The following is a 57,671-nucleotide window of genomic DNA, read 5'->3' as shown; positions in this document are numbered from 1 at the left end:
AACGTAAATGATATCGATCATTTCAAGACTTCATGGAGATTCAACTTTCGCAATTCTCTTTTTATTATCAAATAATATTATTCGATCAATAAGAGAATACGAATATCCACGTCATAAATATCGATAAATTTAAATCCAGCTTCCACATAAGCTCAATTAATGCTTCGAAGCCACCTTTATGTTCCGACATTAACCGCGAAGATCATTAATATTTAACTATATGCGACGCTTTGCATATTTGACCGGGAACCACCCTGTCCTGTCAACATAATATAAAGGCTTGCTGGTGCTAATATCGCCTCAAGCAGGGGTTGCAGACCCTCAAGAGCTTTTAGGCAAAGGTGCGCCGGATAAAAACGCTTGCGTCGACGCGCACCAAGAGCGGGGAAATGAATCATGAATGAATCCATTCGGGAAATTCTGGCCAAGGTCGGCGGATTGCCCATAGCCGTGACCGACATTGCAGACGATGCCGATCTTTATACGGCGGGCCTGTCGTCCTTCGCCTCGGTGCAGCTGATGCTGGGCCTTGAAGACAAATTCGACATCGAATTTCCGGATCAGTTTCTGAACCGCAAATCCTTTGCGAGCATCAGCGCGATTGAACAGACCATCACCAGCATCCTCAAGGATAACGAGGCCGCATAATGAATGCAGGCGGGGGGAACAGCCTTTCCGAGCGTGCCGGTCGCGTAGCAGCCATCGCCGGAAAATTCGCTGATCAAGTCGATAAGGAAGGGCGCTTTCCGCGCGAAGCCATCGATGCGATGAAGGCCGAACGATTGCTGGGCATTCAGGTGCCGCGCGATCTGGGCGGCGAAGGCGCCGAAATCGACCAGATTGCAGAACTCTGCTGCATTTTGGGGCAATCCTGTGCCGCAAGCGCGATGATCTTCGCCATGCACCACATCAAGCTTTCGAGCCTTGTGGAACATGGGCAATCGGTTGAATGGCATCGCGGCTTCATGCGCGACGTTGCGGACCAGCAGTTGCTGCTTGCGTCCGCCACCACGGAAGGCGGCATTGGCGGCGACCTGCGCAATTCCATCTGCGCAATCGAAATCGACGGCGACACCTGCCGTCTGGAAAAGAACGCCACGGTTATTTCCTATGGCGTCTATGCCGATGCAATCCTGATCACGTCGCGCTCGCACGAAGGTGCAGCTTCGTCCGATCAGGTCATGACAGTTTTCCGCAAAGACCAGTACACGCTGGAAAAGACCAATGAATGGGACACGCTGGGCATGCGCGGCACCTGTTCGGAAGGCTTTGTATTTCGCGGCGAAGCGGACAAGGTGCAGATCCTGCCGCATCCATTTGCCGAGATTGCCGCGCAATCGATGCTGGCCCAGTCACATACATTGTGGAGTTCGCTCTGGTACGGCATCGCCGTGGACGCAGTGAACCGCGCGCAGGCTTTTGTGCGCGCCGCAGCGCGCCGCAATCCGGGCGCACCGCAGCCGGGCGCTTTGCGTGTCGCGGAAGCCTCCAACATGCTGCAAATGCTGAAATCGGAAATCGTCGCCTGCCTCAAGACTTATAAGGACGCGAAGCACGACGCCGACAAGCTCGCTTCCATGGGCTTTGCCATAGCGATGAACAATCTGAAGATTGCCGCATCGCAGACCATTCTGCAGGTCATCAACCACGCCATGCTGGTGTGCGGCATCATGGGCTACAAGAACGGCACGCCCTACAGCCTTGGCCGCCATTTGCGCGATGCGCATTCGGCGCAATTGATGATTTCCAACGAGCGCATCCTCGGCAATACGGCGACCATGCTGCTCATTCACAAACAGAACACAAGCCTCTTGGGATAACGCCATGGACGCGCAAAGATCTTTTCTCAACCGGCTTTTCGATGCCGGACTGCTGATTGAAACCGGCGTGGACGGCCTCTATGGACGCTCCGGCCAGTTTGAAGATGTCATCGTGGCCTTCGAGCGCCTTATTGACCGCACCGGCGGCGGCGATGGTGCCGAAGCGATCCGCTTTCCGCCCGGCCTCAATCGCGCTTACTTCGAAAAAAGCGGCTATATGAAGAGCTTCCCGCAGCTGGCCGGCACGGTGCACAGCTTCTGCGGTTGCGAGCTGGATCATATCAACCTCATCAAATGCATGGATGAGGGGCAAGACTGGACGCTGGAGCAGAAGGCAACGGACATCGTCCTGACGCCCGCCGCCTGCTACCCGCTTTACCCGACCATTGCCAAGCGCGGTCCGCTGCCGCAGGGCGGCGGCCTCTATGACCTGCAATCCTATTGCTTCCGCCATGAACCTTCGGTGGACCCTGCCCGCCAGCAGTTGTTCCGCATGCGCGAATATGTGCGCATGGGCACGGAAGCGGATGTGATGGAGTTCCGCCAGCTCTGGATAGAGCGCGGCACGGACATGATGAAGAAAGTCGGCCTGCCGGTGGAAATCGACGTGGCGAACGATCCTTTCTTTGGACGCGCGGGTCGTTTGCTGGTCAACAACCAGCGCGACCAGAACCTGAAATTCGAATTGCTGATCCCGATCACCAGCGTCGAAAAGCCAACCGCCTGCATGAGCTTCAACTATCATCAGGACCAGTTCGGCGTGAAATGGGGCCTGTCGCAACATGACGGTGAAGTCGCGCACACGGCTTGCGTCGGTTTCGGACTGGAGCGCATCGCATTGGCGCTGTTCCATCATCACGGCCTCGACGTCAAAGCCTGGCCAGAAAGCGTACGCAACGAATTGTGGGGTTAAAGCATAATCCGACCGGAGTGAAACGAGGATCGATCAAGGTTATGCAGGCAGTCTTTCCGCATATCTCGCCAGAAACCTACGCGCCGCATGCGCTGCATGCGCAGACACGCATCTGGCCCGAAACCAATTGCTATGTCGATCTCTGGATCGAAGTGCTGGCATCGCTTCGGGTCGTGCCCGAAGCGATGCTGGGCTTTACCCTGACGCAGGATTTCGAGGGCGACCAGTTCACCTTCTTCAAGGTGCCGCTGGAAGACCTCGAAGCGCTCTATGGTGTGCGGGCAACGGAACTTGCGATCTTCGACAGTGTGGAAGGCCATATCGCGGAACAGATCGGGCGCGGACGGCTGTGCATGGTGGAGATGGACAGCTATTTCATGCCTGACACGCAGGGCGTGAGCTATCGCACCGAACATGGCAAGACCACCATCGCGATCAATCGCATGGATGTTGCGAACCGCTCGCTCGATTATTTCCACAATGGCGGCTTCTACCATCTGGAGGGCGAGGATTTTGACGGTGTCTTTCAGCGCCATCTGACAGAAGCAGACCTGCCCTTCCTGCCCTATACGGAATTTGCGAAGTTCCCGAAGGAAATGCCCGGTGAAGCGCATCAGCGGCGCGTGGCAGAAATTCTGCTGCCACGCCATTTTGCGCGCAGGCCCAAGGCCAATCCGATCCGCGCTTTCGCCGCTGTGTTTCCGGCGCAGGTAGAAGCCATCGCCGAACGCCCCTTCGGCTTCTTTCACAAATATGCGTTCAACACGCTGCGCCAACTTGGTGCAAATTTCGAACTGGCTGCAAGCCATCTGCAATGGCTGGGCGAAGGCAAGCGTTTCACCGCTGCTGCCGCCGATGCGATCCAGATCGCCGAAACGGCCAAGGCCGTGCAATTCCAGCTTGCGCGTGCCGTGATGCGCAAGAAATTCGACGCACTGGCAAGCGCGCTGACACCTGCCGCCGAAGCATGGGATCGCATGACGGGGGCGCTTGCAACAGAACTTGGCCGCGATGCTGCCTGAACAAGCTGCATCAAGCCGCCCGCTTGCCGAAGGCTGGCGGCTTTTCCTGACCGCAGACAATGAGGCCGCGTCGCCCGCTGATGTGCCGCGCAACGGCGCGTATCTCGATGCGCCGGTTCCGGGCACGGTGGCGGAAGCGCTGGAAAAAGCAGGGCGTTTCAGCCGCACTGCTCCGACACCGCTGCACAATCAGGATGCGTGGTATTTTCTCGACCTTACCGAAACAGCCGGTGAGGCGGTGTTGCATTTTGCGGGCCTTGCCACGATCTGCGAAGTCTATCTGAACGGCGCTTTGGTTCACAACAGCGACAGCATGTTCCTCTACCACGACCTGCCCGTCACGCTGACCGGCGCGGATGAGCTTGCGCTTTGTTTCCGCGCTCTTGGCCCCCGCCTGGAGCAGAAAGGCCCGCGCGCACGCTGGCGCACGCAATTGATGAATATGCAAGGCTTGCGCCTGATCCGCACTACCGCGCTCGGCCATATGCCGGGCTGGTGCCCGGACGTTCATGCCGTCGGCCCTTGGCGGCCAGTGACGATCAGCCGACCCGACGCGGAAACGGTCAGCAGTATTTCCATCCAATCCACGCTTCATGAAAATGGCGACGGAGGGCTTGCAGTCAGCTTCACCTATCACGGCAAGGCTGAAAATCTGACCCTGCATTGCGCGGGTTCGCAGATCGCCTGTGACAGACAAGCGGATAGCCGCTGGCAGGCACAGCTGACCGTCCCGGGCGTAGAACCGTGGTGGCCGCATACTCATGGCGCGCCGACGCTCCATGAACTGGAATTGTCGCTCGGCAACGAAAAGCAGAAGCTTGGCCGAACCGGCTTTCGCCGCATCGGCGTTGATCGCGGCGCAGACGGAAAATCATTCGCGCTGGTGATCAATGGCGAGACAATCTTTTGTCGCGGTGCTGTCTGGAGTTCCGCCGATATAGTCCGGCTGCCGGGCGCACGCGCCGACTATCAACCATGGCTGCAGCTTGCGCAGGACGCTGGCATGAACATGCTGCGCGTCAGCGGCATTACGGCTTATGAAACGCCTGACTTTTATGCCGTTTGCGACGAGCTCGGCATCATGGTCTGGCAGGACTTCATGTTCGCCAATTTCGACTATCCGGTGAAAGACGAAGGCTTCGTCGCCAAGGTACAGGCGGAGACGCAACAACTTCTTTCCGCCATTCGCCATGCTCCTTCGCTCACCGTGTTGTGCGGCGGCAGTGAGATTTATCAGCAAGGCGCCATGATGGGCCTGCCCGAGACAATCTGGAAAGGCGCGCTGACCGAAGAGATTTTGCCCGCCGTTGCGCGCAAACTCTGTCCCGGCATTCCCTATGTGCCGAACTCGCCCTGTGATGGCGCTCTGCCCTTCATCAGCAACGAAGGCGTCAGCCATTATTATGGCGTCAGCGCCTATTGCAGGCCGCTGGACGATGCGCGCCGCGCCGAAGTGCGCTTTGCGACCGAAAGCCTTGCTTTTTCCAATGTCCCGGAGGCACGCACGCTCAAGGCGCATCTCGACGTGCCCGCCGTCCATGATCCGCGCTGGAAAGCGCGTGTTCCGCGTGATCGCGGCGTGTCATGGGATTTCGAGGACGTGCGCGACACCTATCTGGAAATGCTCTATGGCTACGATCCGGCCCGCTTGCGGCGGGAGGATATGGAGCAATATCTACACCTTTCCCGCGCCGTCACGGCGGAAGTGATGGAGGCGACTTTCGCCGAATGGCGACGACCGGCAAGCACCTGCTTCGGTGCCTTGGTCTGGACGTTTCAGGATGTGTTGCCCAGTGCCGGCTGGGGCGTGGTCGATGCGACCTGTGAACCCAAACCCTCGTGGTATGGGCTGAAACGCGCTTTTCGCCCGGTGCAGGTTGGCCTGACCGACGAAGGCGTCAACGGGCTTGCCATTCACGTGCTGAACGAACAGCCCCATGACGCCGATTTGACACTGGAACTCACCTGCCTGCGCGCCGGTGCCCAGTCGGTTGTAAGCGGTCGCCGCGATCTTTCGCTGACAGCGCGTTCCGGTGTCACAATACCGGCAACCGAATTGTTCGGCGCATTTTTCGATACGACTTATGCCTATCGCTTCGGGCCTCCGGCCCATGACGTGACGGTCGCCCGGTTGAAACGCAGCGAAGCCACTATCGCCGAGGCCTTTCATTTTCCGCAGGGGCGCACCAAAGCCTTTCACGACGCGACAATTGAATGCAGTGTCGTGGAAGAGAGCGGCAACTGGTTTCTTGATCTCAGCACAGCCGTGCTGGCGCAATCGGTCAGCATTGACGCCGAAGGCTGGCGGGCAATGGAAAACTGGTTCCATCTCGCTCCCGGGGAGACGAAGCGCGTCGCGCTTCTTCCCCGCCATGATGGCGAAGGCAAACCGTCCGGCGAAATTCGCATTGCCGGATCGTCGCGAAGCGTCTGGTTTTAACGCGTTTTGAAAGCCAGCGCGCGGATGGCGTCGATATAGACGTTGCGCGCATGTTCGGGCGTCAGATTGTGATCGGCGTCCGGAATGACCGCGACCTTTACATTGTCGAAGCCCTGCACCTTGTCGCCTGCCTGATCGAAATAGTAATTGAAATGCTCGCGGCCGCTGTCCTTCTCGGCATAGACCAGCGTCAGCGGCACCTGCCGCAGCTTCAGTTCATCGAAAGCCGAATAGATCGCCCGGCCTTCAACGGTGCGGCTGCGCAAAAGCTTGCGCGCCAATCCGCGAATACGTCCGCTGACGCCGCGTGCAAGGTTGCGCAGGATAGCGCGAATATCGAGTTCTCCGCGAAACAGGCGCTTGAACGTATCGAGTCGCATGGCGCGGCTGCCATAATCTTCCAGCGTCCGATTGCCTTCCCGTACCACATCTTCGACCGAAAGCTCCGGCGCCCAATAGAATGTCACCGGATTGACCAGCACGGCACCCGAAATCCGCTCGTCCAGCACCGCGCAATGCAGCCCGAGGAAAGCGCCGCTGCACCGCCCCGCCACAACCGGACGCCCCAGCCCGATGACATCCAGATAATCCAGCGCGTCAGCGACATCCATTTCCGGCGCATGGGTATAAAGCACCTGTTCCGGCATGCCCGGAATGGGCGGGCTGTCACCGGCATTAGCGATATCAAAGCGCAGCGACGAAACACCGTCCCGCGCCAATCTGCGCGCCATATCGACCGTGGTGCGGCCCCATCCAACGCGCCGATCATAAGAGGACGAGAGGAAGAGGACCGTATGCCCCTTGCTGTCGCCCAAGGGTTTGCACAGCACACCCGACAGACGATTGTTCGGGCCGAAGGCCACCGGCGTTTCGACGAAGCCGTCGCCCCTGATCTGTCCGCCGAGGTTGGTTTCATCGGCACTTTTTTGGGCCGGTCTACCATCCGCAAGCGCCACTGACCAATCGACCAGTCTGTCGGCAACATTCAACGGCAGATGCGAAATAACCGGGTTGGAAATCAGCTTGTCGTAATCGGTGAAGGCTTCCACCGTGACTGCCACGCCGAGCTTTTCCAGATGCCCGGCCAGTTCCGCATCGTTCGGGCGGTCGGCCCTTGCTAGCAGAAGGCACGTGTCCGCAGGCTTTTCAGAGAGCGACAGGAGATTGATCTTCTTCACATCTGCGGCAATTTCGGGCGTCATTGTCAGGGATGCAATGGAAACCGCCCCCTTGATCCGCTGCGCATCAGGAAGGCCAAGATCGGCATCGACCATGCTCGACCACACCGCCAGCTCGCGGGTGTAAAACCGACCGGAAATCACCGGTGCCAGCAGCGCCAGCGCCGCCAGACCTTCAATATGTGGAGCCGTTTCAGCAGCAACCGCCGCGCCAAGGCTCTGCCCGATGATGACAACACGGCTCGCGCCCGACAAAAGCCGCGCCTTGTCCGCCGCTTCGATCAGCGCCTTTCGCCAGCGTTCCAGACCGGAAGAAAAATCAATGTCATCGCGCCCGTCGCCGGTGCCCGGCCAGTCGAAGCGCAAGGATGCAATCCCATGCTGAGACAGCCTGTCGGCAATGATACGCCAGAATTTCCGGGTCGTGCAAAGTTCTTCCAGCCCCCATGGGCTGGCGAAGACGACGACCGTATCGAGCCCCGTACCATAAGCACGCTGAAACAGGCCCAGAGTGTCGGAAAAGACAATCGGACTGGCCGCCGCCGTGCCCTCCAGAGGCTTGGAAGATGGTAAAGTTTCCACGCCGTCGCCCATGCCCGGTATCCCCACCATATTAACAACGCCTGCAATAACGGAATTTAACCACAGAACCAAGAGGCCCTATTCAACATCTGAAGATGCGATCATTTAAAGATGTAGACCATATACTCTTATTACCGGGCAGTATGACACTTCATCCACCAGGCAATGCCGGTTCATTTTCGAAAACGCTGTAACAGCAGATGCTTTCTTATAACATTCTTGTGAAAATGATCTCCCAATCACAATCTTGATATTCGCGTTAACCGCTAATCAGGAAATACTATGCAACCAAGGCCCATCGAAATTGAGCCGGATTTGGCTGGGGGGCCAGGATGGGTAACGCGATCATGACATGCCGCCGTGCGGTGACAAGGCCTGCGCCTGTCGGCTGCGCGATCCCGGTCCAGTTTCTGCATTTGTAAAGACCGACCTTGCACAGCCAGGTTTATCTGTCGGATCACCACTGACCGCCATTGAGACCAAGCCAATCACTTTGGGCATTCCAGTGCCCTGACCTCGCTTCTAAAGGCTATCGGGGCTATTTCATTCCATGATGACCGTTCTCAATTGCATTGCCACGCAGCATGACGCGTGGCTGACAACGTTGGCAGCGCTGATCTGCCTCGTGGGTTCCGCGATCACGCTCAATCTCGTCCGCAAGGCCGCCAGATGTCATGGCTTCGTGCGCTATGGCTGGCATTTTCTGGTGGCGATCGCATCTGGCTCAGCCGCCTGGTGCACGCATTTCGTCGCCATGCTGGCCTATGAGCCGAGCGCGCCCGTGGTGCTTCTGCCAGACCTTACCATCCTGTCGCTGGCGATTGCCGTTGTCGGCACGGGAATCGGCTTCGTGGTCATGACCGGCGGCTTTCCCCGCTTTGCCCCCGTCATCGGCGGCGCCATGGTGGGCGCATCGATTGCCACCATGCACTATATCGGCATGCTCGCCTATCGCGTGGACGGGCTGATCGAATGGAACATGGATTATTTCTATGCATCCATCGTGTTTGCCGTGTTGTTTGGCTCGCTCTCCGGCCAGTTTTTGATGCGGCGTCGCTACCCGACCTCCTACCGTCTGGCGGTTCTGGCCTTTACCGCAGCCGTCGTCAGCCTGCATTTCACCGGCATGGCGGCGCTGACCGTGACGCCGATGAACTATCTGCAAGAAGCGGAGCTTGCCGACAAGTTCACCCTTGCCACTTCTGTCGGCGGAGTCGGCCTGATTGTGCTTGGCACTGCCCTTGCCAGTTACCTGATCGACAGCCACGTCCAGTCTTCCAACCTGCGGCAGTTGCAACACATTGCCCGTCACGACTCGCTGACCGGATTGCCCAACCGCACCCAGTTCGTTGAACGCCTCAGCCGCGAAAAGGTCAGTGCCGATAATGGCGACCACCGCATTGCGCTGATCGGCATCGATCTGGATCGCTTCAAGGAGGTCAATGACCTCTATGGCCACGCCGCGGGTGACAGGCTGCTTTGCGAGATTTCGGCCCGCATGACCGAACATCTGGAAAGCGGCGAGCTGATCGGTCGCTTCGGCGGCGATGAATTTGCAGCCCTGAAGACATTTCAGGATGAGGACGATCTGCGCAGCTTCGTCTCCCGACTTAACATAGCGCTTAGCGATCTTGTGGACCTTGGCAATGCCGTTGTGCGCCCCGGCGCAAGCCTCGGCATCGCAATCTATCCAACCGACGCCGAGGATGTGGAAAAGCTTCTGTCCAATGCGGATATGGCCATGTATCGCGCCAAACAGAACATTGAGAACAAGATTTGCTACTATGAAAGCAGCATGGATGAAGCGGCGCGCAAGCGTGCGGCGCTGGCACGCGACATCTGGACGGCGATTGACGAAAACCAGTTCTTCCTGAATTTTCAGGTCCAGCGCAGCATCAAGGATGGCGGCATATCGGGCTATGAAGTTCTGCTGCGCTGGCGTCACCCCGTGCAGGGTCTGGTGCCGCCAACCCTGTTCATTCCGATAGCCGAAGAATCGGGCGTCATCACGCAGCTCGGCGAATGGGTATTGCGTGCAGCCTGCAAAGAAGCGGCAAGCTGGCCCGTTTCCCGCAGGATAGCGGTCAATATTTCCCCGCTACAGCTCAGCCATACCGGCCTCGTGGACACGGTTCAAAATATATTGAACGAAACCGGCCTACCGGCAAAACTGCTGGAGCTTGAAGTGACCGAAGGCGCGATCATCCGCGACAAGGCGCGCGCGCTGCATATCCTGCGTGAACTCAAGGCGCTTGGCGTCAGCATCGCCATTGATGATTTCGGCACCGGCTATTCGTCGCTGGCGACATTGCGTTCCTTCCCCTTCGACAAGATCAAGCTCGACCGCAGCTTCGTCACCGATCTGGACCAGAACGTGCAGTCGAAGGCTTTCGTGCGGGCGATTCTGGCGCTGGGCCATAGCCTCGATATTCCGGTGCTGGCCGAAGGTGTGGAAACGCAGACGCAGATGGATATTTTGCAGGAAGAAGGCTGCAATCAGGTGCAGGGCTTCCTGCTTGGGCGGCCCGCGCCCGCCATTCACCTCGGCCTCGACAAGAAGGGCGAGGCGCAAGCCGCCTGAAGCCAGTCCACAGTGGGCCGGGACGCGGCGCGCGGCGCTATTACCGCCGCGTGCGAATCTGCCTATAATCGCTTCATGCCCATTCGACATTTAAGCGAAACCATCATCAATCAGATCGCAGCAGGCGAGGTCATCGAGCGCCCCGCCAGCGTGATCAAGGAATTGGTCGAGAATGCCATCGACGCTGGCGCGACCCGCATCGAGGTTGTGACCGGCGGCGGCGGCAAGACGCTGCTGCGCGTCACCGACAACGGCTCCGGCATTCCCGTCGACGAGTTGCCGCTCGCGGTTTCGCGCCATTGCACGTCCAAGCTCTCGGATGACGTGCACGATATTCGTGCACTGGGTTTTCGTGGCGAAGCCCTGCCCTCCATCGGCTCGGTCGCCAAACTGACTTTGAAATCACGTCCGCAGGATGCGGATGCCGGATTTGAGGTTTCCGTTTCCGGCGGTCATCTCGAAGGCCCGCGCCCCACGGCGCTCAATCGCGGCACGATAGCCGAAGTGCGCGATCTCTTTTACGCCACGCCCGCCCGTCTCAAATTCATGAAGACGGACCGTGCCGAAGCCTCCGCCATCACCGATGTGCTGAAGCGCATTGCCATTGCCTTCCCGCATGTGCGCTTTTCGCTGTCCGGCACCGACCGCACGCCGTTGGAAATGCCCGCGACTGGCACGGGCGCCGATGCCACGCTGGAGCGGATCGGGCAGGTTCTCGGTCAGGATTTCTGCGAAAACGCGCTTTCCATCGATGCCGAGCGTGACGGTGTGCGGCTTGCCGGTTTTGTCGGCATACCATCCCATAATCGCGGCAATGCACAGCACCAGTTTGCTTATGTGAATGGCCGTCCGGTGCGCGACAAGCAGATTTTCGGCGCGCTGCGCGGCGCTTATGCCGATGTCATTGCGCGTGACCGCCATCCGGTCGCCGTGCTGTTTCTGACGCTCGATCCGGCACTGGTCGATGTGAATGTGCACCCGGCCAAGGCCGATGTCCGTTTTCGCGATCCCGGCCTTGTGCGCGGCCTGATCGTGGGCGCGATCAAGCAGGCGCTGTCCCAATCCGGCATCCGTCCGGCAACCGGCGGCGCAGAAGCCATGTTGCAGGCTTTCCGCGCCGAAGGGTTTCAACCAAAGCAGTCTTCGAACAATTATGCCTCGACAAGCTGGCGGCCTGAGCGCCCAAGCCCGCGCAGCGAGTGGTCGCCGCAGACTGCACATCCGGCGCATAGACCGCTTGATTTCGGCAACGCGCCTGCCTTCCACGAAAGCGAGCAGGCGACAATCGATGTCGTGAATATTCCGACAGCCGATGCGCGCGCGACCATGAGCGAAGCCCCGGTCGAATTGCAGCAAAAGCCGCTCGGTGCGGCCCGCGCGCAGATTCACGCCAATTATATCGTCTCGCAAACCGAAGACAGCCTCGTCATTGTGGACCAGCATGCGGCCCATGAACGGCTGGTCTATGAAGCGCTCAAAAACGCGCTGCACTCGCGCCCGATACCGGGGCAGATGCTGCTGATCCCGGAAGTGGTCGATCTGGCGGAGGAAGACGCCGAGCGGCTGGCAAGTCATGCGGAAACGCTGGCCCGGTTCGGGCTGGGCGTGGAGCAGTTTGGTCCCGGCGCTATCGCTGTGCGCGAGACACCCGCCATGCTTGGCGAAATGAACGTGCAACAGTTGATCCGCGATCTGGCCGACGAGATTGCCGAGCATGAAACCGCCGACGGATTGCAGGCCATGCTCAACCATGTTGCGGCCACCATGGCCTGCCATGGATCGGTACGTTCAGGACGCCGTCTGAAGCCCGAGGAAATGAACGCATTGTTGCGCGAAATGGAGGCAACGCCCGGTTCCGGCACGTGCAATCACGGACGCCCGACCTATATCGAGCTGAAGCTGAGTGATATCGAGCGGCTTTTCGGCAGACGTTGACAGGATTTGGTATAAGGACCTTCAGCGCCGCTGGACGCCAAGGTTCGCACTTGCTAGAGTTCAGTGCAAAGGTTTTACACACATGAACAGATTTGAATCGCCCCGCTCATCCTCCGAAGCTGTCCTGCGTTATCTCGACGGCGACTATGAAATCGTCAAGCACGGTTCCTATGTGCTCTGTGCCGTTACCGGCGCGCAGATTCCGCTGGACGAATTGAAATATTGGAGCGTTGCGCGGCAGGAAGCCTATGCGACCGGCCTCATTTCCTTCGAGCGTGAGCTTGAGTTCAACCCGGAAATGCGCAGCCGCACGAAGGCTTAGTTTCCTTATAAAGACCGGCTTTTAAAGCGCTCGATCGCCGTATCAAGGATATGATGGAGCGCATCCGTGCGCTCGAATTTCAGATCGATATCGAGAACCGCCAGTTTCGACAAAAATTCAGCCGGCACACCGACCATTGTGGCGAGACGCACATGGTCCTTTGCCGTGGTGATCAGCCCCAGCCCCTGCCTGCGGGCCGTATCGATCAGGTCGCGGATTTCATCGGGTTCAAAGCTGTGATGATCGGGAAACGAGCGCGTTTCCGCGATGACGCCGCCAGCCTGTGCAAGACTTGCATAAAACTTGTCGGGATTGCCGATACCGGCAAAGGCCAGCCAGCGCTGCCCCGCAACAGTAGCCGACGATGAAGGCAAAAGCGCGGCCTCATAGATCGGCCGTCCGGCGCGGGCCGCCTGACGGATCACGAAATCCGCAGCATCGCCTTTGCCGATCCGCAACAGCGCGTCGGTCTTGCGCATCTGGTCGGTCAGCGGCGCACGCAATGGACCCGCCGGGATAACACGGCCATTGCCGATGCCCCGCCCCGCATCCACCACCAAAAGCGCAAAATCGGCATGGAGCCGCGCGCTCTGGAACCCGTCATCCATGATGATGAAATCGCAGCCAAGCGATTGCAGATGCTGCGCGGCCTTCACCCGGTCGGGCGAAAGTGCCACCGGCGCATGGCGCGCCAGCAAAAGCGGTTCATCACCGACATAGCGGGCGCTGTCATGGCCGGGGTCAACGACATGCAACCCTTTATAGCTCCCGCCATAGCCGCGCGAGACGATGCCGGGCTTCAGCCCGCGCGCCTTCGCGCCCTTGGCAAAGGCAATCGCCGTGGGCGTCTTGCCTGCCCCACCGACGGTGAAATTGCCGATACAGAGAACGGGCAAAGCGATTTTGGGTGGTTCGGACCGGATCAGGCGTCGCCCGGCGATAGACCCGTAAATCCAGGCGGCAGGGGCCAGTGATCTTGCGCGCCAGTCGAGCTTTTCCCACCAGAATGGCGGCGCTTCGCTCGCCATATCAGATGCCGCCGTGGACGTAGGCAACCTCGTTGCGATTGCCGGGGAACTGCGCCTGCAGCACAAGCGGCTGGATGAACGGCTCCAGCGCGACAAGCGTGCGATCAAGCGCGCCGCGCATATCCTTCACGGTGTTGACGCCCGCATTGATCATGCCGCGCAGATGCTGCGGATTGTTGAACAGGAAATTGATAGCCCCGGCGAGCATGTTCCTGTCCTTCACGATGCGCGCGCCGCCATTCTTGATAAGGCGCTGGAAGGACTCGCGGAAGTTCTGCACATTCTTGCCAGTCAGCACAGCTGTACCCATCATCGCCGGTTCCAGCGGATTGTGCCCGCCTTCTTTGGTCAGCGAATTGCCGATGAAGGCAATCTCGGTCAATTGCAGATAAAGCCCCATTTCGCCAATTGTATCGCCGAGCAGAATATCGGTATCCGCTTCAACGGCCAAGCCACTGCTGCGTCTGGTGACTTTCAGCCCCTTTTCCGCCAGCATCGCTTCGATGGCAGGCGTGCGATCCGGATGACGCGGCACGATGATCGTCACGAGATGCGGATAGCGCACCTTCAGCATCTGATGCACTTCTGCGGCGATTGCCTCTTCTCCATCATGGGTAGAGATCGCAGCCCAGCTGCGCCGTCCGGCGATCTGCCGCTGCAACATGGAGAGCGCTTGTGGATCAGCAGGCGGTGGCGTGGTATCGACTTTCAGATTGCCCGACACGCTGACCGGGCGGGCGCCAAGCGTGCGGAAACGGTCGCCGTCGAGTTCCGACTGGGCCACGACATGAGCGAAATTTTCGAACAGGGCTTCTGCCAGCGCGGGCCGCTTTTGCCATCTGGCAAAGGAACGATCCGACATGCGGGCATTGACCAGCACTTGCGGAATATGACGACCGCCGAGCGACAGCACCGTCGCGGGCCAGATTTCGGATTCGCAGCCGATGGCGAGGTCCGGCTTCCAGTGATTGAGGAATTTGTTGACCGCCGGTTGCAGGTCGAGCGGCGCATATTGATGAATGACCTTGGAGCCCAGCTGATCGGCCACAAGCTTTGCAGATGTCACCGTGCCAGTGGTCATCACGACATGAATGCCGGTGGAGGCAATGCTTTCGATCAGCGGCGTGATGGCAACACTTTCGCCGACACTTGCCGCATGGGCCCAGATGACCGGACCTTGTGGGCGGGCGACGGCTGACTTGCCATAACGCTCACCACGGCGCTGCCGCTCTTCCTTGCCGCGCGACGCGCGATAGGCAATGTAAGGCCCCATGAAGGGATAGGCGGCGGAGCCGAACATGCGATAGGCTGACAATATATTGCGCGCCCAGCGTTCGCTCATTTCGCTTTCTCCAATGCCGCATAGGCGCGCACCGTGGCGTCATTCAGCAGGCGCGTCAGTTCCATGCGTTTTTCTTCCAGTTGCGTTTCATCGGCGTCGGCATCTACCCAGACATTGTCGGCGCGCACAACAACGGACCGTCCAAAAGGCAGTGGAATCGTCGTCTTGTCCCATGACTTCTCCAAAACATGATTTCTCGAGAAGGCATAAGCAACCGGAATGATCGGTCGCCCGGACAATTTCGCCAACAAAATGATCCCCTCGCCGGCCTCACGCGGCGTGCCGTGGGGAATGTCGGCGATGATCGATGCCGACTGTCCTTTTTTTAGCGCATTCTTCAAGGTGAGAAGCGCACGCGCACCGCCTTTTTCTGGCTGTGCCCGCGAGCTGCGCCCGCCGGACCCGCGCACGGTCATGAGACCGAGCTTTTCCGCGACGCGGGCGTTCAGCTCCGCATCGGCGCTGCGCGAAAACATGGCGACCAGTTCGATCCCCTTGGGGCAGATGAACGGCCCCATCAGATGCTGGCCATGCCAGAAGGTCACGATGAAAGGATCGTCCTTGCCGACCAGCGCTTGCGGATCAGCCGAGCCCTTCAGCCGCGTGTTGGTATAATAGACAAGCTTGAAATAGCTCGTGATGAGCCAGACCAATATCGACTTGACGACAGCTGACTGCGCCAGCGGCCCGCGCACGCGCTTCCAAAGACGCTTGGCAAGGCCGTCTTTTTTCTTGCGCCTGTCGGGCTGGGCCGCGGGCTGAACGGACCGCTCTTCGCCTTCCGTCATATGTTGGTCTGGACCGGGCAAACTGCTCAGTCCGCCTGCAGGGTCACACCTTCGGGATCGAGCAACCGATGCAGGTGCACGATGAAATAACGCATATGAGCGTTGTCGACAGTCGCTTGAGCCTTGGCCTTCCAGGCGGCTTTTGCGGATTCGTAGTTGGGATAGATGCCGACGATATCGAGGTTTTCGAGATCGCGGAATTGTACGGTTCCAAGCTTGGACAGCTCGCCGCCGAATACCAGATGAAGAAGCTGCTTTTTGTCGCCTTCGACACTCATGACAATAATCCCTGAACAATTTTGGTTCGCGGCATGATTAACCCAACGGTCACTCCGCGACAACACTCAACATTTCACGCAGCAAATTCCCGCTGGCCGCGACAAGAGCGCCGTGGCTCCGCGTCGGACCGCCATAAATGAGCGGAAGAGCATCGTTTGTCAGAATAGCCCCGCCCGACTCACTCAAGATGAGATCGGCTGCAGCCAGATCCCAATCATGCGAATTTGGCCGAATGAAGGTGCCCGCAATATCGCCCCGTGCCACCATCGCAATACGATAGGCAAGCGACGGCACATAGGCATGCAGCTTGACCCTGTCGCGCCATGTTTCCGGAAATATGGTCGTTGCGCTACGCGCCGAAGCGATGGTGAGCGTCCCGCCCTCCGGCGGCAGTTTGACATGGATCGGCGCATCGTTTTGCACCGCGCCAAGTCCCTGCCCGGCCTCGATCAGTTCTTTGCGAACCGGACATTCCAAAACCCCGGCAATCGGCCTGCCGTCCTCCACAATCGCGATGCTCACGCACCACTGGTCCTGACCGGCAATATAGGCACGGGTGCCGTCGATGGGATCGACGACGAAAGCGCGCCGCCGCTTTGCCTTGGCGCGGTCATCGGTGGTTTCTTCGGAAATCCAGCCATAATCGGGGCGCGCCGTCAAAAGCACGTCTTTCAGATAGCGGTCCACCGCAAGGTCGGCCTCGCTCACCGGCGAGTGACCGTCCTTCAACCAGACTTCCGGCGAGCGCCCGAAATAACGCATGGCGATGCGTCCGGCCTCGCGGGCGGCATCGCGCAACAGCGCCAGTTCTGCACGGGCTTCGCTCTGTTTGTCAGTTTCCGGCAAGGGTCATGCCTTCGATCACGAGGGTAGGCGCGGTCATCCCGAAATTGCGGTCGATATCCGATGCAGGTGTCAGATTGAGGAACATGTCCTTGAGGTTCGACGCGATGGTGACTTCGCTGACCGGATAGGCCAGCTCGCCATTTTCGATCCAGAAACCGGAAGCGCCACGACTATATTGGCCGGTGATCATATCGACGCCCTGCCCGAACACTTCCGTCACATAAAAGCCCGTGCCGACAGCGCGGATAAGGTCTTCCGGCGACTGCGCGCCCGGCTCGATGGCAAAATTGGTCGAGGCAGGTGAAACACCGGACCCCGAGCGCACGCCGCGTCCGTTGCCCGTCTGGCCCAGTTCGCGGGCGCTGGAACCGGACAGCAGCCAGTGTTGCAGCACGCCATCCTCAATCATGGTCAGCGGCTGGCCCTCAATGCCTTCACCGTCGAACGGACGGGACGACGAGCCGCGCATGCGCAGCGGATTATCGGTGACGTTGATGCCCTGCTTCAATATCTGCTTACCCAGGCTGTCGCGCAGAAAGCTCGTCTTGCGCGCAACCGACGCGCCATTAATGGCGCTGGCCAAATGCCCGGCAATACCGCGTGCGAGGCGCGGATCAAAGACCACCGTGACCGGGCCGGTCTTCGCCTGTCGCGCGCCAAGCCTGCGCACAGCGCGTTCACCGGCGCTGCGCCCGATGGCGTCCGGCGTATCGAGATCGGCGAAATGCAGCCGCGAACTGAAATCATAATCGCGCTCCATCCTGGTGCCTTCGCCCGCAATGGCCGAAACCGAGCGACCGAAGCGCGTGGCGGCATAGTGGCCAGCAAAGCCGGTGGAGGTGACAAGCACCAGCCCGCCGAGGCTGCGCGATGCGCCCGCGCCGCCGGAATTGGTCACGCCTTTGACTTCAAGCGCTGCTGCTTCCGTCGCCAGCGCATCCTGCGTCAGACGGTCGGTGTCGATTTCGGTCGTGTCGTAAAGATCGAGATCGCGCGGCGACTTTACCAGCAGCGCCGGATCGACAAGCGCTTCATAGGGATCTTCCGGCGCAACGCGCGCCATGGCGACGGCGCGCTCCGCCAGACGGTCCGGATCAGCGCCCGCATTGGCCGAAACGCTGGCGATCCGCCGACCGACAAAGACGCGCAGCGCAAAATCGTCGCTCTCCGACGATTCGGTTCCCTCAACCTTGCCAAGCCTCACCGAGACGCTGACGGAGCGGGCACGCATCACCACGGCATCGGCATGATCGGCGCCAGCACGTTGGGCAGCCTTCACCAACTGGGCCGCGCGCTCGACCAGCTTTTCCGCTGAATTATCTGAAATCATTGCATAATCCCGCTTTGGCAAGCTCGCCTCCGCCTGACCGGACATTGCATTGTGCAACGGGTCGTGACCGGGACTTGCTAAAAAAATATCGTCAATTTGGTCGACATTGGGCTGATTGCAGCCATATCTTGTTTCTATATTGCCGAAATCGGGGGGCATCAAGGCAAGCCCGTCCACATTTCTCCAAATCCTCACGTCGCGAGACCCGTCCGTCTCCGAACCACAAGAGCGCACAGCATGATTCCGACCGGTGGAAATCTCTACCTACAGGCCCTGATGATCCTTGGCGGCGCCATCATCGCCGCACCGCTGTTCAAGCGTCTGGGGCTTGGCACAGTGCTGGGCTATCTGGCCGCTGGCATCACGATTGGCCCCGTCGCGCGCCTCATCGCCGATGGCGAGGAATTCCTGCACTTTTCCGAGCTTGGCGTGGTTTTCCTGCTGTTCATCATCGGCCTCGAACTGAAGCCGTCGCGGCTCTGGGCGCTGCGCCACGCCATCTTCGGGCTTGGCGCGGCACAGGTTCTGCTATGTGGCGCGGTTCTCACCGCGCTCGGGATTTATCTGGCTGGCCTCAACCCGGAGGCCGCGATCATCATCGGCTTCGGTCTTGCACTTTCCTCGACGGCCTTCGCCATGCAGGTGCTGGAGGATCGCGCCGAGACCAACCAGAAGCATGGGCAGCGCGCTTTCGCGATCCTGTTGTTTCAGGACCTCGCCATCGTTCCAATTCTGGCGATCATTCCGGCCCTCTCGCCGAATGAACCCTCGCAGGCAAGCGCGGGCTTTCATCTGGCAACGGCGGTTGCGGCCATCGCCGCGCTCGTCATTGCCGGGCGCTATCTGATCAACCCGATGTTCCGGATCATCGCCAATACCGGCGCGCGCGAGGTTATGATTGCCGCCGCCCTCTTCGTCGTGCTGGGATCGGCAGGATTGTTGCAGGCCGCCGGTCTGTCGATGGCGATGGGCGCATTCATCGCTGGCGTATTGCTGGCGGAATCCTCCTATCGTCACGAACTGGAAGCCGACATCGAACCGTTCCGCGGTATTTTCCTCGGCCTGTTCTTCGTTGCGGTGGGCCTGTCGCTCAATCTCAGCGTAATTCTGGAATATTGGAAGACGATCCTTCTGGCCGTGCCGGTGTTCATGGTCGCGAAGATCGCCGTCATCTATGTTCTGTGCCGCATCTTCCGCTCCAGCCATAACGACGCCGTGCGCATCGCTTTCCTGCTGCCGCAGGGCGGCGAGTTTGCCTTCGTTTTGTTCTCCGCTGCTTCGGCTGCGGCGATCATCTCCAGCGCGCTTGGCTCTGAACTGGTGGCGGCTGTCACCGTATCCATGGCGCTGACCCCGCTTTCGGTGGCCATCGGTTCGAAGCTTCTCATCAAGGACAAGCCCGTCGATGAAATCGAAGAGGATTTCGAAGGCGCCGGTTCCGACGTGTTGATGATCGGCTTCTCGCGTTATGGCCAGATCGCATCGCAGATCCTGCTGGCTGGCGGTATCGACGTGACGGTGATCGACAAATCGCCCAACCGCGTACGCGCAGCAGGCAAGTTCGGTTTCCGCATCTATTTCGGCGATGGCACCCGCAAGGATGTGCTGGAAGCTTCCGGTATCCGCAAGGCCAAGATCGTCGCGGTGTGCACACACAATAAGGAAACGACCAACCATATCGTCAGCCTGATCCAGTCGGATTATCCGGATGTGCGCCTGTTCGTACGCTCCTATGACCGCGAGCATACGTTGCAGTTGCGGGCGCAGGGCGTGGAATACGAGTTGCGCGAAACTTTCGAATCCGGTCTGCTTTTCGGGCAGCGCACGCTGGAAGGTCTCGGCATGGCCGAGAACAACGCCTATGCCATCCGCGAGGATGTACGCCAGCGCGACGAGGACCGGCTGCATGTTCAGGCGTCGGAAGGCATCATGGCCGGGCGGCATTTGCTGTTCAACAAGCCCGTTACGCCTGAACCTCTGGTCAAGCCGACGCGTGAAGGCCAGCGCATCGACAAGACGGTGGATGCGCCTTCGCCTGCCGCCAATGACGATACGATGGAAGATGCAATTCCCGCCGAATAAAGCGGGAGCTAGGACAGCGTCGGAAGATTATCGCCCTCGATAATGCGGTCGAGGGCCTGTTTCAGTTCTTCGCGAACCCCGGCGCTCTGGTCGAGAATCTGATCGAATTTCAGGAAATCGAGCAGCCCGATGCGGCCGACATCCGGTCGCAGAAAAATATGCGGGGGGCGAATGCGGAATTTGTTCTCGATGATCGAACACATGGTCAGCTGATTACCGCCGATGACCGCTTCGAATGTCGTGGGCATATAGTCGTCATCACCGGGCGGTGCCCCAACGACATCGATGCCGATGACGATATCGGCCTTGTCGAACAGAAGATCGAACGGCACCGGATTGAAGAGACCGCCATCGACAAGAATGCGGCCATTGCGGCGCACCGGCGCGAAAACCGGAGGAATGGCGCAGGAAGCCGCAATAGCGGAACGCAAATCCCCATCGACAATCTGAACTTCCTTGGCGGCGTGGAAGTCCGCCGCCGTGATGCTCATGGGAATCTTGAGATCTTCCACATTGGCGGGCAGCGATGCCGGAAGAAAGGCATCGATAATTTTCTCGATGTTGAACTGGCTGACGCGAAAGCCGCCTTTCAGCAGTTCAACCCAGCGGGATGGACGCGTCTGCCACATGCGGCGCGCAACTTCCGAACGGCGATTGAAGATCGCCGCCATATAGTCGTGTATTTCTGTGCCGCGCATGCCGTTCGCCATGCCCGCGCCGACAATCGATCCGATGGATGAGCCAGCGATGGCCACGGGCCTGATGCCCAGTTCGTCCAGCGTTTCGATGATATGCAGATGCGCAATGCCGCGCGCGCCGCCGCCGCCGAAAGCGACGGCAATGCGGGGCGATGACGGCATGGCGTTATCCAACACTCTATCCCCTTGAGAGGAATCTTCGGTTTTTAGGCGCCCAAGGCTCTGATGAGATTCGGGCTATGGGGAGCCGAAAATGGTGGGGTTTGAGAACCGGAGCGGAGTGTACTTAAAGTACATGAGCACCGGAAGTCGTATGATCCCGAAAAGTTGCAGACTTTTCGGATGAGATCATGCGCATAAACTCAAACCACGCCATTTGCAGGCCGCCATTGCCCGAATATCGCAGAGCCTCAACTCTTAGCGGGTCCGTAAATCAATATCGCCGGTTCGGCATCGAGCAGCTTCTTGGCAATAGCCTTGATCTGATCGAGCGTCACCGCCTCGATAAGCGCCGAGCGCTTGTCGATATAATCGCGCGGCAGTCCCGCATCCTGCAAGCTGACCAGTGTTTCGGCAATCGCGCCCGAAGAATCAAGATTGTTCACCGCGTAAGACCCCTTGAGGAAGCTTTTCGCGGCGGCAAGTTCGGCTTCCGTCGGACCGTCGCTCGCCATGGCTGCCACCTGCTCGCGAATGATCTTGAGCGAATCCTGTGCCTTTTCCGGGCGTGTCGCGGTGGAGATCACCAAGGCCGTGACATGGTCATGCAACACCAGCTGCGACGAAACCGAATAGGCGAGACCGCGCTTTTCTCGCACTTCGGCATAAAGCCGCGAGGTGAAGCCGCCGCCCAGAATGTGGTTCATCAGATAGGCCGCGAAGAAGTCCGGGTCTTTGCGCGGGATTGCCGGATAGACAAACCGGATCGACGTCTGCGGCACATCGAAGGAGAGGCTGGTAGTGGTGCCGAGCGCCAGCTTGACGTCAGGCACCGGCACAAGCTCAGCCGCTGCGGGCAGATCGCCGAACACCTTGTCGAGCATCACGCCAAGGTCCTTGGCATTGATCGCGCCGACCACACCGATGGTCAGCCGGTCGCGGGCGAAATTCTTGCGATGGAACGTCACCAGATCGTCGCGGGTGATCGTCTGGAGCGATTTCGCCGTACCTTCGTCGGGACGCGCATAGGGATGGTTGCCATAAAGCACTTCCGCGAAACGGCGAGCGGCAATGGTGCCGGGGCTGCGCTGTGAAGCCTCGATGCTGGCCACGACCTGACTGCGAATGCGATCAATGGCGGGCTGGTCGAAGCGCGGCTTGTTGACCGCCAGCGCCACGAGGTCCATCACCGCATCGCGATTTTCCGCCAGCATGCGAACGCCGCCGGAAACGGCGTCCTGCGTGGCGGTGAAGCTCATTTCGGCGCCCAGATTATCGATCCGTTCCTGAAACGCATCGGAATCGAGATCGCCAGCGCCTTCATCGAACAGGCCAGTCATCAGATTGGCGAGGCCTTCCTTGCCTGCGGGGTCCTGCGACGTGCCGCCCTTGAACGAGAAGCGCATGGATACCAGTGGCACCGAACTGTCCTCCACCAGCCAGGCATGAATGCCCTTCGGCGAGACAACTTCCTGAATTTCGATGGCGCGCGCAGGCAATGCGCAAATCACGAGAAGCGTCATGGATGCGACCAGAACGCTTGCGAACGAGCGAGCGCGAGAAGCAAAGACGCGTTTGAAGTTCAGCATGATTATGGTCTTCACTGGATCGCTCCCTCTGCACCATTGCCGCTGGCACCGCTTGCGGGCGCGTTGGGGTTCTCACGGGCATTTTCCGGTTCGGCATCGGGTGGCAGGAGGTAGCTGGTCACCGACTGGTCCTTGACGAGATACCGCTCGGCCACATCACGAATCTGATCCACCGTCACGGATTTGATAAGGTCTGGCCATTTCTGGATATCTTCCACGGACTGGCCAACAGAAAGCGTCGAACCATAAATCCGCGCCATACCGGCCTGACTGTCACGCGCGAAAATAACCGCCTTCAGGAAGCGATTGCGTGCCTGATCCAGTTCGGTCTGGGTCACGCCGTCCTTGACGATGCGCGCAAGCTCGGCTTCCACCGCCTTCTCGACATCGCCCAGCGTTGCGCCGTCGCGCGGTGAGCCATAGACCGAGAACGTGCCGTCATCCAGCGCATCACCGCCATAGGCTGCGCCCGTGTTGGCCGCGATGCCGTTTTTGACGATCAGCGTCTGATAAAGGCGCGAACGGGTCGAGCCGCCGAGAATTTCGCTCAAGAGATCGAGCGCCGGCGCATCACCTGGCTTCACACCGGGAAAGCGCTTTTCGTTGGCATAGGACGGAACCAGCCATGACATGCGGAAGGAAGGCGTGCTAATGCGCGCATCATGCAGCGTCACCACGCGTGCGGCATGTTTTTCAGGCTCCTGCGGGCGGTCGCGCGGCAGAACTTCAGCGCGCTTCGGTACGCGGGCCCAGGTCTTGAGCGTCAATTCACGCACGCGTTCCGGCGTCACGTCACCGGCGATGACCAGCGTGGCATTGTTCGGCGTGTAATATTGCTGATAGAAATCGATGGCGTTCTTGAGGCTCAGCTTTTCCATTTCCTGCCGCCAGCCGATCACCGGCTTGCGGTAGGGGTGGTTATAGAACAGCACCGCATCGGTGTTTTCATTGAGCATGGCCGCCGGGGTGGAATCGACGCGCATGCGGCGTTCTTCCAGAATGACTTCGCGCTCGGTCGTCACGGCTTCATCGTTCAGCACCAGATTTTCCATCCGGTCCGACTCGAAATCCATGATCATTTCCAGCGCTTCCGGCGAAACCCGCTGATAATAGGCTGTGTAATCATAGGAGGTGAACGCGTTTTCTTCGCCGCCGATCGACGCGACCTTGGCCGAAAATTCCCCTGCCGGATGGGTTTTCGTACCCTTGAACATCAGATGTTCGAGAAAATGCGCAATGCCGGAAACGCCCGGCACTTCGTCTGCCGAGCCCACATGATACCAGATCATCTGCGTCACCACCGGCGCGCGATGATCGGGAATGACCACGACTTTCAGGCCATTGGGCAAGGTGAAATTGCTGACGCCATCCGACTGGGTGATTTCCGGCAGAGCCGCCTGATCAGCCTGATCGCCTTGCGCCTGTGGCGCGGGCGCTGGCTCGGCGGCATCGGTTTGGGCAGGGGGTTGATTTTGAGCTTCAACGGAGCCGGTTGCGAGCGGCAAAGCCAGCGCGAAACCAAGAGCGGTCGATAAAAACAGGCGTCGGAGGGAGGTGTTATTCACCAAGCGACATCTCCAATCGGTTTCATTTCCGCCCGGCCTTTCCGGGCGGCATGCTTCAAATCAATATCGGCGACACCGTCGCCGCACAAAAAGAACGCGACGGCAAACACCGCTGCAAATCATCTCAATCGGCTTTGATTTGGATGAGCCGAATGATTGTGCCGCCATAGTTCCGCTCGTCAAGCACAACAAATTGTTCGTCAAGCTCGAGCGAAGCTTCGGCAGCCTCTTCAAGCACCAAAAGTGCGTCAGGATTAAGCCAGCCGCCCTGAAGTGCCGATAAAAATGCTTTTTCGCCCATGCGCCGCCCATAGGGTGGATCTGCGAAGATCAGATCGAACGGTTCCATCGTGCCGACAATGCCAAGCTGGCAGGCGTCACGGCGGAGAATCTTCGTGTGGCCCTGCAAGCCGAGCGCCTCGACATTTTGGCGCAACAGCCCCCGGCCCTCCGCGGATTCCTCCACGAAGGTCGCGTATCGCGCGCCGCGCGAAAGGGCTTCAAGACCAAGCGCGCCGGTGCCTGCGAAGAGATCAAGCACACGCGCGCCTTCCACCTTGTCGGGAAAGCTGTGCGCGAGAACATTGAACAGGCTCTCGCGCGTGCGGTCCGTAGTGGGGCGAATGGCGTTGGTGGACGGTGTTACCAGCGGGCGACCGCGAAACTTACCGCCGACGATCCGCACCGCCGCCTCCCGATCTGCCACCGCCGCCTGGTTTTCCGCCGGTGGGCTTGCCACCGGTCGGCTTTCCACCCGGGCGTCCACCAGGCTTGCCGCCCGATTTGCCAGCTGGCTTTCCACCTTCAGGACCGCGACGCGGGCCGTCGCTGAAACCGCGTGGAGCGCCACCGCTGCGCGCGCCTGAACGCGTGTCGCGATCGGAACCGCCGAAACGGCCCTCGCCGCGCGCACCGCCCGGCTTGTCGGACTTATATGGCTTGTCAGACTTGAACGTCTTGCGACCCTCAAAACCGCCCTGCGAGCGCTCGCCGGAAGCTGCATCGCGCAGTTCGGCGCGCTCACGCTTGCCGGGGCGACGCTCCTTGTGCCCATCCTCGCGCTTTTCGCGCGTTTCCGAACGACCACCTTCAAAACGAGAGCCTTCGGCGCGAGGGCCGTAAGAGCGACCTTCCGCTCCCGGCTTGCCGCCAGCGCGCGGACCGCTTGAACGCTGGCCTTCCGGACGCTTGTTGTAACGGCGTTCGCCGCCCTCTTCGCGACCTTGCTCCGCATCGTCCGAACGGCGCGGACGCACCTGCATGTCGCCGCTGAACTTCGCGCCGCGATGCGGCATCTGATGTTCGACGCGAGCAGGCTTGGTAGCGGCCTTCTCGCCCTTTGGACGTGCGCCGGGCGCCATCCACACATTGGCATTGCCGCGACGGCGCGGCTCGACCTTTTCTGTCTTGTCTTCGCGTCCACGACGGCGTTCCGGGCGGCTGGAAATCCATTCGCGCTCACGCGGCGCGCGACGGGTTTCGCCTTCCTGTTCCGGTTGAGCTTCTTCCATCTCGCGACGGGTGCGGCCCTGCACAGCGGCATTGGAGAACTCGTTGAAGATGGGCGCGTCGAAATCGGCACCGGAATCTTCAACCAGCTTGTCGCCCAGCTGGTCGCGCAGCGTGCGGCCCTTGATTTCGCGCACAGCGCCTTCTTCAAGATCGCCAAGCTGGAACGGGCCGAAGGACACGCGGATCAGGCGACCGACCGTCAGACCAAGCGCGCCCAGAATGTTCTTCACTTCCCGGTTCTTGCCTTCGCGCAGACCAATATTGATCCAGACATTCGCGCCCTGAACACGCTCAAGCTCGGCTTCGATGCTGCCATAGAACACGCCATCGACAGCGATACCGTTCTTCAATTCATCGAGCTGCGGCTGCGTGACCTTGCCATGGGCGCGCACGCGATAGCGGCGCAGCCAGCCGGTAGACGGCAATTCCAGAACCCGCGACAACCCGCCATCATTGGTGAGCAGCAGAAGCCCTTCAGTGTTGATGTCGAGACGGCCAACCGACAGCACGCGCGGCATTTCAGCTGGCAGTGCGTCGAACACGGTCGGGCGACCTTCCGGATCGCGATTGGTGGTCACGAGACCCGCAGGCTTGTGGTAGAGCCACAGGCGGGTGCGCTCGGCCTGTTTCAGCGGCTTGCCGTCAACCGTGATCACGTCGGTGCGCTTCACATTGACCGCAGGACTGTCCAGCACCTTGCCGTTGACCGCGATCCGCCCGGCGGCGATCATCGTTTCGGCTTCGCGGCGCGAAGCGATGCCAACACGCGCCAGACGCTTGGCGATGCGTTCGCTGGTATCTTCTTCGGTTTCCACATCGCGCGGGGCACCCCGGCGCGGACCGGCGCGGCGCGCGTCATCCCGGTCGCCTTCATCGCGGCGCGGTCGGCTGTCACGACCGGGGCGGTCGCCGCCGCGTCCAGCCGGGCGTCCGCCCGAACGACCCTCGGGGCGTCCACTACGGCCATGAGGCGGCTTGCCGCCCTTGTTATCGTCGTCTTTAGTCATCTGGTATTGGCCTCTCAGCAGCGTTTCCGTATCACCTTGCACCGTCGAAAGCAGGCAAAGGAATGTCTGGAACGAAAACGCCGTATAAATCTGTTCGCAAATCGGTTTCGATTTCGAGAATTATGCAGTAACAAATCGCTCCAGTGCTTGCGAGCGAAATTTCCCGATCAATGCACGAAATGGAGTGCGCATGAAAGAGCGGGCACCCGCAACCGTTACCGACATGGCAACACCGATGGGCGCCGCGCTGGATGAAGCACGTGCTGCAGGCGCGCGCGGCGAAGTGCCGATTGGCGCTGTTGTTGTTCATGAAGGGCAGATCATCGCCCGCGCGGGAAACCGCACGCGGGAGCTGAACGACGTGACCGCCCATGCCGAAGTGCTGGTCATTCGTCAGGCCGGTAGGGCCCTGCAATCGGAGCGGCTTGTCGATTGCGACCTCTACGTGACGCTGGAACCCTGCGCCATGTGCGCGGCTGCGATTTCCTTTGCGCGCATCCGCCGCCTCTATTACGGCGCATCCGACCCCAAAGGCGGCGGCGTCGAACACGGCCCACGCTTCTACACCCAGCCCACCTGTCATCATGTACCGGAAATCTATGCAGGGTTTTCGGAAGGCGAAGCGCAGAAAATCCTCAAGGATTTTTTTCGCGAGAAACGCTGACCGGCATGTCCGACCCCACTATCAGCCGCCGACAGAATATTCTGGTATTTGCGCTTCTCATGCCGCTGATCGCTGTCCTGCTTCTCAGCTGGCTGGGCGCGGTCATTGTTATCAATCGATATTTTCCCGCACTGGCAATCTCGGCGGAAGATGTGCTGAATTATATTCTGGTCGGCGTCATTGCGATTTTTTACATGCCCTGGATTCAGGCGCGAAGCTTTCGCCGCCAGTTGGCAGAGTTTGAAAGCCAGCCACCAGCGCCCGTCAGCATTAGGTGCAAACGCTTTGGTCTCTATTGTATCGCCGCTTTCTCCCTGCTGCTGGCGTTCGGGCCATTATCTTTTCAGAGGCAAATATACAGCTGGGCCTATGGAACAGGGCTGGTGACCCGGTCCATATATCTTATTGAACTGCTATTTCTGGCGGGGGCTTTGCTGGTCATTGGCGTCGCAGCAGGTCTTGCAAAGATCATCACACGCATTCGCGCAAAAACGGCGGCGTCCGAACCGGACCATAAGGATCAAGCCGAAGTGGCCAGAATCTGGCGCGATTGCTTTGGCTATACCTATTGCCTCTGCGCCGCCTTATGTCTTCTTCCGGGGTTCTTTATCCTCAAATTCCCGTAAGGCACGGGGGCTTATCAGCCGCGAGCCTTATGCCCCGTCATATGGCGCAGTGTGTCGTCACGCAGCGCGAAATGGTGGAAAAGCGCCATGAAGACATGGCAGCCGATGACCGCCAGCAGAACCCAGCCGAGCAAGCCGTGCAAAGCATTGCCCGGAGATGTCAACGCGTCATTTTTCACGCCTGTCTCCGCGAAAATTTGCAGACCGAGAAACGAAAAGCCATGCCCATTGCCATAAGAACGCAACAAGCCGAGCGCCGGGACGGCAAACATCAGCCCATAAATCGCCAGATGCCCAAGCGATGCCATCTTGCCCACAAGACCGTCTGTCTGCGGACGGCGACCGAGATTCAAAATACCCCAGACGCCACGCAACAAAACCAGCACCAGCAATGCGAAACCAAGCTGGTGATGCATCGACCAGAAGAAACTATATATCGCGCTGTCCTTGGCGAAGACGCGCAGAATGGCCGACATGAACTGCCAGAGAAACAAGAGGGCCATCAACCAGTGAAAGCTTCGGGAGACAACGCCATAACCATTGCGGCTGTCCCAGATCGTGTTTGCGTTGGCCATTGAACTGTATCCTATAACTGAAAGTGGCACGGTGCCTTATGCCAGCGATGATGTCTTTGATTGAAATCAAATAGATGTCATCTCGAACAATATTAAAAAAATAAATTTATTACGAAACAATACCTTTATTCATCTTGAAAGAGTATGTCTCTATTATGTCCTAAACAAAACAGCCACGGCGGATATTCGCGCCATGGCTGCTCAAACTGTTACAGAATAATTCCGGAATTAGTTCCAGGGAAGATAATCGCGCCAGCCCTTGGATTTGCCAGCGGCCTTCTTGCGCTCGCGTTCCTTTTGCGCCTCATCCTGACCCAGTTCGCCGGTAGCGGCGGTGGACGCCGGTTGGCGATAGGCAAGCGGCGGCTCGCTCAGATATTTGCGGTTGGTAGCCGACCCCTGCGTCTGCGCCGCACGCTCTGCCTTCAGCGCGGCGATCTTCTTGGGATCGGCGTTCGGTAAACGGGAATCATATTCTTCGCGGCGGCTGTTGCCGCCCGGCAGCGCCGTCTGCAAATTGCTTGCAACCGGGCCGTCAGCTTCGATCGGAGAGACGAAGTTCGGATTGTCACGGTTGGCCGTGATTTCATCGCGCAGGCGCTTACGGCGCTGTTCCGGCGATTCTGGCCAGTTTGCACCACCCGCACTTGCAACATTGTCCTGCGGCGCAGGAAGCTGACCCTTGTCGCCCGGAGCCGGACGTACAAGATCGGGACGCGGCTTGTAGTCGATGCGTTCTTTCTTGTTCTTGCCCTGACCGAAGCTCGCCATATTGGAAACGTCGTCAAGGAGCTGTGCGCCCGACGTCTTGTCCGTTCCGTAGGTTGGCGATGACATGCAGCCTGACAGCGAAAGACCCGCTACAGCCGTCATAAGTATCAGAACTCGTCCGTCAATCTTCATTAGCGCCACTTCTTTTACGCCTGTCGATTCTTTGTTCGCGAGGCTTGCTCCAGCGTGCCTTGCCTCAAAAAACCGGCAACTCCAAGGCAGATCGTAAATTTTCCGAGGACTGCCTTGTACATGAGAGCAACCCATGCGGCAATCCGGCATTAACCGCTATTTCACCATGTTCACGCGCAAGGCTGCAACCCCTGTCACGCAAACAAACAATCCGCCCCGGATGAAACCGGAGCGGATTGCGATCTCTGCAATCAGGCGTCGAGCTTGCCGAGCGCCTTCAATTCGCGCAGTGCCTCGGCATCGCGCGCCGACACTTCCGGGAATTCCGGGTCGGAACCCACATCGGTGGTGTAGCGCCACGACCGCGCGCATTTTTCGCCTTCGGCACGCGCTGGCACAACGGCCACGCCCTTCACATCGCCAAGCATGAAAGCGCCTTCCGGTGCCGCTGCATCGCTGAACGAGATGCCGCTGGTGATGCAGATCTCCGCAAAATCGAGACCATCGAGCGAATCGCTCAGGCTCTTGTCGGAGATATGGACCACCGGCGAAGCTTCCAGCGACGAACCGATGCGCTTGTCGGCGCGTTCCAGTTCGAGAGCGCCGGTCACGACGCGGCGAACCGCGCGCACCTTGCGCCACTTTTCAGCCAGCACGTCGTCGCGCCATTCGGCCAGCGTCGGGCGGAACTGCTCGGCATGAACCGAAACCGACTGCGGATAACGGTCGAGCCATGCTTCTTCCATGGTGAAAGGCAGCATGGGCGCCAGCCAGGTCGTCAGGCGGTCGAAGATTTCGCGCACGGTCTGCAATGCGGCCTTGCGGCGCACGCTAGACGGCGCATCGCAGTAAAGCGCGTCCTTGCGGATATCGAAATAGAAGGCCGAAAGCTCGACATTCATGAAATCGATCAGCGAGCGCGCAATGCGTTTGAAATCGAACGCATCATAGCCGGAGCGGACGACTTCATCCAGTTCGGTCAGACGATGCAGCATCAGGCGTTCAAGTTCCGGCAGATCGGCATAAGCGACGTTTTCGCCTTTATCATGCGCCAGCGTGCCCAGCATCCACCGGATGGTGTTGCGCAGCTTGCGATAGGCGTCGATATTGGTCTGGATGATGCTCTTGCCGAGACGCTGATCTTCCCAATAATCGGTCGTCATGACCCAGAGACGCAGGATATCCGCACCGGATTCCTTGATGACGTCCTGCGGCGTAACCGTATTGCCGAGCGACTTCGACATCTTCTTGCCGTGCTCGTCCATGGTGAAGCCATGGGTCACGACGGCATTATATGGCGCGCGACCGCGCGTGCCGCAGCTTTCGAGAAGCGACGAATGGAACCAGCCGCGATGCTGGTCCGAGCCTTCGAGATAGACGTCTGCGGGCCACTTCATGTCCGGGCGGTCTTCCAGCGTGAAGGTGTGGGTCGAACCGGAATCGAACCAAACGTCCAGAATGTCGCGCACCTGCACCCAAGGCTCATCGGCGCGGTTGCCGAGGAAACGCTCGCGTGCGCCTTCGGCAAACCATGCATCGGCACCTTCCGCTTCAAATGCATCGAGAACACGCTTGTTGACCGCATCATCCTGAAGGATGTTGCCTTCCTCATCCACGAAAACGCAGATCGGCACGCCCCAAGCGCGCTGACGCGAAAGCACCCAGTCCGGGCGACCTTCGATCATCGAACGCAGGCGCGTCTGACCGGCAGCCGGGACGAAACGCGTATCGTCGATGGCCTTCAGCGCGCGCGAACGCAGTGTGGTGCCGTCGCCAAGGTTCTTGTCCATATAGACGAACCATTGCGGCGTGTTGCGGAAGATGACCTGCTTCTTAGAACGCCAGGAATGCGGATAGGAGTGCTTCAGGCGACCACGGGCGAAGAGCTTGTCACGAGCAATGAGCTGATCCATCACCGACTTGTTGGCGTCGCCCTTCTTGCCGTTGTCGTCAATGACGCGCGCGGGGCCGCCTTCACGGTCCGGGCCAAAGCCCGGTGCGTCCTTGGTATAGTAGCCGCCATCATCGACCGGGAACGGGATGCTCGGATCGATACCGCGCGCTTCCAGCTCGCGAACATTGTTCATCCAGGCTTCAAAGTCTTCGCGGCCATGGCTTGGCGCGGTGTGGACGAAGCCCGTGCCCGCATCGTCGGTCACATGGTCACCGTCGAGCATCGGAACTGCGAACTCATAGCCGCCGCCAAAGCCCTTCAGCGGATGATCGAGCACGACCTTGCCAAGCTCATCGGACGAAACACTGCGCAGGCGCTTGAACTGAAGCTTTGCCTTGGCGAAGCTTTCTTCGGCCAGCTTGTCGGCGAAGATGAGCTTTTCGCCAGGACGCGGGCCAAAATCATTCTCGGCTTCCGTGACTTCATAAAGCCCGTATGCGATACGCGACGAATAGGACACGGCGCGGTTGCCGGGGATGGTCCATGGGGTGGTCGTCCAGATCACCACATCGCTGCCAGAAAGTTCGTTCTGACCAGCGACCGGGAACTTGACCCAGATCATATCCGACTCGACATCATGATATTCGACTTCGGCCTCGGCGAGCGCGGTGCGTTCGACAACCGACCACATCACCGGCTTGGAACCGCGATAAAGCTGACCGGAAGCCGCGAACTTGAGAAGCTCGCCAGCGATACGCGATTCAGCATGGAAGTTCATCGTGGTATAGGGGTTTTCGAAATCTCCGAGGATAGCAAGGCGCTTGAACTCATCCGTCTGGACCTTGATCCAGTTGGCGGCGAATTCCCGGCATTCCCTGCGGAATTCGTTGATCGGTACTTCGTCCTTGTTCTTGCCTTCGGCGCGATATTTTTCCTCGATCTTCCACTCGATCGGCAAGCCGTGGCAATCCCAGCCCGGAACATAGTTCGAGTTGAAGCCGCGCATCTGGAACGAGCGGGTGATGACGTCCTTAAGGATCTTGTTCAGCGCATGGCCGATATGGATATTGCCGTTGGCATAGGGCGGGCCATCGTGCAGCACATAGAGCGGGCGGTCTTTCGCCTGCTCGCGCAGCTTCTTGTAAAGGTTCATCCCCTCCCAGCGCTCGACGAACAGCGGTTCGCGCTGCGGCAGGCCCGCGCGCATCGGAAATTCTGTCTGCGGCAGATTGAGGGTTTTTGAGTAATCGATCTTGGTCGTCTCGGTCATGATGGGTATTCGCCTGTGGAGCCTCGGCCAGAAATGGCGGGCATGTGGATCAACGATAACAGGGGGACTGTAAGAGCACAGCCGGTCGTTCCCGGACCTCCCCACCAGTTATTGCCTGGCAAAACAGCCATTCAGGCAAAGCGGGAGGCCGGGCCAATAATTCGTATGGCCGTCATGATAAGCCGAAAATCCGTCATCATGGGCACGCTTTTAGCAATGAGCTTTGCAGGAATAAAGAGGCCAGGGGAACAAAGACGCAATAAAACTGCATCTCTGCCCCTGAATATCTTCACAGTAGCATCGGCATTGGCTGCCGAATGGTCTTAGTCAAGCGAGAAGTCGAAGCGATAGGTCGCCGACACGCCAACCATGAACTGGTCGCGCGAGCCGCGCTCCTTGACGATGCTCGAATCCTTCGCCGGGCCCTGCAGGCGGGTATATTCACCGAACAGGCTGGTATCGATCTTGTCGGTCGCCTTCCAGTTGATGGCGCCGCCGAAACCGGCCGATTTGAAACCCCCGCCGGGATTATATTCCGACAGGCCGGAAGCAGCAGATTCCTCGGCATCGACGCCGTAATAGGTCTTGAAATAGTCCTTCGACGCGAAGGTCGCGCGCGGACCCGCAGAAACGCGGATGACTGGCGTGACATCATAAAAGGCGTCAGCGGAAATGTCGGCAACCACGCCCTTATGGGCGCGAATGCCCTGGCGCACCTCGCCGCGCACGCGCATCCAGTCGGTCGGATAGACTTCGGCAAAGCCGCCCACTTCACCGCCGAACTTGGTGTCTTTCAGTCCGTGAATGTCGTCGTCGCGTTCGAACAGCAGCTTGCCTGCCAGACCGGCGCGGATGCGGTTGTTGTCGATCAGTGCGAAAGAGACATTGTCGTTGCGCGAGGAAAACCGCGTCGACTCGCCCTGACGGCCGAGCGAAATCAGCGGCTGCGCGGAAAAGCGATATTTGTTCGAGCCTTCAAACTTGGGCGCAACCAGCCCGGCGGCGCCGACCTTGAGATACCAGTCACCAGACCAGAAATGCTTGCGGGTCGGCTGAACCGTCTCCGCGGCATAGATATCGGTCTGCTGCACATCGGCGGCATAAGCGATGGAACCGAAGGGAATGAGAGTGCCTGCAACGAGGGCCAGTGAGAGAATACGCAAAACAAATCTCCGACAAACAGCACCTCGAAAGTGCGCAAGGTGTTTAACACTCTCTGACCGAAATACGTAAAATTTAACTTAAATCTTAGGTGGAAAAATAGCTCTTTACAATTCACCTGAAAGAAAGAGCGCGATCCAGCTCTGAAAGCGGGCGCGCGCCGGCCAGCAAGGCGCGGGCCTCTTCTTCATCGCGCTTCATCTGCACGATCAGCGCGTCCAGCCCGTCGAACTTCACTTCACCCCGCAAAAAGCCGAAGAACGAAACGCAGGCGTCTTCGCCGTAGAGATCGCCGGAGAAGTCGAACAGGAATGTTTCAAGAAGCGGTTTACCGTCGCTATCCACCGTCGGGCGGCGACCAAAACTGGCGACGCCGTCATGCAGACTGCCATCCTGCCTGCGGAAGCGGACGGCATAGATGCCATGTTTCAAGCTGGTCTGGGCGCTGACCTGCATATTGGCCGTGGGGAAGCCCAGCGTGCGTCCAAGCTTCTTGCCGTGGATGACTTCGCCACAAACGGCATAGCGATAGCCGAGCAAACCTGCCGCTCCGGCAACATCGCCGTCGCAAAGCAGATTGCGAACCCGCGTGGACGAAACGAGATTGTCGCCCTCATCGGTAAATGCATCGACCAGCGTGACGTGGAAACCAGCGCCCTCGCCTGCCTGCAGGAGAAATTCCGGCGTGCCGCGCCGACCTTTTCCGAAATGGAAATCATAGCCAGTCACGACACGGCTGGCATGAAGCTTTTCGACCAGTATATGCTGCACGAAATCCTCCGCCGACTGGCTGGAGAATTCAGCGGTAAAAGGCTGTTCCACCACCGCATGGAAGCCCATATGCCGCAGGATTGATGCCTTTTCACGCGCATCGGTGAGGCGGTCGATCGGCTCGTCCGGCTTGAAGAAGCTGCGCGGATGCGGCTCGAATGTCAGCACGACCGCAGGCAGATTTTCCTTGGCCGCGATTTCCAGCGCCCGCTCGAGCACGGCCTGATGTCCGCGATGAACGCCATCGAAATTGCCGATGGCCACCACGCAATTGCGCAGGCGCTCCGGCAGGGTGTCGGTTCCCGAAAGGCGTTGGAAATCAGAGTTCGTCATGGTGTGCCTGAGTCTTGACTGGCTTATATCGGGGCTTGCTGATCAGACGAGTGCATAAAGCGAGGCGACCGGGCGATGGCCGTGTTTCTCCAGAAACGCTTCCATCTTCTCAAGATCGACAGCCCCGTTATCCGCATAATCGGCGGCGTGTACGCCGCCCGAAATATAGAGCACATCGAGACCGAAACCGGCAGCGCCCTTCACATCGGTCAGCACACCGTCGCCAATGCCGAGAATACGGCTTTTGTCGACGACGCCGCCGCGAATTTCTTCCGCCGCATGGAGCGCCGCCTCGTAGATCGGGCGATGCGGCTTGCCGGCGATCAACGTGCGCCCGCCCAGCTGGCCGTAATCGCGCGCAAGAGCGCCCGCACACCAGACAAGACGCGGACCGCGCTCAACCATGATGTCGGGATTGGCGCAGATGAAAGGCAGATTGCGCGAACGCAGACGCTGCAGCAGATCGGCGTAATCGGCAGGCGTTTCCACATCGTCATCGGCAAGACCGGTGCAAACGACACCATCGGCCTCGAATTCTTCCACCAGCTCCACATCCAGCCCGTCATAGATCGACAATTCGTTCTCACGACCGATATGCAGAACTTTGCGCGGACCTTCGGCGATCAGATCGCGGGTCACGTCGCCGGAGGTGACGACACGGTCATAGGTATCCGCAGGCACGCCCAGCATTTCCAGCTGCGCTTCGACACCCGGATGCGGGCGCGGAGAATTGGTGACGAGAATGACCGTGACGCCTCTGGCGCGGGCGCGCTTCAGCGCATCGACAGCAGCCGGATGTGCAGCAACGCCATTATGCACCACGCCCCAGACGTCGCAGAAGAACACGTCATACTGGCCGGCCAGGTCATCGAGGCTTTCAAGCTGCTTCATAGTCTTCCTCTTGATATTCCATTTCTGAGGCGAGCATTGCCCGCTTATCTGCGCTGCATGGGCTCCATCTAACGCAGCCGATCAAAACTGTCACGAGCTTTACCGCCAATAAGCCGAGAAAGCGCCGCGTCTAAACACCCCATCAGGAAAGACTTAATAAGCTTACTGGCAGATTCACCGATCATTTACCGCGCTTCGTGACCGACTGTTAGAGAGATGCTGCTAGGAACAGCGCACAACCTTTCGGTTCAACCAAAAGCAACACAACCTTTCGGGCGGGCGTGGATTTGAATAACTGGAGCGGACCAGCAAGGCGGCTATGCGCTGCCTGTGTGACCGGCTTTGCGCGCAAGGCCAATTTCGGACGCCTTGCCGAAAGAGCAAACCGGTTTCGCGGGGATGAGCGTGGCAATTTCGCGATGATCACCGCCATATTGCTGGTGCCGCTGCTCCTTGTCGGTATGGTCGCGATCGATGCGACCAATCTCATGCGCACCCGCAACAACGTGCAGGCCGCGCTCGACGCTGCGGCGCTGGCGGTCGGCAAGCGCTTTTCGACCGGCGCGAGCGAGGCCGACATGCAGGCCTATGGCGGCAAGGTCTTCAATGTGAACCTGACCGCCCTTGCCGCAGACCGCGTCGCCTTTGCCATCAATTTTCCGCGAACATCGAACGATGACCAGCAGATCGAGGCCACCGCAAGCTTCCGATATCCATCGCTGTTTGGTTCCATCGCAGCCCAGCTGACCAATTCGGCGGACGATTGGGACAACAAGCAATATGCGATGAGTTCCTTCGTGCGGTTGAAGAACACCGTCGAAGTGGCGCTGGTGCTCGATAATTCAGGCTCGATGAATGACACCGGCGCAGGTTCGAACAAGCAACGTCTGCAGTTGCTTAAAGATGCCGCAACGCAGCTTGTCGACACCATGGCTGCACAATCGGCGCTGATTACGCGTGTTGAAAAGCCGATACAGTTTTCGCTCGTGCCTTTTGCCGGATCGGTCAATGTCGGGCCGAGCTATCTTAAAGAAACATGGATGGACCCAAGCGGGACCTCCCCGGTCAACCTCGAAAACTTCACCCTGCCTGTTGAGATCGATAATACGCGCAGCATCGTCGAAAACCCGAAAGGCAGCGGCCTTTACTTCAAATCGGGCAGCGGCTGGGGCACGGACAACAACAAGGCATTTTCCCGCGCCGCGCTCTATGCCGATCTTGCAAAGCGTTCGTCCGCCTCCTGGATTCCATGGGCGGGATGTGTCGAAGCGCGCCCCGGAGCATTGGCGCTGGACGTGACGCCCCCAACCGAGAGCAAACCGGAAACCCTGTTCGTGCCAATGTTTGGTCCGGCGGAATATTACGATGTCGATTCGAAAAACAACCCGACGAATCTTACGCTGAACAGCTGGTGGACGGACGATTTGAAATTGAGCGGCGCGGCCCGCCAGAAAGACCTCAAGAAATATTATCTGAACAACGTGCTGTCGAAGCGTTCTGATGGCGGTGGCCCGAATTACAGCTGTACTACTACAGCCATCACGCGCCTGACTGATATCACCAACGATGCGGGTAAGGCCACGATCAAGACGGCCATCAAGGCCATGCAACCGAATGGCGGTACGAATGTGCCCGAAGGCATGGCTTGGGGCTGGCGCACGCTCGTCCAGGGCGCGCCCTTTACGGAGGGTCGCCCGTCGACCGACCGCGGCAACGACAAGGTCGTCATCGTGCTCACCGACGGCGCTAATACCTACTACACCTATAATTCGCTAGCAGGATCGAACAGGGATAAGGCCAGCAATCTGTCCTACTATTCGGCGCATGGCTATACGAGCCGCACCACGAAGGGCTACAGCCAGACCCGGCTCTTTCAGGAAAGCGGCGTGTCTGTTTCACAAGATAACGGCGTCTACACCAAAGCGATGAATGCCCGCTTTGCTACGCTTTGCAACAACGCGAAAAATGCCAACATCATCATTATGACCGTCGCGGTGGACCTGAACAGCAGCAAGACGGACGAAAAAGCCCAGATGGAGCTGCTAAAAACCTGCTCGTCCGATTCCCGTGTTCGCCTCGACGGCGGCAAGCCAGCGAAACTGTTCTGGAATACCACGGGCGGCGAGCTGGCCGAAACCTTCCGCCAGATCGGCGACGAACTGTCAAACCTGCGCATCGCGGGTTGATCCTGCAAACCGAACCACCAAATGCGGAGCGGGCCACCCGGCCCTCCGCATGTTGGGCCACCCGATCCCTTCGCGAACGGTGCAAATTAACCATCATTCGCCTGTCAAATTTTTCAGGCAATCTTGACAAGAAAAGATACGGCCTCTATCTCAAAGGCACGTTAGCACTCTGGAAGAGAGAGTGCTAACAGCGCGGATCGGATTGATCCGCATAACAGGGTTCAACGTCTATAACACCAAGGGTTATACCATGGCTGATATCAAGTTCCGCCCGCTTCATGACCGCGTCGTCGTTCGTCGCGTTGAATCGGAAGCAAAGACCGCTGGCGGGATCATTATCCCTGATTCCGCTAAGGAAAAGCCGCAGGAAGGCGAAGTCGTCGCTGCTGGCGCCGGCGCTCGTGACGAAGCTGGCAAGCTCGTTCCGCTGGACGTCAAGGCTGGCGACCGCGTTCTGTTCGGCAAGTGGTCGGGCACGGAAGTCAAGATTGGCGGCGAAGACCTGCTGATCATGAAGGAATCCGACATTTTGGGTATCGTCGGCTAATTCATTTAGCCCGGAGCATTTCCAGCAAAAGTGCTAAGCGGTTTTGCGTAGGATAATGCTTAAAAACAAAGAGACAGAGCGGTTTCGCTCCTGCCTCAAAACCAACTCACCATACCTGACCGGGATATTCCCAGGAGAGTAAAATGGCTGCAAAAGACGTAAAATTCGGTCGCACTGCGCGCGAAAAGATGCTGCGCGGCGTCGATATCCTCGCTGACGCTGTTAAGGTCACGCTCGGCCCGAAAGGCCGCAACGTCGTGATCGACAAGTCCTTCGGCGCTCCGCGCATCACCAAGGACGGCGTTTCGGTCGCCAAGGAAGTCGAACTGGAAGACAAGTTCGAAAACATGGGCGCACAGATGCTGCGCGAAGTGGCGTCCAAGACCAACGACACTGCCGGTGACGGCACCACCACCGCGACCGTTCTCGGTCAGGCTATCGTTCAGGAAGGCGCCAAGGCTGTTGCCGCTGGCATGAACCCGATGGACCTGAAGCGCGGTATCGACCTCGCAGTTTCGGAAGTTGTTGCAAACCTTCTCGGCAAGGCCAAGAAGATCAACACCTCGGAAGAAGTTGCACAGGTTGGCACGATCTCCGCTAACGGCGAAGCCGAAATCGGCAAGATGATCGCTGAAGCGATGCAGAAAGTCGGCAACGAAGGCGTCATCACGGTTGAAGAAGCCAAGACTGCCGAAACCGAACTCGAAGTCGTTGAAGGCATGCAGTTCGACCGCGGCTACCTGTCGCCGTACTTCGTCACCAACCCTGAAAAGATGGTTGCTGACCTCGAAGACGCCTACATCCTTCTGCACGAAAAGAAGCTCTCGAACCTCCAGGCTCTTCTGCCGGTTCTCGAAGCTGTCGTTCAGACCTCCAAGCCGCTCCTCATCATCGCTGAAGACGTAGAAGGCGAAGCTCTTGCTACCCTCGTCGTCAACAAGCTGCGTGGCGGCCTGAAGATTGCTGCCGTCAAGGCTCCTGGCTTCGGCGACCGCCGCAAGGCCATGCTCGAAGACATCGCGATCCTCACCGGTGGTCAGGTTATCTCCGAAGATCTCGGCATCAAGCTCGAAAGCGTTACGCTCGACATGCTCGGCCGCGCCAAGAAGGTGTCGATCTCCAAGGAAAACACCACGATCGTTGACGGTGCAGGCCAGAAGGCCGAAATCGACGCGCGCGTTGGCCAGATCAAGCAGCAGATCGACGAAACCTCTTCGGACTACGACCGTGAAAAGCTTCAGGAACGCCTTGCCAAGCTCGCTGGCGGCGTTGCCGTGATCCGCGTCGGCGGTGCAACGGAAGTTGAAGTGAAGGAAAAGAAGGACCGCGTTGACGACGCCCTGAACGCAACCCGCGCTGCGGTTGAAGAAGGTATCGTTGCTGGCGGCGGCACCGCTCTGCTCCGCGCTTCGGTTCAGATCAAGGCCAAGGGCATCAATGCTGACCAGGAAGCTGGCATCAACATCGTTCGTCGTGCGATCCAGGCTCCGGCCCGTCAGATCACGACCAACGCTGGTGAAGAAGCTTCGGTCATCGTCGGCAAGATCCTCGAAAACGGCTCCGACACCTTTGGCTACAACACTGCCAACGGCGAATATGGCGATCTGATCGCTCTCGGCATCGTTGACCCGGTCAAGGTTGTCCGCACGGCTCTGCAGAATGCAGCTTCGGTTGCTGGCCTGCTGATCACCACGGAAGCCATGATCGCTGAACTGCCGAAGAAGGATGCAGCTCCGGCTGGCATGCCTGGCGGCATGGGCGGCATGGGCGGCATGGATTTCTAAGAAATCCATAAAGCACGCCCATGAGTGGATAAGCCTGCGCCGCAAAGCGGCGCGGGTGGCGGCATGGATTTCAAGCAAGTCCATAAAGCACTACTTTAAAGAGAACCTCCGGTTTCGACCGGAGGTTTTTTTATGCCTAAAGGACTGATGCGCCAATTATGCACCCGCTCCAATGCGGGATCGCGACCACTGGGCGCCTTTCTGTTACGCAGCGTAACCATCTGTGATTTATAAAAAATTTACCCTTCGCCCCCTTTGCCCAAGATAAAATTCTATTTTAGCAAGTTCTCATTGACTTGAGGCAACCATTCGTGGTCAATCCGGTTGAAATGAGATGGACTTCCAGTTTGCCCCCGCACCCCGGAAGTCCTGTCTCAGGCGACAGGAAAGGCAGGCTTCGGCCTGCCTTTCCACTTTCAGACGCTTCTTTCACAGATTTCCGGCGACCACATTTTTGTGCGTATTTGCGAATGCAGGCCCGTTCGTGCTTTTGCCCGACGCGCTTCAACTTGCCTCCCGCCGATTTTGCCCTATCGTTATCGCAACGGAAAGAGGACGGAAAATCTCATGCGCAAAGAATTGCCTATCGACACTGCCCCCAAGGATGGTCGCAAGATTACGGTCGTCTGGACCGACGAAGACGACCAGCGGAATGAATCCATCGCGCAATATCGTTCGCTGGCGCAATTGAACGCTGGCGGGGGGCAGTGGGACGAGACCGACACCGGCTGGTGGACCTTCACCGACAGCAAGACCCAGCGCAAGATCGAACCGACCGCGTGGATCTCCGAAACCGAGGGCGGCGACGACGATAATGAAGACAACTGAAGAACGCGGAAATTTTCCGCTCAAATAAAGTTGAATTTTATAATCATATTTTGTCAAATAGCGACGTAAGGAAAATACGGAGCTACCAATCCCTCGGTAGTGCTATATTCATTGCCATGACGCCCGGTTGCGGGCTGAAAGCTAGCCGGAGACATGAAATGACCGCCACGCGTACCGAAACAGATACTTTCGGACCGATCGATGTTCCCGCCGACCGCTATTGGGGCGCGCAGACGCAGCGCTCCTTGCAGAATTTCAAGATCGGCGGCGAGCGCATGCCCCTGCCGCTCGTCCATGCTCTGGGCGTTGTGAAACGCGCCGCAGCGGAAACCAATATTGCGCTCGGCAAGCTTGATCCGGTTCTCGGTCAGGTCATCGCGGTTGCAGCTTCCGAAGTGATTGAAGGCAAGCTTGACGATCATTTTCCGCTCGTCGTCTGGCAGACCGGTTCCGGCACGCAGTCGAACATGAACGCCAATGAAGTGATCTCCAATCGCGCCATCGAACTGCTTGGCGGCGAAAAAGGTTCCAAGAAGCCGGTTCATCCGAACGACCACGTCAATATGAGCCAGTCGTCCAATGACAGCTTCCCGACAGCGATCCACATCGCCACGGCGGTTGAAGCCGTCAATCGCCTTTACCCGGCGCTGGAGCATCTGACCAAGGCGCTCAAGGTCAAGGAAGACGCCTTCCGGGACATCATCAAAATCGGACGCACCCATACGCAGGATGCAACGCCCGTCACGCTTGGGCAGGAATTTTCCGGCTATCGCGCAGCGCTTGAATATGCGCGTCATCGTATCGAGCAATCGCTGGCCGATGTTTTCCTGCTTGCGCAGGGCGGTACGGCGGTGGGCACCGGTCTCAATGCGCCGATTGGCTTCGACACCGGTTTTGCCGATGCGGTCAGCGAAATCACCGGCCTCTCCTTCAAGACCGCGCCGAACAAGTTTGAAGCGCTGGCGAGCCATGGCGCGGTTCTCAACTTCCATGGCAGCCTGAACGCGCTGGCGGCTGATCTGTTCAAGATCGCCAATGATATCCGCTTCCTGGGTTCCGGCCCGCGCTCCGGCCTTGGCGAATTGTCCTTGCCGGAAAACGAGCCGGGCTCGTCCATCATGCCCGGCAAGGTGAACCCGACACAGGCGGAGGCCATGACCATGGTGGCAACGCAGGTCTTTGGCAACCAGACCGCCGTGACTGTCGCCGCGAGCCAGGGCCATTTCGAACTGAACGTCTTCAAGCCGGTCATCGCCTATAACGTCCTGCAATCGATCCGCCTGCTCAGCGATGCGATGGTCTCTTTCGCCGATCATTGCGTGGACGGCATCGAAGCCAATGAAACCCGCATCAAGGAATTGCTGGACCGGTCGCTGATGCTGGTGACCGCGCTGGCGCCCGCCATCGGCTATGACGGTGCAGCGAAGATCGCCAAAACCGCACACAAGAACGGCACGACCCTGCGCGAGGAAGCGCTGGCGAGTGGGCTTGTGAGCGCCGAAGACTACGACCGGCTCGTCCGGGCGGAGCGCATGATTGCGCCTGAATAATCAGGGGCAAATGATCGTCTACATGCAGTGAACGAACTGTCGAGAATTATACGTCTTTTCTTGACAGTAGTTAGTCGATAATTGGTGGCTTAGTTCAACAGGAGATAGCTCCCCCATGTCCTCGATTACCCCACAGTCCAACGGCGCTGTAACACTCATCGCCCGCGTGTTTCTTTCGATCCTCTTCATCATTGCCGGTTTCGGCAAGCTGACGGCTATTTCCGGCACGGCTGGTTATTTCTCCAGCATCGGCCTCCCGCTTCCAACGGTTACGGCTGTGGTCGTCGGCCTCGTTGAGTTCGTGGGCGGCATCGCCATTCTCGTTGGCTTCCAGACCCGTATCGCAGCCGCCATCGTCGGCCTGTTCACCATTGGTGCAACGCTCGTTGCGCACATGGACTTTTCTCAAGGCATGAACGCCCTGATGGCGCAGAAGAACCTTGCCATCGCTGGCGGTCTCTTCCTGCTCGCTCTGCATGGCGCAGGCTCGCTGTCGATCGACGCCAAGCGCGGCTGATCAAAGCCTGAATCACAACGCACCGCCTTCGATACTATTGGGCGGTGCGCATGAAATGAATAAAGCCGCGTCCGCATGAAACATCGGGCGCGGCTTTTTTGTTCTGCTCTCGACCGCTTTCGCACCGCCAGCGCGAACACGCAATTTTTATCGAAACAACCTTTTCAGAATCTTCTTCCGATATAGTTTGTGCGGGCAGAGCACCCCGATAATTAAGCCTCCCATTTCAGCATTTAATGACCACCGCTCCGCAAACGATCCATTGCATGCCCAAATTCCTCCCCAAGCATAGATTGTAGAGAAAAATGTCTGTTTCCACCGCAACCCGCAGTCAGTCTCCCACTGGCTCAACCCCTGTTGGAAATTTCGGTTTCGCGCTGACCAGCCTGACCGTTCTGTTCTTCATGTGGGGCTTCATCACCAGCCTCAACGACATTCTGATCCCGCATCTGAAGAACGTCTTCCAGCTCAACTATACCCAGTCGATGCTGATCCAGTTCTGCTTCTTCGGCGCATACTTCATCGTATCCCTGCCCGCCGGAGCATTGGTCAAACGCATCTCCTATAAACGCGCCATCGTCGTCGGCCTTGTGGTCGCTGCGATTGGCTGCGCGCTGTTCATCCCGGCGGCGTCATACCGGGTCTATGGGCTGTTTCTCGGTGCGCTTTTCGTGCTGGCTTCCGGCGTGACGATCCTGCAAGTATCGGCAAACCCCTATGTGACGATCCTCGGCAAGCCGGAAACAGCCGCCAGCCGCCTGACGCTGACACAGGCGTTCAACTCGCTCGGCACTACGATTGCACCGCTTTTCGGCGCATTGCTGATCCTGTCTGCTGCAACCACCGACGCTACCGTCGCGTCCGAAGCGGATGCAGTCAAATTTCCCTATCTCCTGCTGGCACTGGCCTTCGTCGTCCTCGCCATCGTCTTCGCCATCCTGAAACTGCCGGATGTGGAAGCGGAAGAAAGCGCGGTCGCGGACGAAGGTTCTGCCTGGCAGTACCGGCATCTGGTGCTGGGCGCCATCGGCATTTTCGTCTATGTGGGCGCGGAAGTCAGCGTCGGCAGCTTCCTCGTCAATTTCCTGAGTGACCCGAGCGTGGTCGGACTGTCCGAAACCGAAGCTGCGCATCACGTCGCCTATTTCTGGGGTGGCGCCATGGTTGGCCGCTTCATCGGTTCGGCAGCCATGCGCTATATCGATGACGGCAAGGCGCTGGCCTTTAATGCCGTCGTGGCCATTCTGTTGCTGCTCCTCACGGTCGCGACAATCGGCAATGTCTCCATGTGGGCGGTTCTGGCCATTGGCCTGTTCAACTCGATCATGTTCCCGACCATCTTCAGCCTGGCGCTGCATGGACTTGGCAAACATACCAGCCAGGGTTCAGCAATTCTCAATCTCGCCATTGTCGGCGGCGCGATCATTCCGCTGATCCAGGGCGCGCTGGCGGATACGGTCGGCCTTCATTACGCCTTCCTGATGCCTATCATCTGCTATGTCTATATCGCCTTTTATGGCCTCGTTGGCAGCAGACCGAAACGCTAATCCAAAACACAAAAGCCGGTCTGAACTCAGACCGGCTTTTCATTGAACGTCATAGCATAACGAAAGCGTCAGGCCACGAGACCCTTGCGGATACGCTCGGCAATTTCCGCGACACGGGCATTGCCATGGCTGCGGCGCGCCGAGACGAGGCAGGCCTGCGAGCGCAGGATGATGCCATCTTCCAACACCTTGAGACGATTGGCGCGCAAGGTGGAGCCGGTGGACGTAATATCGACAATCATGTCGGCGGACCCTGCCGCCGGAGCGCCTTCGGTCGCGCCGAGGCTTTCCACGATGCGATAGACCTGAATGCCATGCTTTTGCGAGAAGAACTGCTGCGTCAGACGCCAATATTTAGTGGCGATGCGCAAACGGCGACCATGACGCTGGCGAAAATCGGCAGCCACGTCATCAAGGTCGGCCATGCTGGTCACATCGCGCCAGACTTCGGGCACGGCGACAACAACATCGGCGTGACCGAAACCCAGTTCCGCCTCGATGGCCACGCGCTCATCGGCATGGGCCAGTGTTTCGCGCACGAGGTCTTCGCCTGTCACGCCCATATCAACGCTGCCATAACCCAGCTCGCGGGCAATCTCGGAAGCCGACAGGAACAGGATATCGAGATCGTCTTCGCCTTCGACGCGCGCACGATAATTACGGTCGTCATCCGGCAGGATCACCTTGTAACCGGCCTTTTCGAGAACGGCGAGCGTCTGTTCCTTCAGCCGCCCCTTGGACGGCAATGCCAATGTGACGCTCATTTCGTTGCTCCCGCCAGCACTTGCAGCCGGTCCAGCCAGATCGAGAAGCCGACGCCGGGAATGTTTTCGGAAGCGCCGAGCATGGTCAAAAGCCGGTCGTAACGACCGCCGCCCGCCAGAACCGCATCCTTTTCTACGGCCGCGGCGCGGATTTCGTAAACGAGGCCGGTATAATAATCGAGCGGACGCCCGAACGACGCGTCATAGACGATATCGCTGGTCTTGATGCCAGCCGCGGCAATCGCTTCGGCACGGGCTTCGAATTTCTGAAGCACAGCGCCAAGATCGAGCGCATTTTCGGATGCGAAGGCCCGCAATGTCACCGCCGCGGAATCGAGCGTGACATGGGTTTCCAGAAACTGCTTGAGCAGATCGAGCGCCGAAGCGGGGAACCGCGTGGCGGCCAGATCTTCCTTTTCGATCAGGCGGCGGGCGATTTCCGCAGGCGAACGGCCAGCGCCCGGCGAAATGCCAGCTTCCAGCATTTCTGCTTCCAGCGTGCGCGCAAGGCCGGTTTCGTCACCTTCTGCAACGAGAACGGCCAGCGTTTCCGGCAGCGAATCGCGCAGCTTGTCGCCCGTCAGTTCGGCCAGAGCCAGTTGCATGGAATGCGCATCACCGAAGGAACGCAGCAGCTTCTTGCGCCAGCCCTGCGGCAAACCAAGCGCTTTCAGCATGCCTGCGAAAACCGACTGGTCACCCAGCACGATTTCGAGCTTGGCTTGAGGGACAACGGAACGCACACAGGACAGCGCATCGGCAATCGAGCGCGCATCCGAAGCCGCTTCATCGGCAGCACCCAGATCCTCGATGCCTGCCTGAAGAAACTCAGCCGCGCCGTCACGGCGCTGGCGAAACACTTCGCCGAGATAAGCGTAACGCTTCGGCGTTGCGGCATTGAGCGCAATATGGTTGCGGCAGACCGGAATGGTGAATTCCGGCCGCAGGCACAGGCTGTCGCCATTCTCGTTTTCGGTGAGGAAAATGCGACGGCGCAGATCCTCGCCCGCCATATCCAGAAATGGATCGGCAGGCTGGATCAGCGGTATTTCCACCAGATCGGCATCGCGCGCATCAAGCTCAGTGCGAAGCGCGTTGAAAACCGGCGATGTGCGCGTTGCAACCATGATTCCGATCACTTTGCGGCTTGAGCGCGGTCCTGCGCCTGACTGCTGAGAATTTCCCGAACCGCTTCGACCAGTCCGTCTTCCTTGACGGTGATCTGCGCCGGACGGCTCTCGCGCCAGGTCACATTGTCCTCAATCTCGGCGGAAAGGCGCTTGCCCTCGACCAGATCCTTGATCTGCACTTCACCGGCTTCGCGCTCCTGCGAGCCCTGAATGATCACGCATGGCGCATCGCGACGGTCGGCATATTTCATCTGCGCCTTCATGCCGGAACCGCCGACATACATTTCAGCGCGGATGCCCTGCTGCCGCAGATCGGAGACCATCTTCTGATAACGACCGAGGCTTTCCGTGTCCTTGTCCATCACCAGCACGACGACCGGGCCGACGACATCCGACACATCCAGCTTGCCGAGGTTTTTCAGCGCCGTCATCAGGCGCGAAACGCCGATGGAGAAGCCCGTCGCCGGAACCGGCTCGCCACGGAAACGCGACACGAGGCCGTCATAACGACCACCGCCGCCAACCGAACCGAACACGACCTTCTGGCCGTCTTCATTGGTCACGTCGAACAGAAGTTCGGCTTCGAAAACCGGGCCGGTGTAATATTCAAGACCGCGCACCACGGACGGGTCGATCTTCACGCGGCCATCATAGCCGCCTGCCGAGAACAGCGCCTGCATGTCGGAGAGTTCGGTGACACCTTCTTCGCCCTTGGCATTGCCTGCAACGACGGCGCGCAGATTGGCAATCGTATCGGCTCCGGTCGTACCACCGGCGGCGGTAAAGGCCAGCACCTTTTCAATTGCAGCAGGGCTAAGTTCAGCACCCTTGGTAAAATCGCCGCTTTCGTCGAGGCGACCCTTGCCGAGCAGAAGGCGCACGCCCTCCGGGCCGAACTTGTCGAGCTTGTCTATGGCGCGCAGCACGTTCAGGCGCTTGGCAGCATTGCCCTCGCCTTCAAGGCCGATGGCATCCAGCACACCGTCCAGAACCTTGCGGTTGTTGACGCGGATCGCATAGTCGCCACGACGAATGCCAAGGCGCTCCAGTGTGTCGGCCATCATCATGCACATTTCGGCATCGGCAGAGACGTTCGGCGCGCCAACCGTGTCGGCGTCGAACTGCATGAACTGACGGAAGCGGCCCGGGCCCGGCTTCTCATTGCGGAACACCCAGCCATTGCGATAGCTGCGATAAGGCTTCGGCAGCTGCTCGAAATTTTCGGCGACATAGCGCGCCAGCGGCGCGGTCAGATCGTAGCGCAGCGACAGCCACTGCTCATCGTCATCCTGAAAGGAAAACACACCTTCATTCGGACGGTCCTGATCCGGTAGGAACTTTCCGAGCGCGTCGGTATATTCCACCAGCGGCGTTTCCACCGGCTCAAAGCCATAGAGGTCATAGACTTCGCGGATCGTCGCCATCATCTTTTCGGCGGCGCGCAAGTCGTCCGGAACCCGATCGACAAACCCGCGCGGCAGCCGCGCCTTCATCTTGTCCGCTTTATCGGCCATTTTTCCTGCCTGATCGCTAAATATATACAATACATGCCGGAAAAACCGGCAGCAAACCCGTTGCCGGTTTCCTAACCGATCAAGTCCGTTGCGGCAAGTGCGGGAAGCGTGTTCAGCGTGCGGCAATGGCGACGGCAGCGCCCGCCATCACGCCAGCGCTGGTTCTATTGGCAATGCGCATCATGCGCGGGCTGCGCAAAACGCGCCGGGCCTGCGCGGCCAGCACCACCCATGCGGTGTCTACTGCCGCCAGCACGACAAACATGACAGCCAGCAGTTCTGCCCAGCCGACAAGCGAAACGTGGTTGATATTCACGACCGTCGGCAGAATGGCGATGTAAAAGACCATGATCTTCGGATTGCCGAGCGTGACGGCAAGTGCACTGAGAAAAAGCTTGCGCCCTTCACCCTCGCGCGGAATGGCGTTTTCATCCGCTTCTTCATTGACCGGGGCGGTCCACATTTTCCACGACAGATAGATCAGATAGGCCACGCCCGCATATTTCAGCACCAGAAACGCGGTGTGGAAGCTGTTGGCGAGAGCGGACAGGCCCCAGACGGCAAGCGACAGCCACACGGCATCGCCGAGCCAGAGGCCAAACATGAATGGAAAGACGCCCTTATGCCCACGGCTGATGACACGCGCAACCAATGCGCCGACATTCGGCCCCGGCGTGCCCGCAGCAACGACCAGAATACCCGCGAAAGCAATGAGCGATGTCAAATCCATAGCCAATCTCCGAACAAGCGCGTTTTTCTGGCAGAAAGACTGCTCCTTAGCAATCCCTGTTTCTTGGCGCGTAGCTTATTGGGGCCGCTTGAATGCCTGCCGCAGTTTTTCTATTTGGGCACGGCAGTGGCAGCCTTCGATGTGGTCGTTGACCAGACCCATGGCCTGCATGAAGGCATAAACCGTTGTCGGCCCGACGAAGGACCAGCCGCGCTTTTTCAAATCCTTGGAGATGCGGATGGATGTATCGGTTTTCGGATTGGCCACCAGCGTCGGATAATCGACCACGGCGGGGCGGTCCGCCGCACCCGGCTCGAACGACCAGAAATAGGCCGCTAGCGAGCCCTTTTCCGCGACCAGTTCAATGGCGCGGTTTGCATTGTTGATGGTCGATTCGATCTTGCCGCGATGGCGCACGATACCCTTGTCGGCGAGCAGGCGTTCCACGTCTTTTTCGTCATATTGTGCAACGCGGTGGAAATCGAAGCCGTCGAATGCCGTGCGGAAATTTTCGCGCTTGCGCAAAATCGTCAGCCACGACAGCCCCGACTGGAAACCTTCAAGGCATATCTTCTCGAACAACCGGAAATCGTCGGAGACCGGCACGCCCCATTCATTATCATGATAGGCGAGATAATCCGGCAAGACGCCCGGCCAGAAGCAGCGGGTCTTGCCATCCTCGCTGACGATCAAACCTGTCTTGACCTCGGCAACATCACTCATTTTCCCGCCTCCATTTTCTTAGCTCACGACACTATCCGAAAACTGTTTCCCACTTTTCGGGGACATGCGCAAAGCTTCATCGATCATTAAACATGTGACGCAACCCGACGCTAACCACAACTCTACTTAGAGCTTCAGGCAGGCAGAACACGCGACCGAAATTTACCTTTACGATTCCATTGGGGCGCACAATCCCGTCATGAAATTGAACGTTGTTCTCCTGACAGGGCATGTCAGGAGGTGCAGCCAGGCAACCGCGCCAATGAACCCAGACAGGTGAAGAAACCCGGATGATGGCGCAAAGAGGGACGGATCTGGACCATGAAACCACGTCATCTTCTTTTGATCGGATCGCTCGCGGCGATTGCCGTTTCCGTCGTCAGCACCGGCATGGCCTTCGCCAGTGAACGTTATGCAACCCTGCCGCCGGTCGCAGTCAGTCCCGATCTGTCCGCGCCTTGGGTAGCGCAGCTGCACGGCCAGCCTGCTCGCGTGCGCCAGATGCCAGACGGCACCGTCCAGCAGCCCGTGCGCCGCACAACGGTCAAGCAACGCCAGAAGCAGAAATCGAGCTATCGTCAGGTTTCGTACCAGCGCCCGGCGCAAAACCCGGCCACGGCACCGGCCAAGCGCCAGATCGACCCGGCCTATCTGCCGCAGAGCGTTTCCTATTCCGGCAAGGAAAAGCCCGGCACCATCGTCATCGATACAGGCAAGCGCTTTCTCTATCTGGTCGAATCCGGCGGCACGGCGATGCGTTATGGCGTCGGCGTCGGCAAGCAGGGCTTTAGCTGGAAAGGTTCGCAGCGCATCAGCCGCAAGGCCGAATGGCCAAGCTGGACGCCGCCGAAGGAAATGATCGCCCGCGAGCGCAAGAAGGGCCGCATCCTGCCTGCGCGCATGGATGGCGGTGTCAACAATCCGCTTGGCGCACGCGCCCTTTATCTCGGTTCCACGCTTTACCGTATTCACGGCACCAACCAGCCATGGACCATCGGCAAGGCCATGTCTTCCGGCTGCATCCGCATGCGCAACGAGGATGTGACCGATCTCTACGAACGGGTTCCCATCGGCGCCCGCGTCGTGGTTCGCTGACCCGTTGCGGAACAGTTTTACAGTTGAACAAAGCCGCCCTGTCCGCAGGGCGGCTTTTTCCATTCATAATTCTGAAACGTTGGATTATTTGAGGAAAAGAGCCTGCAACAAGTCGCAAAACGACCTGAAAAGGCTTTTGCTTTTCCCGCGAACACCCATATGCTGCCAGTGATGATTTGAGAAAATATGGACGGAGCCGCCAGAGGGCGGCCAGAAATGCGGTTGTACCGGATATGAGCCGGTGCCGTATTTTGATGGAGGGAAAGGATAGTTCATGACCGTACCGACCGTAAAACTGAATGACGGCAACCATATTCCGCAGCTCGGTTACGGTGTCTGGCAGGTGGGCAATGATGAAGCGGTTACAGCGGTCAGCGAAGCACTGAAAGCGGGCTACCGGCACATCGACACTGCCGCGATCTATGGCAATGAAGAAGGCGTTGGCAAAGCCATCAACACTTCGGGCATTGCACGCGGCGACATCTTCCTGACGACCAAACTCTGGAACAGCGAGCAGGGCTATGAGTCGACGCTGAAAGCGTTTGCGACCAGCCTGAAAAAGCTCGGCACCGATTATGTGGATCTCTATCTGATCCATTGGCCGATGCCTTCCAAAGACCTGTTCATGGAAACATGGCGCGCCTTCATCAAGCTGAAGGAAGAGGGCCTCGTGAAGTCCATTGGCGTGTCGAACTTCCGCACCGCCGATCTTGAACGCATTCTCAAGGAAAGCGGCGTCACGCCGGTTCTCAACCAGATCGAGCTGCATCCGCAGTTCCAGCAGGACGAGCTGCGCCTGTTCCATGGCAAGCACAACATCGCCACGGAAGCCTGGAGCCCGCTTGGGCAGGGCAAGATTCTGGAGGACGAAAAGCTGAAGGCGATTGCCGCGAAACACGGCAAGTCTGTCGCGCAGGTTATCCTGCGCTGGCATATCGAGACCGGCAATATCGTCATTCCGAAGTCGGTCACGCCCGCGCGCATCAAGGAAAATTTCGAGGTCTTCGATTTCAGCCTCAATGGCACCGATCACGATGCCATCACCAAGCTGGACAAGACCGATGGCCGTATCGGCCCGAACCCGGCCACGTTCTCTGCGGGCTGATCCAAAGCATTCGAACAAAAAGCCGGGCACCTGCCCGGCTTTTTCTATCGCAATAATTTCAGACTACCGGTCAGTGAGCGGACCCATTTGGCGGGACCGGCGATCCCCACCCCATCAATGACCTCGGCGGCAAGATCGCGGTTCGGAAACGTGGTTTCATATTCCGCATAGACATGCATTGCCCGCGCGAAGGCTGGAAAGGCCACAACCGCTTCCCTGTCTTCATGTGCAGCCGCTTTCAACAGGATCGACCGGATCGTTTCCGCGTCCGCTTGCAGGATCGGCACAGGACGGTCGGAGCTGATGTCGATGGCGACGCCTGAGCGATCAACCAGTTGCCGCGCCGCAACTTGCGGCAGCTGCGCACCAAGTCCGATTGAGATGGCCGCGACCGTATTTGCTAAAAGGCCCTGCGCCAGATCAGGGTTGACGATAACGGCGAGACGCAGATCTTCCTGCATGATGGCTCCAGAATTTTGGTGTTTCTGTCTGAGAAATACACCGCATCTCCGGGGCGATCCTGCCTTTCTTACCTGATTATGATCATGATAAGGTAGCTTCTACCCAAACTTACTATAATTCAGGTAGATTTTATGAGCATGCTGGAACCGTCCGATATTCGCATTCTCGAAGCTTTGCAGGAAGACGGTCGCCTGACCAATCAGGCGCTGGCCGATCAGGTCGGCATGTCCACCTCCCCCAGTTGGCGCAAGATGCGCAAGCTGGAAGACGATGGCGTGATCGACGGCTATCGCGCCAATCTCAATCGCAAGGCAATCGGTCTTGGCGTCATGGCCTTCGTGCGGATCAAGATCGACAGTCACAGCGAGTTGGAGGCGGAACAGTTCGCCGCCGAGCTGATGGACCTCGACGACGTGATCACCTGCTACAGCATCGCTGGCGATGCCGACTTTCTGCTGCAGGTGGTCTCACGCGATCTCGACACCTATGCCGATTTCGCCATGTCCACACTCCGCCGCCTGCCGCGTATCAAGGAAATGCAGACGACCTTCGTTCTGAAAGAAACGAAAAGCTTCAAGGGCTTTCCGTTGCACTATGCCGCGTCAGTGAAGACGGGAGCCTGAGAGAGCGACCGGCTTCGGCCCGCCATAGGCCCAGTCGATCAGCTCCACCGTGTGGACAATCGGCAACTTGCTGCCGGTGGCGATCTGGGTCATGCAGCCGATATTGCCGGTTGCGATCAGAGCCGCACCCGTTGCCTCGATATTCTTCACCTTGCGGTCGCGCAGCTTGGCGGCAATCTCCGGCTGCATGATGTTGTAGGTGCCAGCCGATCCGCAGCACAGATGCCCTTCCAGCGGTTCCTTCACCGTAAAGCCCGCTTTTGAGAGCAGGTCTTTAGGCTGCCGCACAATTTTCTGCCCATGCTGCATCGAGCAGGCCGAGTGATAGGCGACCGTCAGTGGCTGCGGCGCATCGGGTTCCGGCAGGTCGATGACGGTCAGATATTCGGTGATATCCTTTGCCAGCGCCGAAACCCGCGCAGCCTTGTCCTGATAGGCCGGATCGAGCCGCAACATGTACCCATAATCCTTGATCGTCGTGCCGCAGCCGGACGCCGTGACGATGATCGCGTCGAGACCGCCCGCCTCGATCTCGCGCATCCAGACATCGACATTGTGCCGCGCCTGTTCCAGCGCCTGCTCCTCGCGGCCCATATGGTGAACCAGCGAACCGCAGCACCCTTCGCCCTTCGGTGTCACCACTTCGATGCCGAAGCGGTTGAGAAGTCGCAAGGTGGCGGCATTGATACCCGGATTGAGCACAGGCTGCGCACAGCCGTTGAGAATTGCCACCCGACCGCGCTTTTCGCCCTTGGCGGCGCTGATGGTTTCGACGGGAACCGCCGCTGGCAGGCTTTGCGGCGCGAGATCAAGCATCGCCGCCATGGGTTTCAGGGCGTCGCTCTTGCGCAAAAGCGGCGCAAACGGCTTGCCGAGCTTTGCCAGTTTCAGCGCTGCGCGGAACCGGCCCGGATAAGGCAGAACCTGCGCCAGAACACCACGCAGAAAGCGGTTCATGAACGGGCGCTTGAAGGTTTTCTCGATATGCGCGCGGGCATGATCGACCAGATGCATATAATTGACGCCTGAAGGACAGGTCGTCATGCAGGAAAGGCACGACAGGCAGCGGTCGACATGGCGCACGACTTCCTCATCCGCAGGACGCCCGTTTTCCAGCATGTCCTTGATCAGATAAATGCGCCCTCGTGGGCTGTCGAGTTCATTGCCCAGCGTCACATAGGTCGGGCATGTGGCCGTGCAGAAGCCGCAATGCACGCATTTGCGCAGGATTTTTTCCGATTCCTGAACGCTCGCGTCGAGCAGCTGGTCGGGGCTGAAATGGGTTTGCATCGTGTCACGCTCCAACCTGATGAGAATGCATGCGGCCCGGATTGAGAATATTTTCCGGATCGAATTGCTGCTTCAACCGCTGCGACAAGGCCGCAAGTGCTGTTGGCTGCGGTTCGAAAACGTCAACACCGGCGCGGATCGCCTCCGGCGCGCGCACCAGCGTCGCATGCCCGCCGCCATGTCTGGCGATCAGCTTGCGCAAGATCTGCGCTTCCGGGTCGGCCTCCATCCGCATCCAGATCAAGCCGCCTTGCCAGTCATAATAGGCATCGACGCCTGCATGACGACGGAACTCGTCCACCATCTGCCAGCCCTGCATCGGCGTCATCGAAACACGCCATACAGCACGATTGTCGCCCGCATTGGCATAAGGCAGGACATCGCGCACTTCGCGCCAGAGCTGCTGCGATTGCGCCCCGTCGAGCGCTTCCACCATGCCGGACTGGCGGAGCAATGCCTGCAATTGGCGGCTGCGATGCTCGACCGAAGGCGCAAAGCCCTCAAGCCGCAACACGGTCGCCGCTTCCCAGCCGAGCTTTCCATCAAGGAAGCGATTGGCAACCGTCGGCGGCAAATGTGCTGCCGAAGCGACCTCCTCGCGCGATCCCATAGCCATGGCCATGACACGCGCCGCCTGTTCGTCGGTCAGCCCGCGCACGACAAGCGTGGCCGCCGTTTCCGGCTTCGGCAGAACCTTGAACGTCACCTCGGTGGCGACGCCCAGCGTGCCCCAGGAATTGGCCATGCCCTTGGACAGATCATAACCCGTCACATTCTTGACCACGCGACCGCCGGACTTGAACAATTCGCCCCGTCCCGACACAACGCGCACGCCAAGCACATGATCGCGCGCAGCACCCGCCTTGAGACGGCGCGGACCAGACAGATTGGCAGCCAGCGCGCCGCCGATCGTGCCGCGACCGCGCTCGCCCGACAGCAAAGGACCGTAATCCATCGGTTCAAAATGGAAGCACTGATTGTTGTCGGCCAGAAGCTTTTCAATCTCGACCATCGGCGTTCCGGCCTTTGCCGAGAGCACCAGTTCGTCCGGCTCGTACAGGGTCACGCCCGTAAGCTGCGACACGTCGAGCACGCGGCCCGCATCGACCCTGTGTCCAATGCCGCGCTTGGAGCCATGGCCGATAATTTCCAGCGGGGTGGAGCTGGCCAGCGCGTCCTGCACCGCATCCAGAACGCCCGCCTCATCCTGCGGCTTTAGAATATTTGCATCGCTCATGATCAAAACCACAACTCAGAATCGGGGAACATCCGGGAAGGCCAGCTCGCCGCGATGCACATGCATGCGACCAAGCTCGGCGCAGCGGCGCAATTGCGGAAACACCTTGCCCGGATTGAGCAGATGCTTGGCGTCGAAAGCACATTTGACGCGCATCTGCTGGTCGAGATCGATGTCATTGAACATTTCCGGCATCAGATCGCGTTTTTCAATGCCGACGCCATGTTCGCCGGTGAGAACACCGCCAACTTTCACGCAGAGCCGCAAAATATCTGCGCCGAAATTTTCGGCTGCTTCCAGTTCACCGGGGATATTCGCATCATAGAGGATCAGCGGATGCAGATTGCCGTCGCCTGCGTGGAACACATTGGCCACCCGCAATCCGTATTTCTCGGACAAGTCGCGCATGCCCGACAGGACACGCGGCAGTTCCTTGCGCGGAATGGTTCCATCCATGCATAGATAGTCGGGCGAAATGCGCCCCACCGCCGGGAAAGCTGCCTTGCGCCCGGCCCAGAAAGCCAGACGCTGCTCTTCCGACTGCGACAGAATGCAGGTCGTGGAACCATTGCGCAGTGCGAGCGCCTCAACCCGTCCGATCAGGTGATCGACCTCGACCGGCGGGCCGTCGAGTTCGACGATCAACAGCGCTTCCACGTCGAGCGGATAGCCAACGCGCACAAAATCCTCCGCCGCCTTGATGGCGGGTCGGTCCATCATTTCCATGCCGCCGGGAATTATGCCTGCGCCGATAATATCGGCCACACACTGGCCGGCCTGCTCGCTGGATGGAAAGCCGACCATGACGGCGCGCGCCGTTTCCGGCTTTTGCAGGATACGCACGGTGATTTCCGTCACCACGCCCAGCAGTCCTTCCGAGCCGGTCATCAGACCCAAAAGATCATAGCCCTCGCTGTCGAGATGCTTGCCGCCGAGGCGCAACACCTCGCCGGTGATCAGCACCATCTCGATGCCCAGAACATTATTCGCTGTCAGGCCATATTTCAGGCAATGCACGCCACCGGCGTTTTCCGCCACGTTGCCGCCAATCGAGCAGGCAATCTGCGACGACGGATCGGGCGCATAATAAAAGCCCTCATGCTCAACGGCTTTGGTAATGCCGAGATTGGTCACGCCCGGCTGCACCACGGCGACACGGTTGGGATAATCGATTTCGAGAATGCGGTTGAAGCGCGACATGCCGAGCAGCACCGCATCCTGCAAGGGCATGGAACCGCCCGACAGCGATGTGCCCGCACCGCGCGGCACGACGCGAATGCCATTCTCGTGGCAATAACGCAGAACTTGTGAGACCTGATCGACCGTTTCCGGCAGCACAACCACCAGCGGCAGCGAACGATGCGCCGTCAGGCCGTCGCTCTCGAACACACGCATCGCATTGACCGTATCGACCACGCCCTCGCCCGGTACGATATCGCGCAGATCATCCACGATCTGCCCGCGCCGCTGCATGACGGACGCATCCGGCTCCGGCATAATCAATCCGCTCATTTGCTCCTCCGCCGCTGGGCAGACCCTCTTCGTCAAGGTGCCGCCAGCCTTCAAATGCCGCCCCGGTTTTCATCCTCGCTTGAGAACCGGAACGGTCGTAACGCGCTGTTTTAACGCCACGCCAACCGAGATGGACAGACCCGATCTTTTCTGGAATAGCTCTAACATGCACAGTGCACCCTGCGCCGCATTCGTCAAGTGGTAAATCATTTTTACCACTTGCACCTTTCGCATAACAGTTTTCACGCTGTGGCATAATTGCTTGCGGAGCCTTGCAACGCTGGGCTAGATGCAATTGAAGCGCAGGGCAATTCGGGGGATCAGACGATCATGATGAGCAGCAGTCTGGCCGATATGGAAATCTTTGCCCGCGTGGTCGCAACCGGCAGCATGTCGGCGGCGGCTCGCGATCTCGGCCTGT

50 protein-coding genes (2 of these 50 cut by a window edge) are annotated in these 57,671 nt (G+C 58.9%); 22 read left to right on the top strand and 28 right to left on the bottom strand.

Annotated features, from left to right (window positions below):
• On the bottom strand, nt 1-21 hold the start of the coding sequence (locus tag D8666_RS18185) for an AEC family transporter (RefSeq protein WP_109367776.1). The gene continues 915 nt to the left of window position 1, outside the view; only the first 21 of its 936 coding nucleotides appear in the window; its start codon is at nt 19-21; its stop codon lies beyond the left edge, outside the window.
• Nucleotides 22-396: 375 nt separating this feature from the next.
• Here D8666_RS18185 and D8666_RS18180 point away from each other — a divergent pair, with 375 nt between their 5' ends.
• The 5 genes from D8666_RS18180 to D8666_RS18160 are packed head-to-tail and all read left to right on the top strand — an operon-like array spanning nt 397 to nt 6,195.
• Nucleotides 397-648 carry an acyl carrier protein gene (locus tag D8666_RS18180; protein ID WP_109367777.1) on the top strand — a complete coding sequence of 84 codons (252 nt, stop codon included), beginning with the start codon at nt 397-399 and terminating at the stop codon, nt 646-648.
• A complete protein-coding gene (locus D8666_RS18175; protein WP_121538907.1) occupies nt 648-1,820 on the top strand; it encodes an acyl-CoA dehydrogenase family protein in 1,173 nt (390 codons plus the stop codon). The genes D8666_RS18180 and D8666_RS18175 overlap by 1 nt, the downstream gene beginning before the upstream one ends.
• Before the next feature lie 4 nt (nt 1,821-1,824).
• Nucleotides 1,825-2,733, top strand: a complete 909-nt coding sequence (locus tag D8666_RS18170) for an amino acid--[acyl-carrier-protein] ligase (RefSeq protein WP_109367779.1) — start codon at nt 1,825-1,827, stop codon at nt 2,731-2,733.
• Between the two features lie 41 nt (nt 2,734-2,774).
• Nucleotides 2,775-3,755 (top strand): DUF1839 family protein, encoded by a 981-nt coding sequence (locus tag D8666_RS18165; RefSeq protein ID WP_121538906.1) that lies wholly within the window; start codon nt 2,775-2,777, stop codon nt 3,753-3,755.
• A complete protein-coding gene (locus D8666_RS18160) occupies nt 3,745-6,195 on the top strand; it encodes a glycoside hydrolase family 2 protein (protein WP_109368030.1) in 2,451 nt (816 codons plus the stop codon). Before D8666_RS18165 ends, D8666_RS18160 begins: the two co-directional genes overlap by 11 nt.
• Here D8666_RS18160 and D8666_RS18155 read toward each other — a convergent pair.
• A complete protein-coding gene (locus tag D8666_RS18155; RefSeq protein ID WP_235859003.1) occupies nt 6,192-7,985 on the bottom strand; it encodes an alpha/beta fold hydrolase in 1,794 nt (597 codons plus the stop codon). The two genes, D8666_RS18160 and D8666_RS18155, sit on opposite strands and share 4 nt — an antisense overlap.
• A 520-nt stretch (nt 7,986-8,505) precedes the next feature.
• On the opposite strand from D8666_RS18155, the gene D8666_RS18150 reads away from it, so the two are divergent.
• The 3 genes from D8666_RS18150 to D8666_RS18140 all read left to right on the top strand — a co-directional run bounded on the left by D8666_RS18150 (nt 8,506) and on the right by D8666_RS18140 (nt 12,793).
• The gene (locus D8666_RS18150; RefSeq protein ID WP_109367782.1) at nt 8,506-10,536 is read left to right on the top strand and encodes a putative bifunctional diguanylate cyclase/phosphodiesterase; all 2,031 of its coding nucleotides are present in this window, start codon (nt 8,506-8,508) and stop codon (nt 10,534-10,536) included.
• 75 nt (nt 10,537-10,611) lie between these two features.
• Entirely contained in the window at nt 10,612-12,471 is a 1,860-nt protein-coding gene (gene mutL, locus D8666_RS18145; protein WP_109368031.1) for a DNA mismatch repair endonuclease MutL, read from the top strand.
• Nucleotides 12,472-12,553: 82 nt separating this feature from the next.
• Complete coding sequence (locus tag D8666_RS18140) at nt 12,554-12,793, top strand: DUF2093 domain-containing protein (protein ID WP_109367783.1); 240 nt, start codon at nt 12,554-12,556, stop codon at nt 12,791-12,793.
• A gap of 5 nt (nt 12,794-12,798) precedes the next feature.
• Here the strand turns inward: D8666_RS18140 and lpxK are convergent, their stop codons facing one another.
• The 6 genes from lpxK to D8666_RS18110 are packed head-to-tail and all read right to left on the bottom strand — an operon-like array spanning nt 12,799 to nt 18,406.
• Nucleotides 12,799-13,821, bottom strand: coding sequence for a tetraacyldisaccharide 4'-kinase (gene lpxK / locus D8666_RS18135; protein WP_109367784.1), 1,023 nt, complete (start codon nt 13,819-13,821; stop codon nt 12,799-12,801).
• 1 nt (nt 13,822) lies between these two features.
• Nucleotides 13,823-15,163, bottom strand: a complete 1,341-nt coding sequence (gene waaA, locus D8666_RS18130; protein WP_109367785.1) for a lipid IV(A) 3-deoxy-D-manno-octulosonic acid transferase — start codon at nt 15,161-15,163, stop codon at nt 13,823-13,825.
• Nucleotides 15,160-15,951, bottom strand: coding sequence for a lysophospholipid acyltransferase family protein (locus tag D8666_RS18125; protein WP_109367786.1), 792 nt, complete (start codon nt 15,949-15,951; stop codon nt 15,160-15,162). Before D8666_RS18125 ends, waaA begins: the two co-directional genes overlap by 4 nt.
• Nucleotides 15,952-15,977: 26 nt before the next feature.
• A complete protein-coding gene (locus D8666_RS18120; RefSeq protein WP_109367787.1) occupies nt 15,978-16,229 on the bottom strand; it encodes a DUF4170 domain-containing protein in 252 nt (83 codons plus the stop codon).
• Nucleotides 16,230-16,278: 49 nt separating this feature from the next.
• Nucleotides 16,279-17,076, bottom strand: coding sequence for a 3'(2'),5'-bisphosphate nucleotidase CysQ (locus D8666_RS18115; protein ID WP_109367788.1), 798 nt, complete (start codon nt 17,074-17,076; stop codon nt 16,279-16,281).
• Nucleotides 17,063-18,406 (bottom strand): TldD/PmbA family protein, encoded by a 1,344-nt coding sequence (locus D8666_RS18110; RefSeq protein ID WP_109368032.1) that lies wholly within the window; start codon nt 18,404-18,406, stop codon nt 17,063-17,065. The genes D8666_RS18115 and D8666_RS18110 overlap by 14 nt, the downstream gene beginning before the upstream one ends.
• Before the next feature lie 237 nt (nt 18,407-18,643).
• Between D8666_RS18110 and D8666_RS18105 the strand changes: the two genes are divergently transcribed.
• Entirely contained in the window at nt 18,644-20,488 is a 1,845-nt protein-coding gene (locus D8666_RS18105) for a monovalent cation:proton antiporter-2 (CPA2) family protein (protein ID WP_109367789.1), read from the top strand.
• 8 nt (nt 20,489-20,496) lie between these two features.
• Here D8666_RS18105 and D8666_RS18100 read toward each other — a convergent pair whose 3' ends face one another.
• From D8666_RS18100 to D8666_RS18080, 5 genes are all read right to left on the bottom strand, one after another.
• Entirely contained in the window at nt 20,497-21,360 is an 864-nt protein-coding gene (locus D8666_RS18100; RefSeq protein WP_109367790.1) for a patatin-like phospholipase family protein, read from the bottom strand.
• A 236-nt stretch (nt 21,361-21,596) separates the two neighbouring features.
• A complete protein-coding gene (locus D8666_RS18095; protein ID WP_171318674.1) occupies nt 21,597-22,934 on the bottom strand; it encodes a M16 family metallopeptidase in 1,338 nt (445 codons plus the stop codon).
• An 11-nt stretch (nt 22,935-22,945) separates the two neighbouring features.
• Nucleotides 22,946-24,499: a M16 family metallopeptidase gene (locus D8666_RS18090; RefSeq protein WP_109368033.1), complete on the bottom strand. Its 1,554-nt coding sequence runs from the start codon at nt 24,497-24,499 to the stop codon at nt 22,946-22,948.
• 124 nt (nt 24,500-24,623) lie between these two features.
• Nucleotides 24,624-25,184, bottom strand: coding sequence for a 16S rRNA (guanine(966)-N(2))-methyltransferase RsmD (gene rsmD / locus D8666_RS18085; RefSeq protein WP_109368034.1), 561 nt, complete (start codon nt 25,182-25,184; stop codon nt 24,624-24,626).
• Nucleotides 25,165-27,018, bottom strand: coding sequence for a pseudouridine synthase (locus D8666_RS18080; RefSeq protein ID WP_109367792.1), 1,854 nt, complete (start codon nt 27,016-27,018; stop codon nt 25,165-25,167). Before D8666_RS18080 ends, rsmD begins: the two co-directional genes overlap by 20 nt.
• 190 nt (nt 27,019-27,208) lie before the next feature.
• Between D8666_RS18080 and D8666_RS18075 the strand changes: the two genes are divergently transcribed.
• On the top strand, nt 27,209-27,682 hold the full coding sequence (locus D8666_RS18075; RefSeq protein WP_109367793.1) for a nucleoside deaminase: 474 nt from the start codon (nt 27,209-27,211) through the stop codon (nt 27,680-27,682).
• Nucleotides 27,683-27,741: 59 nt separating this feature from the next.
• Complete coding sequence (locus D8666_RS18070) at nt 27,742-28,308, top strand: hypothetical protein (RefSeq protein WP_124915960.1); 567 nt, start codon at nt 27,742-27,744, stop codon at nt 28,306-28,308.
• A 14-nt stretch (nt 28,309-28,322) separates the two neighbouring features.
• Here the strand turns inward: D8666_RS18070 and D8666_RS18065 are convergent, their stop codons facing one another.
• The 6 genes from D8666_RS18065 to D8666_RS18035 all read right to left on the bottom strand — a co-directional run bounded on the left by D8666_RS18065 (nt 28,323) and on the right by D8666_RS18035 (nt 36,106).
• Nucleotides 28,323-28,883, bottom strand: a complete 561-nt coding sequence (locus tag D8666_RS18065; protein WP_109367795.1) for a cytochrome b — start codon at nt 28,881-28,883, stop codon at nt 28,323-28,325.
• Between the two features lie 228 nt (nt 28,884-29,111).
• Entirely contained in the window at nt 29,112-29,786 is a 675-nt protein-coding gene (locus D8666_RS18060) for a hypothetical protein (RefSeq protein WP_109367796.1), read from the bottom strand.
• Nucleotides 29,787-30,037: 251 nt separating this feature from the next.
• On the bottom strand, nt 30,038-32,950 hold the full coding sequence (ileS, locus tag D8666_RS18055; protein WP_109367797.1) for an isoleucine--tRNA ligase: 2,913 nt from the start codon (nt 32,948-32,950) through the stop codon (nt 30,038-30,040).
• Between the two features lie 323 nt (nt 32,951-33,273).
• Nucleotides 33,274-34,113: a MipA/OmpV family protein gene (locus tag D8666_RS18045; protein ID WP_109367799.1), complete on the bottom strand. Its 840-nt coding sequence runs from the start codon at nt 34,111-34,113 to the stop codon at nt 33,274-33,276.
• 112 nt (nt 34,114-34,225) lie between these two features.
• On the bottom strand, nt 34,226-35,215 hold the full coding sequence (locus D8666_RS18040; RefSeq protein ID WP_109367800.1) for a bifunctional riboflavin kinase/FAD synthetase: 990 nt from the start codon (nt 35,213-35,215) through the stop codon (nt 34,226-34,228).
• A 42-nt stretch (nt 35,216-35,257) separates the two neighbouring features.
• Entirely contained in the window at nt 35,258-36,106 is an 849-nt protein-coding gene (locus D8666_RS18035) for a TIGR01459 family HAD-type hydrolase (RefSeq protein WP_109367801.1), read from the bottom strand.
• A gap of 281 nt (nt 36,107-36,387) precedes the next feature.
• Here D8666_RS18035 and D8666_RS18030 point away from each other — a divergent pair, with 281 nt between their 5' ends.
• From D8666_RS18030 to D8666_RS18000, 7 genes are all read left to right on the top strand, one after another.
• The gene (locus tag D8666_RS18030) at nt 36,388-38,292 is read left to right on the top strand and encodes a TadE/TadG family type IV pilus assembly protein (RefSeq protein WP_371830838.1); all 1,905 of its coding nucleotides are present in this window, start codon (nt 36,388-36,390) and stop codon (nt 38,290-38,292) included.
• Nucleotides 38,293-38,542: 250 nt separating this feature from the next.
• Nucleotides 38,543-38,839: a co-chaperone GroES gene (gene groES / locus D8666_RS18025; protein WP_109368036.1), complete on the top strand. Its 297-nt coding sequence runs from the start codon at nt 38,543-38,545 to the stop codon at nt 38,837-38,839.
• 143 nt (nt 38,840-38,982) lie between these two features.
• Complete coding sequence (groL, locus tag D8666_RS18020; protein ID WP_109367802.1) at nt 38,983-40,623, top strand: chaperonin GroEL; 1,641 nt, start codon at nt 38,983-38,985, stop codon at nt 40,621-40,623.
• Nucleotides 40,624-41,190: 567 nt separating this feature from the next.
• Entirely contained in the window at nt 41,191-41,451 is a 261-nt protein-coding gene (locus tag D8666_RS18015) for a hypothetical protein (RefSeq protein ID WP_109367803.1), read from the top strand.
• 158 nt (nt 41,452-41,609) lie between these two features.
• A complete protein-coding gene (gene fumC, locus D8666_RS18010; protein ID WP_109367804.1) occupies nt 41,610-43,001 on the top strand; it encodes a class II fumarate hydratase in 1,392 nt (463 codons plus the stop codon).
• A 115-nt stretch (nt 43,002-43,116) separates the two neighbouring features.
• Entirely contained in the window at nt 43,117-43,518 is a 402-nt protein-coding gene (locus D8666_RS18005; protein WP_109367805.1) for a DoxX family protein, read from the top strand.
• A gap of 305 nt (nt 43,519-43,823) precedes the next feature.
• Nucleotides 43,824-45,065 (top strand): sugar MFS transporter, encoded by a 1,242-nt coding sequence (locus D8666_RS18000; protein ID WP_109367806.1) that lies wholly within the window; start codon nt 43,824-43,826, stop codon nt 45,063-45,065.
• Nucleotides 45,066-45,133: 68 nt separating this feature from the next.
• On the opposite strand, the gene hisG is transcribed toward D8666_RS18000, so the two are convergent.
• The 5 genes from hisG to D8666_RS17975 form a co-directional block, all read right to left on the bottom strand.
• Nucleotides 45,134-45,829, bottom strand: a complete 696-nt coding sequence (hisG, locus tag D8666_RS17995) for an ATP phosphoribosyltransferase (RefSeq protein WP_109367807.1) — start codon at nt 45,827-45,829, stop codon at nt 45,134-45,136.
• The gene (locus D8666_RS17990) at nt 45,826-46,956 is read right to left on the bottom strand and encodes an ATP phosphoribosyltransferase regulatory subunit (protein ID WP_109368037.1); all 1,131 of its coding nucleotides are present in this window, start codon (nt 46,954-46,956) and stop codon (nt 45,826-45,828) included. Before D8666_RS17990 ends, hisG begins: the two co-directional genes overlap by 4 nt.
• An 8-nt stretch (nt 46,957-46,964) precedes the next feature.
• Nucleotides 46,965-48,473 carry a histidine--tRNA ligase gene (gene hisS / locus D8666_RS17985; protein WP_109367808.1) on the bottom strand — a complete coding sequence of 503 codons (1,509 nt, stop codon included), beginning with the start codon at nt 48,471-48,473 and terminating at the stop codon, nt 46,965-46,967.
• Nucleotides 48,474-48,585: 112 nt separating this feature from the next.
• Nucleotides 48,586-49,203, bottom strand: coding sequence for a LysE family translocator (locus D8666_RS17980; protein WP_109367809.1), 618 nt, complete (start codon nt 49,201-49,203; stop codon nt 48,586-48,588).
• A 75-nt stretch (nt 49,204-49,278) separates the two neighbouring features.
• On the bottom strand, nt 49,279-49,926 hold the full coding sequence (locus D8666_RS17975; RefSeq protein WP_109367810.1) for a DNA-3-methyladenine glycosylase I: 648 nt from the start codon (nt 49,924-49,926) through the stop codon (nt 49,279-49,281).
• A 321-nt stretch (nt 49,927-50,247) separates the two neighbouring features.
• On the opposite strand from D8666_RS17975, the gene D8666_RS17970 reads away from it, so the two are divergent.
• Together D8666_RS17970 and D8666_RS17965 are read left to right on the top strand one after the other, a co-directional pair.
• Entirely contained in the window at nt 50,248-51,021 is a 774-nt protein-coding gene (locus D8666_RS17970; protein WP_121538905.1) for a L,D-transpeptidase, read from the top strand.
• Nucleotides 51,022-51,295: 274 nt separating this feature from the next.
• Nucleotides 51,296-52,126 (top strand): aldo/keto reductase, encoded by an 831-nt coding sequence (locus D8666_RS17965; protein WP_109367812.1) that lies wholly within the window; start codon nt 51,296-51,298, stop codon nt 52,124-52,126.
• Between the two features lie 44 nt (nt 52,127-52,170).
• On the opposite strand, the gene D8666_RS17960 is transcribed toward D8666_RS17965, so the two are convergent.
• Entirely contained in the window at nt 52,171-52,587 is a 417-nt protein-coding gene (locus tag D8666_RS17960) for a DUF2000 domain-containing protein (RefSeq protein ID WP_109367813.1), read from the bottom strand.
• Nucleotides 52,588-52,719: 132 nt separating this feature from the next.
• On the opposite strand from D8666_RS17960, the gene D8666_RS17955 reads away from it, so the two are divergent.
• On the top strand, nt 52,720-53,211 hold the full coding sequence (locus D8666_RS17955) for an Lrp/AsnC family transcriptional regulator (protein ID WP_109367814.1): 492 nt from the start codon (nt 52,720-52,722) through the stop codon (nt 53,209-53,211).
• Here D8666_RS17955 and glcF read toward each other — a convergent pair.
• Genes glcF through D8666_RS17940 form a run of 3 tightly spaced genes read right to left on the bottom strand, consistent with a single transcriptional unit; the run spans nt 53,191 to nt 57,250 of the window.
• Nucleotides 53,191-54,501, bottom strand: a complete 1,311-nt coding sequence (gene glcF, locus D8666_RS17950) for a glycolate oxidase subunit GlcF (RefSeq protein WP_109367815.1) — start codon at nt 54,499-54,501, stop codon at nt 53,191-53,193. The genes D8666_RS17955 and glcF overlap by 21 nt on opposite strands.
• A 4-nt stretch (nt 54,502-54,505) precedes the next feature.
• Nucleotides 54,506-55,738: a glycolate oxidase subunit GlcE gene (glcE, locus tag D8666_RS17945; RefSeq protein ID WP_109367816.1), complete on the bottom strand. Its 1,233-nt coding sequence runs from the start codon at nt 55,736-55,738 to the stop codon at nt 54,506-54,508.
• Nucleotides 55,739-55,753: 15 nt separating this feature from the next.
• Complete coding sequence (locus D8666_RS17940) at nt 55,754-57,250, bottom strand: FAD-linked oxidase C-terminal domain-containing protein (RefSeq protein WP_109367817.1); 1,497 nt, start codon at nt 57,248-57,250, stop codon at nt 55,754-55,756.
• A 333-nt stretch (nt 57,251-57,583) separates the two neighbouring features.
• Here D8666_RS17940 and D8666_RS17935 point away from each other — a divergent pair, with 333 nt between their 5' ends.
• A protein-coding gene (locus D8666_RS17935; RefSeq protein ID WP_109368038.1) for a LysR family transcriptional regulator crosses the window boundary here: on the top strand, nt 57,584-57,671 show its beginning. The gene runs 842 nt beyond the window's last position; only the first 88 of its 930 coding nucleotides appear in the window; its start codon is at nt 57,584-57,586; its stop codon lies off the right edge, out of view.

The sequence above is a fragment of the Ochrobactrum soli genome (assembly GCF_003664555.1).
Taxonomy (GTDB): domain Bacteria; phylum Pseudomonadota; class Alphaproteobacteria; order Rhizobiales; family Rhizobiaceae; genus Brucella; species Brucella teleogrylli.
Note: the sequence above shows the minus strand (reverse complement) of the source record. Positions and strands in the feature narration are given on the sequence as shown.

What these genes read in the sequence shown, in the direction of transcription:
- D8666_RS18180 (WP_109367777.1), top strand. Translation starts at nt 397, where the DNA reads ATGAATGAATCCATTCGGGAAATTCTGGCCAAGGTCGGCGGATTGCCC.
- D8666_RS18155 (WP_235859003.1), bottom strand. Translation starts at nt 7,985, where the DNA reads ATGGTGGGGATACCGGGCATGGGCGACGGCGTGGAAACTTTACCATCT.
- D8666_RS18075 (WP_109367793.1), top strand. Translation starts at nt 27,209, where the DNA reads ATGAAAGAGCGGGCACCCGCAACCGTTACCGACATGGCAACACCGATG.
- D8666_RS18005 (WP_109367805.1), top strand. Translation starts at nt 43,117, where the DNA reads ATGTCCTCGATTACCCCACAGTCCAACGGCGCTGTAACACTCATCGCC.
- hisS (WP_109367808.1), bottom strand. Translation starts at nt 48,473, where the DNA reads ATGGCCGATAAAGCGGACAAGATGAAGGCGCGGCTGCCGCGCGGGTTT.
- D8666_RS18175 (WP_121538907.1), top strand. Translation starts at nt 648, where the DNA reads ATGAATGCAGGCGGGGGGAACAGCCTTTCCGAGCGTGCCGGTCGCGTA.
- D8666_RS18015 (WP_109367803.1), top strand. Translation starts at nt 41,191, where the DNA reads ATGCGCAAAGAATTGCCTATCGACACTGCCCCCAAGGATGGTCGCAAG.
- lpxK (WP_109367784.1), bottom strand. Translation starts at nt 13,821, where the DNA reads ATGGCGAGCGAAGCGCCGCCATTCTGGTGGGAAAAGCTCGACTGGCGC.
- D8666_RS18150 (WP_109367782.1), top strand. Translation starts at nt 8,506, where the DNA reads ATGATGACCGTTCTCAATTGCATTGCCACGCAGCATGACGCGTGGCTG.
- mutL (WP_109368031.1), top strand. Translation starts at nt 10,612, where the DNA reads ATGCCCATTCGACATTTAAGCGAAACCATCATCAATCAGATCGCAGCA.
- ileS (WP_109367797.1), bottom strand. Translation starts at nt 32,950, where the DNA reads ATGACCGAGACGACCAAGATCGATTACTCAAAAACCCTCAATCTGCCG.
- glcE (WP_109367816.1), bottom strand. Translation starts at nt 55,738, where the DNA reads ATGAGCGATGCAAATATTCTAAAGCCGCAGGATGAGGCGGGCGTTCTG.
- D8666_RS17975 (WP_109367810.1), bottom strand. Translation starts at nt 49,926, where the DNA reads ATGAGTGATGTTGCCGAGGTCAAGACAGGTTTGATCGTCAGCGAGGAT.
- D8666_RS18070 (WP_124915960.1), top strand. Translation starts at nt 27,742, where the DNA reads ATGCCGCTGATCGCTGTCCTGCTTCTCAGCTGGCTGGGCGCGGTCATT.
- D8666_RS18095 (WP_171318674.1), bottom strand. Translation starts at nt 22,934, where the DNA reads ATGCTGAACTTCAAACGCGTCTTTGCTTCTCGCGCTCGCTCGTTCGCA.
- D8666_RS17955 (WP_109367814.1), top strand. Translation starts at nt 52,720, where the DNA reads ATGAGCATGCTGGAACCGTCCGATATTCGCATTCTCGAAGCTTTGCAG.
- D8666_RS18165 (WP_121538906.1), top strand. Translation starts at nt 2,775, where the DNA reads ATGCAGGCAGTCTTTCCGCATATCTCGCCAGAAACCTACGCGCCGCAT.
- D8666_RS18080 (WP_109367792.1), bottom strand. Translation starts at nt 27,018, where the DNA reads ATGACTAAAGACGACGATAACAAGGGCGGCAAGCCGCCTCATGGCCGT.
- D8666_RS17940 (WP_109367817.1), bottom strand. Translation starts at nt 57,250, where the DNA reads ATGAGCGGATTGATTATGCCGGAGCCGGATGCGTCCGTCATGCAGCGG.
- D8666_RS17970 (WP_121538905.1), top strand. Translation starts at nt 50,248, where the DNA reads ATGAAACCACGTCATCTTCTTTTGATCGGATCGCTCGCGGCGATTGCC.
- D8666_RS18060 (WP_109367796.1), bottom strand. Translation starts at nt 29,786, where the DNA reads ATGAAGATTGACGGACGAGTTCTGATACTTATGACGGCTGTAGCGGGT.
- fumC (WP_109367804.1), top strand. Translation starts at nt 41,610, where the DNA reads ATGACCGCCACGCGTACCGAAACAGATACTTTCGGACCGATCGATGTT.
- D8666_RS18000 (WP_109367806.1), top strand. Translation starts at nt 43,824, where the DNA reads ATGTCTGTTTCCACCGCAACCCGCAGTCAGTCTCCCACTGGCTCAACC.
- D8666_RS18105 (WP_109367789.1), top strand. Translation starts at nt 18,644, where the DNA reads ATGATTCCGACCGGTGGAAATCTCTACCTACAGGCCCTGATGATCCTT.
- D8666_RS18065 (WP_109367795.1), bottom strand. Translation starts at nt 28,883, where the DNA reads ATGGCCAACGCAAACACGATCTGGGACAGCCGCAATGGTTATGGCGTT.
- groL (WP_109367802.1), top strand. Translation starts at nt 38,983, where the DNA reads ATGGCTGCAAAAGACGTAAAATTCGGTCGCACTGCGCGCGAAAAGATG.
- D8666_RS18160 (WP_109368030.1), top strand. Translation starts at nt 3,745, where the DNA reads ATGCTGCCTGAACAAGCTGCATCAAGCCGCCCGCTTGCCGAAGGCTGG.
- D8666_RS18120 (WP_109367787.1), bottom strand. Translation starts at nt 16,229, where the DNA reads ATGAGTGTCGAAGGCGACAAAAAGCAGCTTCTTCATCTGGTATTCGGC.
- D8666_RS17960 (WP_109367813.1), bottom strand. Translation starts at nt 52,587, where the DNA reads ATGCAGGAAGATCTGCGTCTCGCCGTTATCGTCAACCCTGATCTGGCG.
- D8666_RS18110 (WP_109368032.1), bottom strand. Translation starts at nt 18,406, where the DNA reads ATGATTTCAGATAATTCAGCGGAAAAGCTGGTCGAGCGCGCGGCCCAG.
- D8666_RS18125 (WP_109367786.1), bottom strand. Translation starts at nt 15,951, where the DNA reads ATGACGGAAGGCGAAGAGCGGTCCGTTCAGCCCGCGGCCCAGCCCGAC.
- hisG (WP_109367807.1), bottom strand. Translation starts at nt 45,829, where the DNA reads ATGAGCGTCACATTGGCATTGCCGTCCAAGGGGCGGCTGAAGGAACAG.
- D8666_RS18140 (WP_109367783.1), top strand. Translation starts at nt 12,554, where the DNA reads ATGAACAGATTTGAATCGCCCCGCTCATCCTCCGAAGCTGTCCTGCGT.
- glcF (WP_109367815.1), bottom strand. Translation starts at nt 54,501, where the DNA reads ATGCAAACCCATTTCAGCCCCGACCAGCTGCTCGACGCGAGCGTTCAG.
- groES (WP_109368036.1), top strand. Translation starts at nt 38,543, where the DNA reads ATGGCTGATATCAAGTTCCGCCCGCTTCATGACCGCGTCGTCGTTCGT.
- D8666_RS18040 (WP_109367800.1), bottom strand. Translation starts at nt 35,215, where the DNA reads ATGACGAACTCTGATTTCCAACGCCTTTCGGGAACCGACACCCTGCCG.
- waaA (WP_109367785.1), bottom strand. Translation starts at nt 15,163, where the DNA reads ATGAGCGAACGCTGGGCGCGCAATATATTGTCAGCCTATCGCATGTTC.
- D8666_RS18170 (WP_109367779.1), top strand. Translation starts at nt 1,825, where the DNA reads ATGGACGCGCAAAGATCTTTTCTCAACCGGCTTTTCGATGCCGGACTG.
- D8666_RS17990 (WP_109368037.1), bottom strand. Translation starts at nt 46,956, where the DNA reads ATGGTTGCAACGCGCACATCGCCGGTTTTCAACGCGCTTCGCACTGAG.
- D8666_RS17980 (WP_109367809.1), bottom strand. Translation starts at nt 49,203, where the DNA reads ATGGATTTGACATCGCTCATTGCTTTCGCGGGTATTCTGGTCGTTGCT.
- D8666_RS18035 (WP_109367801.1), bottom strand. Translation starts at nt 36,106, where the DNA reads ATGAAGCAGCTTGAAAGCCTCGATGACCTGGCCGGCCAGTATGACGTG.
- D8666_RS17965 (WP_109367812.1), top strand. Translation starts at nt 51,296, where the DNA reads ATGACCGTACCGACCGTAAAACTGAATGACGGCAACCATATTCCGCAG.